Genomic DNA, 44,835 nt, shown 5'->3' on the forward strand with positions numbered 1-44,835 from the left:
GGCGCGGGGAACTGCGCAAACCCACAGCGCACCCGCACGGGATCGGCGCACGCGGGTCGGGGCGCACCGTTAAGGGGCGCGGGGAACTGCGCAAACCCACAGCGCACCCGCACGGGATCGGCGCACGCGGGTCGGGGCGCACCGTTAAGGGGCGCGGGGAACTGCGCAAAACCACCGCGCACCCGCACGGGATCAGCGCACGCCGGCCGGGGCGCACCCTCAGGGCCGCAGGGAACTGCGCGCGCGGCCCCGCTGGGCCCACAGCACCACCAACCCCACCACCAACCACGTCGCCCCGACGACCTGCGCAGTGCGCGACGCCTCGACGATCACCGCGACGGTGACCCCCGCACCCAGCACCGGCAGCAGCACATGCCGCCACCACACCACCGGACCGCCCCGCCGCTGCACCACGAACCAGCCGACCACGCTCGCGTGCAGCAGGGTGAACGCCGTCAACGCACCCACGTCGACCACCGACACCAGATGGTCCAACCCGTCGTCCCGGCGCGCCGCCCACACCGCGGCGACCAGGGTGATCACCGCGGCCACCGACAGCGCCACCCGCGGCGTCCCGTCCCCGGTCCTGGCCAGCACCCGCGGCAACCGCCGGTCACGGGCCATCGCGAACAGCAGCCGCCCCGCCGCCGCCTGACCCGCCAACGCCGCGAAGGCCGCCCCGATCGCCTTGCTGACGGCCACCAGGTCGTGCAACCAGGTCCCCACCGACGCGTCCACCGCGTCGTAGAACGCGGAACCCTGGCGCCCCGGCTCGGCCGCCAACTCCGCCGAGGACACCGGCTGGAGCAGCGCCGCCAGATACGTCTGCGCCACGAACAGCGCCCCCGCGACCACCAGACACACCAGCACCGCCCGGGCCACCTTCGCCGACCCCCCGGTGACCTCCTCCGCGAACGAGGCGATCGCGTCGAACCCCAGGTACGACAGCACCGCCACCGACACCGCCCCCAGCACCGCCCCGAACGCGAACCCGGTGTCCCCGCGAACGGCGACCACAGGTCCCGCTGCGCCCCGTCGCGCGCCAGCACCACCACCGCCGCGACCACGAACACCAGCAGGACGACGATCTCCATCGCCAGCACCACGAACCCCACCCGCGCCGCGGCCCGCACCCCCCACAGGTTGAGCAGGGTGGTGACGACCACCGCGAGCGCCGTCCACACCCACTGCGACACCGACGGGACCAGGGCGTGCATCGCGATGCCCGAGAACAGGTACGCCACCGCCGGGATCAGCAGGTAGTCGAGCATCGCCATCCACCCGGCGACGAACCCGGGAGCCTCGCCCAGCCCCGCCCGCGCGTAGGCGAACACCGAGCCCGCCTGCGGCACCACCCGCACCATCTGGGCGTAGCTGTACGCGGTGAAGCCCATCGCGACGGTGGCGACCACGTAGACCAGGGCCACCGCCCCGTGCGACCGGGCGTCCAACGCCCCGAACACGCCGACCGGGGCCATCGGGGCGATGAACAGCAACCCGTACACCACCAGGTCGCGGAAGCCCAGGGTGCGCCGCAGCCCGGGGGCGCCGGAAGCAGCCGGGCCACCACCGCCGACCTCGTCGTCCGTCGTACCGCTCGCGGCCATCGTCCTGCCTCCGTGGAGCCGAACCCCCGGAGCGGTGAGGGCCCTCGCCCCGCGGAGACGGGCCCGGGGGACCGTCGGTGACGCACCCCGTGCGCGGGCAGCCGTGCTCCGGCACACCCAGTCTCCCCAAGAAGGCGATCAATGACCTGTCGGACAGGGCCTTACGATGGTCCGTATGACTGCTTCGCCAGCCCGCCGGGTCCTGCTCGCCGCCCCTCGTGGGTACTGCGCCGGTGTGGACCGGGCCGTGATCGCCGTTGAGAAGGCCCTGGAGCAGTACGGGGCCCCGATCTACGTCCGGCACGAAATCGTCCACAACAAGTACGTCGTGCAGACCCTGGAACGGAAGGGCGCCATCTTCGTCGAACAGACGGAAGAGGTCCCCGAGGGCTCGATCGTCATGTTCTCGGCCCACGGCGTCGCACCCGCCGTCCACGACGAGGCCGCCCGCGGGAAACTCGCCACCATCGACGCCACCTGCCCCCTGGTGACCAAGGTCCACAAGGAGGCCGTCCGGTTCGCCCAGGAGGACTACGACATCCTCCTCATCGGGCACGAGGGCCACGAGGAGGTCATCGGCACCTCCGGTGAGGCCCCCGACCACATCACCCTGGTCGACGGCCCCGAGGACGTCGCCAAGGTCGAGGTCCGTGACCCCTCCCGGGTCGTGTGGCTCTCCCAGACCACCCTCTCGGTGGACGAGACCATGGAGACCGTCGACGCCCTGAAGGACAAGTTCCCGCAGCTCATCTCGCCGCCGAGCGACGACATCTGCTACGCCACGCAGAACCGTCAGGTCGCCGTCAAGCACATGGGCGCCGAGTCCGACCTCGTCATCGTCGTCGGCTCCCGCAACTCCTCCAACTCGAAGCGGCTCGTCGAGGTCGCCCTCCAGGCGGGCGCCCGTGCCTCCTACCTGGTCGACTTCGCCAGCGAGATCGAAGAGGAGTGGCTGGACGGCGTCACCACCGTCGGCCTGACCTCCGGGGCCTCCGTGCCCGAGATCCTGGTCGAGGAGGTCCTCGCCTGGCTCTCGGCCCGCGGCTTCGAGGACGTGGAGCTGGTGAAGACGGCCGACGAGTCGATCGTCTTCTCGCTGCCCAAGGAACTCCGTCGTGACCTGCGCGCGGAGGCCGCGGCCCTGGTCGCGGACCGCCTCGGAGCGCAGTAGTCCGCTCCCGCCCCCGGGAGCGGTCGGCCCGGAGGAGCCGTTCGGGAAGTGACGGGGGGCGGGGCACCGTAACGTGTTCCGCATGGAGATCTTCGGTGTGGACATCGGCGGTTCGGGCATCAAGGGAGCGCCCGTCGACCTGGACCGCGGCGATCTGGCTACGGAGCGGCACAAGGTGCTGACCCCGCAGCCCGCCACCCCCGACGCGGTGGCCGACGGCGTGCGCGAGGTGGTCCAACGGTTCGACTGGCAGGGCCCCGTCGGCATCACCTACCCCGGGGTCATCGCCGAGGGCACCACGGTCCGCACGGCCGCCAACGTCGACAAGAGCTGGATCGGCGTCGACGCGCGCACCCTGCTCTCCGAACGGCTCGGCGGCCTCCCGGTGGTCGTGGTCAACGACGCGGACGCCGCCGGGGTCGCCGAGATGCGCTTCGGCGCCGGCCGCGACCGCACCGGCACGGTGCTGCTGCTCACCTTCGGCACCGGCATCGGCAGTGCCCTGTTCGTCGACGGGATCCTCGTCCCCAACTCCGAGCTGGGGCACGTGGAGATGCACGGCCGCGAGGCGGAGAAGCACACCTCCACCAAGGCCAAGGACGACCACGGTCTGAGCTGGGAACACTGGGCGCACCGGGTCCAGAAGTACCTGCTGTACCTGGAGAAGCTGTTCTCCCCCGAACTGTTCATCATCGGCGGCGGGGTGAGCCGCAAGGCCCACAAGTTCCTGCCGCTGATCGAGGACGTCCGGGCGGAGATCGTCCCCGCGAAGTTGGAGAACAACGCGGGCATCGTCGGGGCGGCGATGCGGGCGGCCGAACAGGGCGAGCACCGGGTGTCCGCGGCCACGGCGCCCGACCCGTCCGGCGGCGTCTGACCGGTCCGGCGCCCGTCCGATCCGATCGGCGGGGGCGCGACGGGGGTACGACGGGGCGCGGCGGGTCCCGCCCGCCCTCACCCGATCGGCGGTGCCGGTACCGCCTACGCCTCGAACACACCCTCAAGGTCGACCAAAGCGCGTGTCCCGCTGGCCATTCAGCACATAACCCGACCTAAGTTGGACCAGTGGAACAACCCAGGACGCGTCCCCCTCAGAACCGCTCGCGACGACCCGCGCCGCTACCCCCGCAGGCGGGGCCCCGTGGCCGCGGGTCCGCCGCGGACGGCCGGGACGGGACCACGGCCGCGGGCGCCCGCCGTCCCGGTCGTCCACCGTCCCCGCTGGTCCGCCGGCTGCGCGCACTGCCGAACCCCCGGCTGACCGGACTGGGCAGCGGGCTCTTCTGCATCTGCTCCATGACCCTGCTGGGCTGCCTCGTCGAGTTCCTCTTCGGCGGCTCCCCCGGGGCGTACGGAGTGCTGTTCCTGCTGCTCAGCGCGCTCACCGCGCTGTGGGTGCGCCGTGCGGACCTCGTCACCGCGCCCATCTGCGTCCCCATCGCCTTCACCGCCGGAGCCGTCCCCATCGCCGACGGCAACGGGTTCGTGGCCCGGGTCATGGGCGTGTTCACCGTCCTCGCCCTGCACGCCGGCTGGCTGTACGCGGGGACCCTCGTCGCGGCCCTGGTGGTCCTCGTGCGAGGCGCCCTGCTGGTGGCCCGCAGGGCCGCGGCGGCCCGCGCCGCACGGACGGCCGCCCGCGCCGGGCGCCCCGCACGGCCGACCGACCGCGCGGCCGGTGCCGCACCCCCGCCCGCCCGGCGCTCCCCTTCCGCCCCGCGGCCCCCGCACCCGGCACCGCAGCGGGCCCCCGGCCCCCGTCGCCGCACCGTCTGAGCGGTGCCCGGCACCGGCCGGCGAGGACGCCGTCGGTCCCAGCCGGACAGGGGCGGGCACCCCGTAGACTGTGGGATCGGCCCGTGCCCCGGGTACCCCACCGGGGACCAGGAGACCAGGGCCTCCACCCAGCCTCTCGTACGGGAAGTCGCAACGTGTCGCTCACGATCGGAATCGTCGGTCTGCCCAATGTCGGCAAGTCGACCCTGTTCAACGCCCTGACCAAGAACGACGTGCTCGCGGCCAACTACCCGTTCGCCACGATCGAGCCGAACGTCGGCGTGGTCGGTGTCCCCGACCCCCGGCTCGGGAAGCTCGCGGAGGTCTTCTCCTCGCAGCGCCAGCTCCCGGCGACCGTCGACTTCGTCGACATCGCGGGCATCGTCCGGGGCGCCAGCGAGGGCGAGGGCCTGGGCAACAAGTTCCTCGCGAACATCCGCGAGTCCGACGCGATCTGCCAGGTCATCCGGGCGTTCAAGGACGAGAACGTCGTCCACGTCGACGGCAAGGTCTCGCCGAAGTCCGACATCGAGACGATCAACACCGAGCTGATCCTCGCCGACCTCCAGACCATCGAGAAGGTCCTGCCCCGCCTCCAGAAGGAGTCGCGGATCAAGAAGGACATCCAGCCGAAGGTCAAGGCCGTCGAGGCCGCGAAGGAGATCCTGGAGTCGGGCCAGACGCTGTTCGCCGCGGGCATCGCTCAGGGCACCGAGGCCGCCGAGCCGCTGCACGACCTCCACCTGCTCACCAGCAAGCCGTTCCTCTACGTCTTCAACGTGGACGAGGACGAGCTGACGGACGAGACCTTCAAGGACGAGCAGCGCGCCCTGGTGGCACCCGGCGAAGCGATCTTCCTCAACGCGAAGCTGGAGGCGGACCTCGCGGAGCTGGACGACGAGGAGGCCCTCGAACTCCTCCAGTCCGTCGGTCAGGAGGAGCCGGGCCTCGCCACCCTCGCCCGCGTCGGCTTCGACACCCTCGGCCTCCAGACCTACCTGACGGCCGGCCCGAAGGAGGCCCGCGCCTGGACCATCAAGAAGGGCGCGACGGCCCCCGAGGCGGCCGGGGTCATCCACACGGACTTCCAGAAGGGCTTCATCAAGGCGGAGGTCATCTCCTTCGCCGACCTGGTCGAGACCGGCTCGGTCGCCGAGGCCCGCGCGAAGGGCAAGGCCCGCATGGAGGGCAAGGAGTACGTCATGCAGGACGGGGACGTGGTGGAGTTCCGCTTCAACGTGTAGCCGTACGCTTGCTTTATGTTAGGCGTTGAGTCAAACGTGCACGTCAGAAGGGGTCGGGCTCTGTCGAGCCCGACCCCTTCGTTATCACCGTGCTGATTGGCGCCGGGTGTTCTGGCGCAGGAGTGGTGGTAATCATTCCACTACCGAATGTAACTTTCGTTGGGTGCTTGATATGCTGCGTCCAATGAAAGTGTCTCCGAGTCTGCTCCCCATCCTCCGATCCCGCATGCAGGGTGAGCTCCTTGCTCTCGTTCTGCTGCACCCGGAGCGCGAGTACACCATCACCGAGCTCGCCAGGGACGTCGGGGTAACGCCCACTGCTGTCCTGCGCGAGGTCGACCGGTTGATCGGCGGTGGCATCCTGACGGATCGGCGGGTGGGACGCAGTCGCCTGGTCAAGGCCCGAACGGATACCGCGCTGTACCGTCCGCTGAGCGATCTCATGTCCGTCTCCTTCGGCCCGTTGCCGGTGCTCACCGAAGCGCTCGCGGGACTCGAAGGCGTGCGGCAGGCGTACATCTACGGCTCTTGGGCCGCGCGGTACAACGGCGAGCCTGGCCCACCGCCGGTGGATGTCGATGTGGTCGTGGTGGGTGCGCCTGATGCTGACGCACTCTTCGACCTTGCCGAGGGGGCGTCCACGCGGCTGCGCCGCGAGGTCAACGTCCATCGGGTTTCCGCCGAGGCGTGGGAGTCCCGCACGGATGATCCGTTCCTCGCCAGCGTTCGAGAACGTCCGCTGGTTCAGTTGCACCTTGACCAGGAGGCCCAGTGACACGTTGGAATCAAGGGCGATCCACGGTCGATGCGCTCATCGGCGGTGGCCAGCCACCAGTCGCGGTGGGCACACCGTCATCTACGAGGCCCTGCGAGCGCAGCTCGACCCGCCCCTCGGATCCCTACTGCGTCCCTTCAACCGAATGCGAGCCCGGCGCAACGAAGTCGAGTACCGGTCTTCGGAGGCCCCCGCCGTGACTCCGGAGGAGGTTGCGGCCGACCTCTCGAAGGTGGAGGCGCTCATCGAGCTCGCGGAGAAGGCCATCCCGAACATGCCGCGCTACTGAAGTCCCGGTCTCCTGCCGGGCCTCCCCTTCAGGCGCGGCGCGGTGGTGTGAGTTTGTCGAGGTCCAGGTCGACCTCGAAGGGCACCGGGCGCTGGAGGGTGCCCCGGAAGATCCCGGCGGGCGCGTACGCGCCGGTGGGTCCGTCGAGCTCGTAGACGTGGACGACTGGTGCCCCGTCCTCGTCCTCGATGCACCAGTAGTGCGGGATGCCGGCCTCCGCGTACTTGCGGAGCTTCACCGTGCGGTCCCGGTGCGCGGACTCGGGAGAGACGACTTCCACGACCAGCAGCACTTCGTCCGGTGCGAACCAGGTGCGGTCGCCGTCGAAGTCGGCCATCGTCACCAACAGGTCGGGTTCCGGCCGGTTGCGCGGATCGAGCTTGACGGTCATCTCGCGGCCGACTCTGACGCCGGCGGGTGCCTGCTCCATGAGGGCGACGGTGAGCATGGTGACGAGGTGGCCGTGCCACCACCGCTGGGGGGACATCATGAAGACGAGGGCTCCGTCGATGAGCTCGGTGTGGCGGGGTGCCTCGGGGAGGCGGTCCAAGTCCTCCGCGAACCAGCCTTCCGCGCGCGGCGGGCGCATCCAGTCGGGCAGTGCGGTCATGCATCCACGGTAGCCGCTCGGCTCGTGTGCGTGGTGCCCCCGCCGGTGCTACGGCTGCTGCGGCGGCGGGCGTTCCGGGGCATCGGCCAGTTCGGCGATCACCTGGGCGTGGCAGGGCAGCGGTACGCACCAGCAGCCCAGGCGGTGACCGCGCAGCTCGGGCAGGAGGGCGAGGAGGTCGGGGCGGGACAGGAGGTGCTCGCGGTACTGGGCGAGGACCTCCTCGCGGCTCCCGTCCGGACCCGGACGGTACGGGCTGGCCAGGGGAGACCCGGCCAGGTGCCAGCCGCCGCGGTGCATCGCGCGTCCCACGTACACGACGTCGTCGTAGGCGGGGTCCCCGCGGTGGCCCTTCAGGTTCACGACCGTGGTGCGCGTCATGGCTCCATCGTGTCGCCCGGACGCGTTCGCCGCCCGCCCCGCGGCACTCCGCCTCAGCTCAGCACCAGTGCCGTGGCGATGCCCGGGCCGATCGCGCCGCCCAGCTGGTACGTCAGGGTGAACAGTCCGATGGCCGTGGGGCGCAGCGGCTCCGGGGCCGCGCCCGCCGCGTGGACCGAGAGGTTCGCGTTGCCCGCCGTCGCGGTGAAGACGGACGCGCCGGCGACCACCAGCAGCGGCCACGGCGATCGGGCGAGCGCGGCCGTCGTCAGGGCGGTGGCCGTCACGGCGAGCAGGAACGTCCGGATCGCCGTGCGGCTCAGCCGGTGGGCCGCCGCGGCCAGCAGCCAGGACAGTGCCGAGCCGGTGACCAGGGCGACGAGCTGTCCCGTGCCGATCGCCTGGGTGGACCAGCCGGCGCGGTCCGCCATCAGTCGGGGCACCGCGAACAGCAGGACGAAGTACTGGGTGGAGAACACCGCGATCAGCGCGCAGGACAGGGCGAACGTACGGCTGCGCAGCACGCTCAGCGGGACGAAGCCGTCGGGGCGGCGCCGGACGTGCACCGTCAGGAGCGCCGCCGAAGCGCCCGCCGTGAGGAGGGCGGGTGCGGGGAGGGCCGGGATCAGGGCCAGCGCCGACGCCAGGACGGCCAACAGTGCGGCGCCCCGGGCGTCGAAGGGTCCTTCGGCGCGGGGTGCGGGGCGGGCGTGGCGCGCCACGGCGGGTACGGCGAGCAGGGTGACGGCGGACACCGCGAGGGCCAGTCGCCAGGACACCGCATCGGACAGTTGGGCGCCGACGAGGGGGCCGGCCGCGCCGAGCGAGCCGAATCCGGCGGTCAGGACGCCCATCCGGCGGGTGGTGCCGGCGAGGCTCATCGCCACGGTGACCAGTCCGGCTCCGCCCGCGCCCTGGGCCGCTCGGCCCGCCAGCACCAGGTGTAACCAGGGGGCCACCGCGATCAGCAGGGTGCCGCCGGCGAGGAGCGCGGCGCTCAGTCGGAGTGCGGCGCGCAGTCCGCGCCGTCTGAGCAGCCCGGCCACCAGGGGGGTGCCCACCGCCATGGCCACGGCGAAGACGGTGACCAGCCAGGCCGCGGTGGGCACGGTCGCGTCGAAGGCGGCGGCGATGTCGGGGAGCGTGAGGACGACGGTGTTGGCGCCCGCCGCGGTGGGGGTGGCGAGCAGCACCAGCCACAGCACGGGCACCGCGCCCCGGTCGGTGGCCCTCGGGCGGGCCGCCGTGTCGCGCCCGGCCGCGTCCCGTGCGCGACGAGTGGAGTGCTCGGGCATGGGACCCACCCCTCATTAGGTCAAGATTGACAATCTCAACATTAAGATAAGACCTCGTGCGAGTCGGCGGCGTCAAGCCCTTCGTGCTGACATGCTCACGTGCACGGCAGCAGCACCGGCACGGCAGGAACGCAGGTGAACGCTTGCGGAGGAGGAGGGACGGGGCATGGCGGACTGGGTCGACGGGGTCGTGGGGCAGTGGGAGCGGGAGCGGCCCGATCTCACGGCGGCCCTCGGCCCGATCGAGGTCCTGATGCGCATCCAGCGCCTCAACCGCGTACTGGACCGGGAGCTCAAAGCTTTCTTCGTCGAACACGACCTGGAGGTGGGCGAGTTCGACGTGATGGCGTCGCTGCGTCGTGCGGGGCCGCCCTTCACGCTCACCGCCGGCGCCTTCCTCAAGGTGTCCCTGGTGACCTCCGGCGCCATCACCAACCGGCTCGACCGGATGGAGGCCAAGGGCCTGGTCGAACGGGTCCGGGACGGCTGCGACCGGCGGACCGTCCACATCCGCCTCACCGACCGGGGGCGACGGCTCACCGACCGGGTGCTCGGCGCCCACCTCGACAACTACGCCCGCCTCCTGGAACCGCTGGAGGCGGGCGAGCGGGAGCAGTTGGCCACCGCCCTGCGCAAGCTGCTGGAGGCCCACGGGGACACCACGCCCCCCGAGGACTGAGCCGTACCGGCTACTCGACCACCACCTCGGTCACCGCCGCGTCCGCCGACCCGCCGGTCAGCGTCACCCGCACCCACCGCGCCGCCCGGCCTGGTGCGAACGGCTCCCAGTGCCGTCCGTCCGCGGACAGCTCCACCCGGTGGCTCTCGGTGGCCCGGACGTCCACCGCACGCACGGGGCGTTCCCGGCCCAGGTCCACGGTGAGGGACGCCCCGGCGACCCCGGGCCGCCACGCGGTGGCCGCGTTGCCGTCGACGGCCGCCGCTGCGTACGCACCGGGCTCCTCGTCCGTGGCCGTCACGGGACGGCAGCGGGCCAGGTCGGAGGTGGGCGTCAGATCGGGGCGACGGGTCTTCAGGACGGCGGGCGCGTCCCGGGTGACCGTGAGCCGGCCCCGGGGGGAGTCCACGGGCAGCGGGGCGCCGGAGCGCAGGCGCACCGTGGTCTCGCGCGGGCCGATCGCCACGTCGTACTCCCGGCCGCGCCAGCGCAGCCCGCGCAGGGTCACCCCGCGGTCCCCGTCGACGAGTTGCGGGGGCAGGGTCGGATCGAGGTGCACGGCGTCCGGGCGCAGACGCAGCCCGGTCAGGCCGTGGGTGAACACCTGGAGGAAGCCGCCCTTGCCGGTGAGGAAGTCCTGAGCGGGGGAGCCGGACAGCGGGTCGTCGGCGCCCGCCTTGTCCCCGCGGGCCTCCGAGAACAGCGCGAACGGCCCCCGGAAGAAGGGGCGCGAGGCCCGTTCCAGGAAGGTGTACGCGGCGCAGCCGGGTTCGTCGGTCGTGGCGGCGGCGATCGCGTAGACGGAGTCCGTCATCGCGGGACCGTCGGGGTCGGTGCGGGCCACGTAGTAGTCGAGGGTGGCCGCCGCCGCGCCGCTGGGCATGGGCCACTCCAGCGGGTAGACGAGCAGCACCGTGTCGGCCTGTTTGATCCGCGACCCGGTGTACCCGTCGTACTGGAGGAACACCTTGCGCTGCGCGTCGTACGGGATGCGCAGCCGGTCGGCGATCCGTGTCCAGAGGGCGGGCGCCTCGTCGCCCACCTCGCGGGCGGCGTCCACCGCGTACCGCAGGGCGGTCGCGGCGACGGCGTTGGTGTAGGCGCCGTCGTCGACGCCGTTGCTGTACTCGTCGGGCCCCGCCACCTCGTTGACGGAGTACGTGCCGTCGGGGTTCGCGGTCGCCCGGGAGGCCCAGTACTCGGCGGCGCCGCGCAGCAGCGGCCAGCCGTGCGCACGCAGCCAGGCCCGGTCCCCGGTCGCGAGGTGGTACTGCCACACGGCCAGGGCGATGTCCCCCTGGAGGTGGTTCTGGGTCAGGCAGTGGGGCGGGTTCCAACTCTGGCACTCGGCCCACAGATCGCCGTCGCGGGCGCTGGTCCACGGGTAGAACAGGCCCTTGACCCAGGTCCGTACGGCGTTGGCGGCGGCGGCCGGGCGGGTGCGGTCGCGGTAGTCGACGACGGGTCGGGCGAGTTCGGGGCGGGTGGCCAGCAGACCGGGGTACATCCAGGTCTCGGCGTCCCAGAAGACCATGCCGGCGTAGTCGTCGCTGCTCAGGCCGCTGGGCGCCACGCTGTTGCGGGCGCCGGGGCGCAGTGCGGTGAGCAGTCCGTACTGGGTCGAGCGCAGCCACCGTTGCACCTGGGCGTCGGCCGGTGTCTCGACGTCCGCGGACCACAGGGCGCGCCAGGCGGCGCTGTGCTCGGCGAACAGGGCGTCCCAGCCCCGTTCGGCCGCGCGCGCGGCGTGCGCGCGGGCGCTTTCGTGCGGTGAACGGGAGGTGAGTGCGGTGTCCACCCCCACGTACTTGGTGATCTCGTAGGTCCGGCCGGCGCGGACGTCCAGGGTGGTGGACTGGGTCGCGGTGAGGTCCCGGGGCGGAGTGGCGGAGCGCGGGCGCCCGGGCGACCGGAGGGTGGAGACGAGCGCCCCCTCGGTGGGTTCGCGCCCCTTCGCACCCTCGGCTGCGCCCTTCGCGCCCTTCGCGTGAGCCTCGTCTGCCTCACGTGCCTCGTGTTCCTCCGTGCGGAAGGCGACGGCCATCGTGTCCGGGGCGAGGGCGCCCCCGACCGCATCGACGGACGGGGTGATCCGGCGGGCGCCCCGTCCGTCGATGCGGTCGGTGATCCGTGCCGTGCCGTCCCAGTGCGGGGTGATCCGCAGTCGGACGGCTCCGACGTGCGGGGAGGTGCGGTCGGTGAGGACGTCGTACACCAGGTCGGTGCGGCGGCCGTCCGGAGCGGTCCAGGTGAGGGAGGTGCGCAGGAAGCCGCAGCGTAGCGAGAGCGTCTGCCGGTAGTCGGTGGTCCCGGAGGCGTCCGTCCCGTAGGTGTGGTGGCCCGCCGTCAGCTCCAGTCCCGTCCAGGTGGGGAGGGCGGCGACGGCGTCCCGGCCTCCGGTGCTCGCCGGGCCCCGGGCGTAGAGGCCGGAGACGAACGCGCCGTCGTAGCGCGGGGTGTACAGCGGCCAGCCGGTCGCGCCGCCCGGCTCTGCGTAGCCGCTGCCGGCGGGCGGGACGCGGACGCCCAAGTAGCCGTTGCCGAGGTGCGGGTGGTGGGCGTCGGTGGGCGCGGGGACCGCGGTGGCGACGGGCGTCCAGTCGGGGGAGTCGAGGGCGCAGTCCCGCTCACCGGGGTCCGCACCGGGGGCGGTCGGGGCGCCGGCTCCGCTCGCGGACGCCGGTGCCAGGGGGAGCAGCAGGGCGGCGGCGAGCAGGGTGGTGGCGAGTCGCGGTGCGCTGCGCCGGCGGCGGTGCGCGGGGGGCCGGCCGGGAGGTCCGGCGGCGGGCGTGGCGAGGGGGGCATCGGCGGGGGTGGTGGTCGGGGTGTCCATCGTCCGACCTTGGCCCGGTTCATGGACGCGGTCGGGTGTGCGCGCCGGGGTGTCCCACGTTCGGGCGGGGTGCGCCGTGGCGCGGTGGAGCACGGCCGCGCGAGGCGGCGAGGTGCTGTCGCGCGGGGCGGTGAGGTGCAGTCGCGGGGGCGGTCGGGCGCTGGAACGCCGGGCGGTGTGTGATGTGGGTGCGCAGGTCGGGGGTGGTGTGACGGGTGGGGCGCGACGGTGGATGAGTTCACGTCATGAAGGGTGCGTGGCCTCAGTGTTACATCCGCGCACAGCCCTTGTGGATTCCTCTGGGTCGTTCAATCATTCCTCGGGCGACCTGGTTGACATGACCCTGTCGCTTGGCGGGCGTCGCTCCCTGCGGACGTTCCGTCGACCGCCTCCCGCATGCACCCCGGGCGGGACGGCACCCGAGCGGTACCGCACGACGCACCACCCCCCACCAGCGCTCCATCGATGAGGAGGAACCCTCGGATGGCACTGCAACGTGATGCCGGGCACCGCACCAAGAACCCCGTGCGACGCAGAGTGCTCGGCACCCTGGGAGCCGCCGTCACGGCCGCCCTCGCCCTCGGCGCCGTCACCGCGCTTCCGGCCACGGCCGCGCCCGACCCCAAGGAGGGCCGCATCCTGAACGCCGGTGCTCCCGGCACGATCGACAACAGCTACATCGTGACCCTCCGCAGCGGCGAGGCCCGCGCCGGTTCGGCGGCCGGCAAGGCGCTCGCCAGGGAGTACGGGGCGAAGATCCAGCGCACCTACACCAAGGCCCTCAACGGGTACGCGGTCACGCTCTCCGAGGCGCAGGCGAAGAAGTTCGCCGCCGACCCGGCCGTGGCCACCGTCGCGCAGAACCGGACCTTCACCACCACCGCCACCCAGGTCAACCCGCCGTCCTGGGGCCTGGACCGGATCGACCAGCGCAACCTGCCGCTGGACAGCAAGTACACGTACCCGGACGGCGCCGGCCAGGGCGTCACCGTGTACGTCGTCGACACCGGGGTGCGCATCTCGCACAGCGACTTCGGCGGTCGGGCGGCCAACGGCTACGACGCCATCGACAACGACAACGTCGCCCAGGACGGCCACGGCCACGGCACGCACGTCGCCGGGACCGTCGCGGGCACCGCCCACGGCGTCGCCAAGAAGGCCAACATCGTCGGTGTGCGGGTCCTCAACAACTCGGGCTCCGGCACCACCGCGCAGGTCGTCGCCGGGATCGACTGGGTGGCCAACAACGCGGTCAAGCCGGCCGTCGCCAACCTGAGCCTCGGCGGAGGTGCGGACGCGACCCTCGACGCCGCCGTCCGCAACGCCATCGCCTCCGGCGTCACCTTCGCCGTCGCGGCGGGCAACTCCAACGCCAACGCCTCGAACTACTCCCCGGCGCGGGTCAGCGAGGCCATCACCGTCGGGTCCACCACGAACACCGACGCCCGCTCCTCGTTCTCCAACTTCGGTTCGGTGCTGGACATCTTCGCGCCGGGCACCTCCATCACCTCCACCTGGAACACCAGCGACTCGGCGACCAACACCATCTCGGGCACCTCGATGGCCAGCCCGCACGTGGCCGGCGCCGCCGCGCTGTACCTCCAGGCGAACCCGACGGCGACACCCGCGCAGGTGTCCGCCGGGCTGGTCTCCGCCGCCACCACCGGGGTGGTCGGCACCCCGGGCACCGGCTCGCCCAACCGCCTGCTGAACGTGGGCGGCGGCACCACCAACCCGCCGGGCGACCGCTTCCAGAACCTCGACGACCACGCCATCGCCGACAACGCGACGGCCGAGTCGCCGATCACGGTCACCGGCGTCTCCGGCAACGCCCCCGCCGCGCTCGGCGTCGAGGTCGCCATCCAGCACACGTACATCGGTGACCTCCAGGTCCAGCTGATCGCCCCCGACGGCACCGCGTACACCCTGAAGGGCTACGGGGAGGGCGGCTCGACGGACAACATCAACACCACGTACAGCGTGGACGCCTCCGCCGAGACGGCCAACGGCACCTGGAAGCTGCGGGTCAGCGACAACGCGGCCCAGGACGTGGGGAAGATCGACTCCTGGGCGCTCCAGTTCTGACGCCCACCACGCGTGACCCCGGTGCGCTGAGCGGGCCCGCCCGCTGACCGGACACCCACCTCGTCCCCGTGATCCGCGGCCCGCGCCGCGCACGGGGACGAGGCGCGTCACCCCGCGTACCGGCTGCCGCCCCTGCCGCACCGCCACATACGATGCACGGGCCATGCACCGCCGTCGCCCCCGGGCGACCGGCCGCCCCGGCCCGAACCCAGGAGCACCACACTCGTGTCCATACCCCCGCCGCCCGGCCCGGGCACCCCGCAACAGCCTCGGCCGCCGCGCTCCGGGGAACCGGGCGGCAATCCGTTCGCGGCGCCCGTCGCGGGTGGCGTTCCCGGCCAGCCGCAGGGCCCGGTCGGGTACCCCGGCGGCCCCTACGGTCCGCCGGTCGGCGTTCCCGGGGCTCCGGGCGGTCCGGGTATGCCGGGCCCGCCGTACCCGCAGTGGCCGGGGGGGCCGGGCGGTTGGGGTGGCCCGCCGCCGCGGCCCCCGGTGAGCGGGCTCGCGATCACGGCGCTGGTCTTCGGCGTCCTGTGCTTCCTGCCCGCGGTCGGGCTCGTCCTCGGGGTCGTCGCGCTCTCCCGCATGCGCCGCACCGGTGAACGCGGCAAGGCGATGGCGGTGTGGGGGATCGCCCTGTCCTGCTTCGGCCTGCTGCTGCACCTGCTGGTCCTGCTCGGCGGCGGCTGGGGCGACGTCCGGGCGGGGGTGCGGGACGCGACGTACCCCGTCTTCGCGGTGAACAAGGGCGACTGCTTCACCACCCGGCAAGGCGGGCTCGAAGGGCTCACCTACGACGTCGACGAGGTGTCCTGCGCCGAGAAGCACGACGGCGAGGCGTTCGGCACCTACGGGGTGAGCGGCGCGGACGGTTCCTACCCGGGCGACAAGGCGATCTCCGCCGAAGCCGACGTCAAGTGTGACGACCTGCGCTTCGTCTACGCGATGGACTCGTGGGCGCATCCCCCCGACGTCGACGTGTACTACTTCACGCCCACCCCGGAGAGTTGGAAGCTCGGCGACCGCGAGGTCACCTGCATGTTCGGCAGTGCGGACGGCAAGACCCGGCTCACCGGGTCCCTGCGCAACGACGCCACCATGCAGACCCGTGACCAACTCGTCTACCTCCAGGCGGCGCGGCGCCTGGAGGGCGCCCTGGAGGCGACCCCCGAGGCCGCCTACGTCGAGGACGACCTGCCGGGCCACCGGGAGTGGGCCGTCGAGATGTCCGAGGCCCTGGTCGCGCAGACCTACCTGCTCCGTGACCGCACCTGGCCACAGCGGAGCGCGTCCGCCGTCGCCGCGCTGGTCAAGGACCTCGACGCGGCGCGCAAGGAATGGGACCTGGCGGCCCGCGCCACCGACGCGGACACCTTCTACCTCCACTACGGCAGGGGCATGGACCTGGTCGAGCCCGACGGCGCGGTTCCGTCCCGGGAGGCGCTCGGCCTGGGGACGACCCCGCCGCCCCACCTCGTGAGCGATCCCGAGGAGTCGGGCGCCGGAGGGGGCGAGGGAGACAAGGGAGACAAGGGAGACAGGGGGGACAAGGGAAACGAGCGAGGCAACGGGGACGCGGGGCCCGGGGTCGGGGCGGCCGTGTGATCCGCGGCTGAACGGTTCACCGGCAACGGCCCGTGGCGCCATACCCGGGGAAATGGCCTGGGTAAAGGCATGTCATCACTTCGGGTGATTCTCTGGCCCTTGGTTGCACGGCGCCACCCACGGTTGCGAGTCTGTTGCTGTGCGTCAACCCGTTGGGAGGGGCCAGTGACATTCGGTGACCAGCCGGCGTATCTGCGGGTCGCGGGTGATCTGCGCAGGAAGATCACCGACGGCTCGTTGCCCCCGCACACCCGTCTCCCCTCGCAGGCCAAGATCCGTGAGGAGTACGGCGTCTCCGACACCGTCGCCCTGGAGGCCCGCAAGGTCCTGATGGCGGAAGGCCTGGTCGAGGGCCGTTCCGGTTCCGGTACGTACGTCCGCGAGCGTTCCGTGCCCCGGCGCATCGCCCGCTCCGGGTACCGCCCCTCCGAGGGCCCCACCCCGTTCAAGCAGGAACAGGCGGACTGCTCGGTGCGCGGTGCCTGGGAGTCCCGCAGCGAACAGACGGACGCCGACCCGGACGTGGCCGAACGGCTCCGCATCGACGTCGGGGACCGGGTGATGCGCACGCGGTACGTGTACCGGGACGGGTGTGACGCGATGATGCTGTCCACCTCCTGGGAGCCGCTCGCCCTGACCGGTCGGACCCCCGTGATGCTGCCCGAGGAAGGGCCGCTGCGGGGTACGGGAGTGGTGCGGCGGATGGCCGCGATCGACGTCGTCGTGGACAACGTCACGGAGGAGGTCGGCGCCCGACCGGGGCTGGCGGACGAACTGCTGGCACTGGGCGGGGTGCCCGGTCACGTCGTGATCGTCATACGGCGGACGTTCTACGCCTCCGGGCGGCCCGTGGAGACGGCCGACCTGGTCGTTCCCGCCGATCGGTACCGGGTGGCCTACCACCTGCCCGTTCGGTAGCGCTCCGGTCGGTCCCGGTCGCCCCGGGCCCGGTCGGCGGGAGTGGGTGGAATCTGGCCGTTCTGCCGGGGCGCGGTCCGCGGTGGGGTGCGGGGAGTTGTTCGCTGACGCGTGAGGGGTGGGGGGTTTTGTGCGGACGGACGGCGCGGTGTTGTGGGAGGGCGGTGGCCGGGGTGCGGCGCCCGCCGGGTGTGCAGGGCGTTCGGGATCCGGCAAGGGGGGCGCGCGGACGGAGGCGTGCCCCCTTGTCCATGGCTTGTTGCCTACCTCTTTGTGTAAAGGCATATCCGGTGCGTGAAGGTCGGGCGTAGGCTCGGGCATATGCAGATTGCGGTTTCCTTGGTGGACACGGCACGGATCGAGCCACGGGGAGAAAGGGGAGGGGCGCGATGACCGAAGGCACGGCCACCTTGCCCTGGCTCGTCATACGGGAGGACGACAACGGCAACCGCTACCGCGTGGGTCGGTACGCCACGCGCGCGGAGGCGGAACGGATCGCCGACAGCCTCGGCGCCCCGGGACACCAGCACCTCTACTGGGTGGAACAGGTCGGCCCGAGCAGCACTCCGTAACCGGGCCGGCCCGTAACCCTGGTACCCCGTCACCCCGGCACCCCGGCACCCCGTACCGCGTGACGTCGGCACCCGTACCCCGGTGGAGCGCCCGCCCCGGTGCGCGGTCCGCCCGGTGCCCCGCGCGTCGCGGCGCCGCCCGCGCCCGCGGATAGGCTCCGGGCGTGGAGGAACGAGTGGTGGTCGTCGCGGGGGCCCTGTACGCGGGGGAACGGCTGTTGGCGGCGCGGCGCAGCGCCCCGGCCGAACTGGCGGGGCGGTGGGAGCTACCGGGCGGCAAGGTCGAGCCGGGGGAGCCGCCGACCGACGCCCTCGTCCGTGAATTGCGCGAGGAACTCGGCGTCGAGGTCGGGGAACTGACCCGGGTGCCGGGTGAGTGGCCGCTCAAACCCGGCTACGTCCTCCAGGTGTGGCGGGCGCACCTCCTCGACGGTGAACCCCGCCCGCTCCAGGACCATGACGAGGTCCGCTGGCTGAGCCCGGCCGAGGTCTGGTCCGTCGACTGGCTGGATCAGGACGTTCCCGCCGTACGGGAAGTGCTCCGGTTCGCCTGATTCCCCGCTGACCCCACGTCCGTGCGGGCGTCTTGACGGGATTTTTGCCTTTCGCTCCGGTGCCCGCCGTCGGGAGCCCGGATCGGTGCCTGATGCAGCGTTCTCTCAGGTCCCAGGGGTGTTGTGGGGTGCGCAGACGGAGCACGAGCCCACCTTTGTGCGCCCTGCGCGGGCGCTGTTCGCGCTCCTCGACCTTCTGTGCGCCCCGCACGGGATAGAGCGCAGCGCATATCGGGTATGTGCCCACTAAGCACATGAATCCGGACGCGGTCGCGCGGGTGGCCAGGGAAGTGATGCGGCGTGATCGACACCGACCGGGACCGGGGCGACCCGGGTGATCGGAGCGAGGGCGACCGCGTGGAGTGGACATTCCCCGCCGACCCGGGAGCCGTGCGTGACGCCCGTGCCAGGGTCCGCGGACAACTCGGCGACTGGGGGCTGGAATCCCTCGGCGACCTGACCGCCCTGCTCGTCAGCGAGCTGGTGACCAACTCCCTGCGGTACGCCTCCGGCCCCATCGGCGTCCGGCTCGTACGGCCCCCGCGCCCGCCCGGCGCCCTCCTGGTGGAGGTCTCCGACCCGCTGCCCCACCCGCTGCCCGAACCGCCCCCCGAGCACCATGCCGACGTCGACGAGGAGGGTGGCCGGGGACTGCGCCTCGTCGCCTCCACATCCAGCCGTTGGGGCATGCGTCCGGGCAGGTCGGGCAAGACGGTGTGGTTCGAGTTGGCCCTGCCTGGTTAGAAGGGAGAGAGGGCGCGGACCGGTCACCACCGGTCCGGAAAGTGTCGGGACCGAGCTGTGATCGTGAACACCGTGTTGCGCGGGGCCGTTGTGCTGGATACTGCGGGCAGCCGCCACCGGTGACCGGTACCGGGTGCGGTGAGCTGGAGGGGACGGTTCGCGTGAGCGAGATACCAGCGCAGGCCACTGTGCCCGGTCATTCGTCGGAGGGTGCGATGGGTGAGACGCGCGGTGACGCGATGTGGCAGGGCACGCCACCCGGGTCCATCTACGACTACCTCAAGGTGGCCTCCTTCTCGATCGGCCCGGACGGGCTGATCGAACAGTGGAGCACCCGCGCCGAACAACTCTTCGGGGTGCCCGCTTCGGTCGCCGTCGGCAAGGACCCCATCGAGGCGTTCGTCCCGCCGGAACTGCGCGCCCGAGGTCAGCGCACCATCGCGGAGATCCTCGACGGCCGGGAGTGGACCGGAGCGGTGCCCTTCCGGACACCGCCCGCCGAGGGCCCGGCCGCCCGGCCGTACCCCCGCCCGGGGCGTTACGCGCAGCCCGGCCGCGACGGTGCGCGGGGCGGCGGCACCGGGCAGCGCGGCGGGAACCCGGACGCGCGGGGAGCCGCCCCGGGCCGCGCCGCGCGCTTCACGGGCGACCACGGGGACCCCGGGAGCGTCGGCATCGCCGAGCTCTACGTCATGCCCACCGAGAACGCGAAGGGCGAACGCGCCGCCGTCTGCATCGTCGTCGACGTCCGCGCCCTGCGCCGCATCGAGACCGACATCGCCGCCTCGCAGGCGATTTTCGGCCAATCCCCCTTCGGGTTCGTGTTGTTCGGCGCCGAGCTGCGGGTGCAGCACGCCAACCGACAGTTCGCCTCCGTGTTCGGCGGGCGGGCCGAGGACCACCGGGGCCGCACCGTCCACGACTACCTGCCCCGCCAGGAAGCCGACCGGATCTCCGCCGCCCTGCGCCGCGTCCTGGAAACCGGCGAAGCCGTCACCGACATGCAGATCGTCGGACCCGCCCCCGGCTCCAGCGACCGCCGCCACTGGTCCATCAACCTCTACCGGGTGCACAGCGGCAGCGGACGCCCCATCGGGGTCGCCGGACTGGGCACCGACGTCACCCGCCGCCACGCCGCCGCCCGCGAGGCCGCCCAGTCCCGCCGCAACCTGGCCCTCCTCAACGAGGCCGGCGCCCGGATCGGCAACTCCCTCGACATCGAGGCCACCGCCCGGGAGCTCCTCGACGTCACCGTCCCCGGCTTCTGCGACCTCGCCGCCGTCGACCTCTACCAGGGGCTCCTGGACGGGGACGGCGCCGCACCCGGCCAGTGGAGCGTCCCCGACTCCGGCGGCGGCAGCGGCGACCTGCGCCGGGTCGCCTACGCCAGCGCGGTCTCCGACGCCCCCTTCACCGACGGACGGGCCCCGGTCAAGGTCGGCGCGACCCACCACTTCGACTTCTCCTCCCCGTTCGCCGACGCCCTGCGCACCGGACGCCCCCGCCTCATCGACGGCGTGCCCGGGGGACTCATCCGCTCCACCCTCGCCGTGCCGATGGTCGCCCACGACACGGTCGTCGGGCTCGTCCAGTTCACCCGCACCAAGGGCAGCGAGCCGTTCAGCGAACGGGACCGCGCCCTCGCCGGTGAACTCGCCGCCCGCACCGCGGTGTCCATGGACAACGCCCGGCTCTACCGGCGCGAACACCAGCGCGCGCTGATCCTCCAGCGCTCCCTGCTCCCGCCCGACAACCCGGTGGCCGCCGGACTCGACATCGCCTGCCGCTACCTCCCCAGCAACGCCGCCACCGAGGTCGGCGGCGACTGGTTCGACGTCATCGAACTCCCCGGGCACCGCACCGCCCTGGTCGTCGGCGACGTCATGGGCCGCGGTCTGCGCGCCGCCGTCGCCATGGGGGAACTGCGCACCGCCGTCCGCACCCTGGCCCTGCTCGACCTCGAACCCGCCGAAGTGCTCTCCGCCCTGGACGAGGTCGCCCGCGGCCTCGGCGCCCCCGGCGGCGTGCAACAGGCCACCCGGGCCGCCCGTACCTCCCGCGACGCCGACCTCTCCGAGGTCTACCTCGCCACCTGCGTCTACGCCGTCTACGACGCCGTCACCCGCCGGGTCACCTTCGCCAACGCGGGCCACCTCCCGCCGGTCATCCTGGAGCCCGGCGAATCCGCCCTGATGCTCGACGTGCCGCCCGGCATGCCGCTCGGCGTCGGCGGCGAACCCTTCGAGGAAGTCGAGGTCGAACTCGCCGAAGGAGCGCTGCTCACCCTGTACACCGACGGCCTCGTCGAGTCCCGCGACCACCCCCTCGACGAGGGGCTGCACGCCCTCGTCGGCGCCCTCACCGAACCGGACCGCCCGCTGGAGGACGTCTGCGACCACGTCCTCGGCGCCCTCGACACCCACCACGGCGAGGACGACATCGCCCTCGTCATGGCCCGGGTCCAAGGGCTGCCCGCCGAGTCCGTGGGCGACTGGTCACTGCCCCGCGAACCCCAGAGCGTGGGCCGCGCCCGCGAGTACGCCCGCGCCCAACTGGAGTCCTGGGACCTCGAAGCGCTGGTCGACACCACCGAACTCCTCGTCAGCGAACTCGTCACCAACGCCCTGCGCTACGGCGAGGGCGAGATCAGACTCCGGCTGCTGCTCGACCGCACCCTCGTCTGCGAGGTCTGGGACGCCGGACTGGTCCAACCCCGGCGCCGCCGCGCCCGCGCCACCGACGAGGGCGGCCGGGGGCTCCAACTCGTCGGCCTGCTCAGCGCCGGCTGGGGATCACGCAGGACCCACCGGGGCAAGACCGTCTGGTTCGAACTGGCCCTCCCCGACGGCGAAGGCGGCCAGATCGACGTCGCGGAAGCACTGATGAGCATGTTCTGAGCAACCCGGAACGGGTCCGCGACGCACCCTTGACCCGTCAGGCGCCGGACTTGAGGGCGGTGAGCCGGGCCTCCACCTCCGCGGTGTCGCCCAGCGCGTCCAGCCGCTCGAACTGCGCGTCCAGCGACGAGGCCGCCAACTCCTGCCTGCCGAGCGCCCGGGCCTCCTCCCGACGGACCTTCTCCTCGAAGCGGCCCAGGTCACTCGTCGGATCGAGCACGTCGACGTTCTTCGCCGCGTCCAACATCTGGTTCTGCGCCTGCGCGGTACGCGACCTGGCCACCAACTGGTCGCGCCGCGACTGGAGCTCCGACAGCTTCCGCTTCATCTGCTCCAGGCCCGACGTCAACTTGCCGACCACCTCGTTCTGCGCGGCGATCACCGGCTCCGCGTCCTTCGCCTCCCGCTCCGCCTGCAACTGCCGCTCCAGCGCCACCCGGGCCAGATTGTCGAAGGTGTCCGCCTCCGGAGCGTCGCCCGCCGCCCGCAACTCGTCGGCCTTGCGACTGGCGGCGAGCGCCTTGCGCCCCCACTCGGCCGCGGCGTCGACGTCCTCCCGGTGGTCCTGCTCCAGCATCCGCAGATTGCCGATCGTCACCGACACGGCCTCCTGGGCCTCCCCGATGTGGGCGGTGTAGTCGCGGATCAACTGGTCGATCATCTTCTGCGGGTCCTCGGCCTGGTCGAGGAGGGCGTGGATGTTCGCCCGGGCCAACTGGGTGACACGGCCGAGGACGGTCTGCTTGCTCATCGGAGGGCCTTTCGGGTGAGGGCGCCGTGGTGGAGCCGGAACCTGGTGTCGTCGCGACGTTGCGCGGGCGGTGCCGCAGCTGCTGTCAGAACCGCCCGCCTCCGCCCCTGCGGCCCCGGGTGGCACCGCCGCCGAAGCTCCCCGGACCGAAACCGCCCCGCCCCGACGGACCCCCGAAACCGCCCGCGCCGCCGGACCGGCCGAGACCGCCCAGCACCTGGCCGAGGATGATCCCGCCGAGCACCGCGCCACCCGTCCCCCCACTGCCACCGGGGCGCCCGCCGTACGGGGTGCCGCGCGCCCGCACGTCCTGCTCCGCCAACTGCCGGGCCTCCCGGGCCAACGCGTCCGCCCGCTGGGCGTCGGCGAGCGCGCCCGCCGGGTCGCCCGTCGCCCCCTCGGCCCGCGCCAGATGACGTTCCGCCTCGGCGAGCCGGGTCCGCGCCCCGCTGCCCACCGCACCCCGGTGCGTGGTGACGTAGTCCGCCGCCGTACCGACCGCACTGCGACCCGTCAGCAACGCCTGCCCGAGCAACGACCGGGCACGCACCTGGGTCGCCTCCCGCTCCCGCGCCCCCGTCAACGCCGCGTCGAGCGCCCCGTCGGCCTCCTCCAACCTCCGCAGTGCGCCCATCGGGTCGTAGGGGCCCGCCGCCCGCTCCGCCCCCACGGCGTGCAGCACCGCCTCGGCGCGGGCGACCCGGCCCCTCAGATCCGCCGTCGGCTCGCCCGCCACCGTGCCGTCGAGCATGCCGCGCGCCTCGGCGAGGTCCGTCTCCGTCTCCGTCAGCGCACCCGGCACGGCCCGGTCGGCCGCCGCGATCTCCTCGGCCAGCCGCTCCACCGCCGCCACGAAGGTCCCCGCCTGGTCCAGGGCCCCTTCGGCGGCCCGCAACTGGACGGCGGCCCGACCGTTGTCCCCGGCGGCCACCGCCTCGCGGGCACCCGCCAGGCCCGCCGCCGCGAACACCAACCGGTCCTTCGCCTGCTCCACATGGCCCGCCACCGGCAGCGAAGCGGCCGGTGCGTAAGCGGCGCCGAGCCGATCCAGGGTCTCCTGCGCGCCCTCCGTCCGGCTGCTGACCTGCTGGTACACCCCGTCGGCGTGCTCCAGCGCCGCGGGCGCCGACTGCTCCAGGGCCCGCAGCCGGTCGAACGCCGCGGACTCCGCGTCCAGCCGACGGTTCGCCTCCGTGCAGCGCGCGACGATCTCGTCCAGCATGCGCCGTCGGGTGGCGTCGTCCTCCGGGAACGCGTCGTCGAGCCGTTGGCGCAGCCGGAACGCGGCCGTCAGCTCCGTACGGGCGTACTCCAACGCCTCGGTGAACGGTCGGGTGGCCTCCTCGCCGAACTGCGCCGTGGCGAAACCCAGCTCCTCCGCACTGGTGCGCACCGCGTCGTCGGTCGTCACCAGCAGTCGGCGGGCCCGCCCGTCCCACTCGGGCAGCGGGACGGGACCCGGTGCGCCCGGGGCCCTGGCCCCCCACTCCGGTCCCTGTCGCACCGTCTTCGCGCGCCGTCGCTTGCGGGCGACCGCGTACACCGCGAGCGCGCCGGCCGCGCCCACCGCGACCACCGGGAGCACGAAGTCCCCGGTGCCGACGTCCGGACCGACCAGGCTGCCCGGATCGGGGTCGCCGGGCGTCAGCGCCGGCACGGGGACCGGCCGCCCCGACAGCACCGCGTCCATCCCGTCGGCGGCGCCGATCCCGGCGCCCGCCCAGTCGTTCGCCCGGAGCGCCGGCTCGATCGCCGTCCGGGCGACCGTGGCGAGCTGCGCATCGGTCAGTCGGACGTCCTGGTCCACCGAGTACGCGTACTGGCGGTCGTGCGTGGCGACGGCGAGCAGCAGGTCGTTCAGCCCGAGGCCACCACGCTGGGCGGTCGCGTCCGCCCAGCTCTGGGGCGTCCGCCCGGAGAAGTCGCGCACGTACACCAGGTACAGCTGGAGGCCCTGATCGCGGTCCAGGCGTTCCAGCGCGGCGGCGACCCGGTCGCGGCGGTCACCGAGGGCGCCGACGGTATCGGTGATCTGCCCGGTGCGGGACAGCGGTACGGGATCGTCCGCGCGGGTGACCCCGGCGGCAGCGAGCACGAGCCCCAGCCCGAGCAGCACCGCCAGCGCGAGCACTGCCACCGGCCCGCCACGCGCGATCACGGCCCCCGCCCGCCGCACGGTGCGCCGAGGGTGCGCCGGCCACCCCGGCGCACCCTCCCACCTGCCCGGACCCCGCGGGGGTCGACTCCTGGGCGACGTCACATCCTTGAACATATGACCCCGAACCCCGCCCCGCGACCGCGATCGTGCGGCAGCCGCGGCACCGTGGGCGGGCTCCCGGGGACGCCTCGCTGTCAGTGGGGGCGGTCATCCTGGACGCCATGACCACCCCGACACTGATCACCACCTGGCGCACCCTCCTCGCCGACCCCCACAAGACCTGGGCCCTGTTCGAGCACGGCACCTGTGTGGTCCTCGCGACCGCGTCCGGTGACCCCGCGGGCCGGGCCGCCGAGCTCCTCGCCCAGTTCGGTCCGGTGAGCGCGGGCTCGGCCGCGGGGGACTTCGGCGTCATCGCGCCGGACACCGTCGAGGGCTGGGTGGTCACCGGTCACCACCCGGACGTCCTCACCTACGTCGCGCCCCAGGAGGTGGCGGAGCCGACGGAGCTGTCGATCGGGCTCTACGGCCGCACCAAACGCGCGCTGGACGCCGTCGGGCTGCGGATCGTCCACCTGGAGAACGGGCGTGGCGAGGGCTGAGCCCGCGCCGCCGGCGGTCAGCTGCTGAACCGCTCCCGGGCCAGCAGCGGCCTGACCCGGGAGGCGAACCCGCCGGTCCGGAAGGGGCGTTGGAGCAGCCCGGGCCGTAGCTCCTGGGCGAGCGCCGCGGCGATCATGCCCTGGTCCAGGGCGAGGACGAAGTCGCTGACCCGCCCGGTGCGGACGTCCACGGAGTCACGGAACCCGTACCCGTCGTCGTACGCGCCGAAGTCCCGGGCGAGCGCGCGGAGGTTGGCGACGGCCTCGCCGCGCGCCTGGGGCAGGGCGAGGAACGAGGCGTGCGGGGTGACCACCCCGTGCGACCCGTACCCCTCGGTCTGCATGCCCATCGCATCCACGCCGTACTCGCGGTAACCGCCGTCGGGCACGTTGGACGGGGAGAAGCCCCAGTACCCGTACCCCTCCTCGACCAGTCCGTGTTCGATCTGGCCGCGCACGTAGTGCTCGTGGGAGCGGCCCCAGGCGTGCGGGGACCACGCCGACTCGGGCACGAACAGCGGCACCATCAGCGCCTCGAACATCGAGCCGCCCCAGCTGGGCACCAGCTTGCGACCCCGGTAGGAGTAGTGGCCGTTCCACACCCGGACGCCGTCCACGGTGACGTACGAGCCGCCCGGCGTCTGCTCCTGCTCCCACTCGGGCAGCATCGTCCGGTACATGCACCAGTAGTGCTGCGCGGGCAGCGAACCGTCCGCGATGCCGAGGTAACTCGCCATCCGCGGCTCGGTGTTCAGGGCGCCGTAGTGGTGGCCGGTGGGCTCGTCGGTGTCGGTCCAGACGCCGCCGCGCAACTGGCCAGGACGCTGCGCCGGGTCGGCCGCGTCGTACGGGGTGTAGAAGAACGACCAGTCGGCGGTGGCGAGGATGCGGGCGATGCGGCGGCGCAGCGAGGGGTCGGCGTCGGCGGCGATCCGTAGCCCGGCGACCAGCCAGGCGTTGTCGACGGAGGAGAGGAACGGACGGACGGGCGCACCGGTCTCGGGCCACTGCGTCAACGTCGAACCGTCGTACGCGTCGTACCAGTTGAGCCAGAAGCCGTGGTGCCGTTCCAGCTTCTCCACGGCGGCGACGGTACGGGCGAGGTCGCGGCGCATGGTGCCCCGGCTGATCACCCCGAGTCCGGCGGCGGCCACCGTGGACCACAGACCGCAGCCGATGTTGGTGGGCGAGGTCTGCCGGGAGGGCACCGGGCGGCCGGGCCCGCTGAGGTCCGTCTTGTCGGCGGTGAGCCCGAAGTCCGTGGTCATCGCGTCGATCGAGCGGTAGGTGTCGCGGAACCACCGGTGCAGCAGGGGCGCGTCGGCGGCGGGTGCGCGGGACGGGGAGCGGTGCGCGGCGGCGTGGGCCGGTGCGGCGGCCAGGGTTAGGGCGGCGGCCCCGGCCCCGGCGGTGGTGAGGAACGATCGACGGTGCATACGGATGCGGTCCATGCGGTTCCAGCTCCTGGTGTCGGGAGGTGTGGAGGGAACAGGGGCGTGGGGGGGGGAGCGGGGGGTAGCGGGGGACGCCGTCGGCCCGGCGGGGCTGCGACGGGTCCGACGGCGTCGTTCGGTGGGGCGCGGGGCGGCGGAGGGGGCCGCCCCGCGCCCGCGGCTCACTCCCCGGTGGGGAGCTCCCGGGCGCGGCCGAGTCCGCCGAGCCAGACCGCGGAGGGCTTGGCGGTGCGCTCGAAGGTCACCGGGTCGTAGGAGATCAGCCCGAAGGTGGGCGCGAAGGAGCCCCACTCGTAGTTGTCGAGTGCGCTCCAGTGCAGGTAACCGCGGATGTCGAGCCCGTCCCGCAGCGCCGCTTCGACCTCCTCCAACGCGCCCTTCGTATAGGCGATGCGGCGGTCGTCGTCATCGGTGGCGATGCCGTTCTCGGTGACGATCAGCGGGACGTCGCCCACCACGTCCGCGGTGTGCCGCAGGGCGTAGCCGACGGCCGCCGGGTAGTACTCCCAGCTGGTCAGGGTGCGCTCGACGTCCTCGGGCGCCGGGATCGGTCCGTCGGGACCGATCCTGGTCCGGGTGTAGGACTGGACGCCGATCCAGTCGTCGCCGCGGGCGGCCTCGATGAACACGTCCTCGCGCGGGTGCCGGTAGGCGGCGGTGACCCCTTCGGCGCCGGGAAGCGCCTGGTAGACCTGGTTGGCGATGGTCCAGCCGACCTGGATGTCCGGGTTGACGGCCTTGACGGCCTTCGACGCGGCGTGGTGGACGGCGATGATCGCGCGGGTGGTGTCCTCGTCGGGCGTCGGCAGCCCGGCCGGCGGGAAGCCGATGTCCCCGGCCTTGGCGGCCCCGGCCATCACGGCGATCATGTTCGGCTCGTTGATGGTGCAGACGTGGTCCACGCCCTCGGCGATGACCGGGGCGGCGGCCTCGACGTAACGGGTGAACAGGTCGACGGCCTCGTCGGCGGTCCAGCCGCCCAGGTCCTCGAACCACTGCGGGACGGTGAAGTGGTGCAGGGTCACCATCGGGCGCAGACCACGGGCCCGGGCGCCCTCCACCATGCGGCGGTAGTGGGCGATCTCGGCGTGCGAGAAGTGACCGCGGGCCGGCTCGATGCGGGCCCACTCGATGCTGAACCGGTAGTCGGTGAAGCCGAGCTCCGCGAGCAGGTCCATGTCCTCGGGCCAGCGGTGGTAGCTGTCAGCCGCGTCCAGGCTCGGCGCCTGGATGTGGGAGGTGCCGCTGTGTTCCTTGCGCCACCAGTCGCTGTTGGTGTTGTTGCCCTCGATCTGGTGGGCGGCGGTGGAGGCCCCCCAGAGGAAGCCGTCGGGGAACCGTGTCGGGGCGTGCGTCATCGTCCTGTCTCTCTGGTGGGTGCGGGCGCGCTCCGGCCCCAAGGGGCCCGAGGGGCGGGGGAGCGGCCCGGCGTGCGGGGGGAGCGAATCGGAGAACGAGAAGGGGGGCGGGCCGGGCTACTTCATGCCGGCGGTGGCGATGCCCTGGGTGAAGTGGCGCTGGAGCACCGCGAAGACGAGCAGCACCGGCAGCACGATCAGGAAGGACCCGGCCATCAGCATGCCGTTGGAGCCGGCCGACTGGTTGGGGTCGGTGGCGAAGGTCGCCAGGGCCACCGGGAGCGTGTACTTGTCGGGGTCGTTGGTGGCAATCAACGGCCACACGAAGTTGTTCCAGGACCCCAGGAAGGTGAAGATCGTCAGCGTGGCGAGGGCGGGCTTGACCAGCGGCATCACGATCCGCCAGAAGATGTACCACTCGCCGGCGCCGTCCATCCGCGCCGCTTCCAGCAGTTCGTCCGGGATCGACTGCATGAACTGCCGCATCAGGAAGACCCCGAAGGCGCCCGCCGCGAACGGCAGCACCAGACCGGCGTACGAGTCGATCAGCTGCAACTTGCTCATCAGCACGAACAGCGGCAGCAGCATCAGGTTGCCGGGCACCATCAGCGCACCGAGCACCAGCCCGAAGAGCTTGTTGCGGCCGGCGAACTTGAGCTTGGCGAGCGCGTAGCCGAGCATCGAGCAGAAGAGCAGGTTGGAGACGGTGACGAGGGTCGCCACGATCACCGAGTTGAGGAAGTAGCGCGGGAGGTCGAGGCGGTCCAGCAGCCGCTCGAAGTGCGCGAGCGTCCACTCGGTGGGCAGCCACACGGGCGGTGAGGCGCTGAGCTCCTCATTGGTCTTGAAGGCCGACAGCGCCATCCACAGGAACGGCGCCGACATGATCAGCAGACCGAGCGAGACCAGTGCGTACACCAGGACCCGGCGCGCCCGCGGGCCGGTCGACGGCCGGGGCGCGGTCGCCGGGGCGCTGGTCCGGGCGGGCGGGGCGGCGGTCGGGGTGGACTTCGTGGCGCTCATGCCGTGTTGTCCTTCAGCAGTCGGAGCTGGAGCACGGTGATGCCCATGATCACCACGAAGAGCACGTACGCCATCGCGCTCGCATAGCCCATGTGGAAGAAGTTGAAGCCCTCGCGGTACATGTGCAGCGAGACGGTGAGCGTGCTGTCCGAGGGGCCGCCCTGGGTCATCACGAACGGCTCCTCGAAGACGTTGAGGTAACCGATCGTGGTGATCACGGTGGCGTACAGCACGGTCGGCCGCAGCAGCGGCACGGTGATCCGGCGGAACTCGCCCCAGGGACCGGCGCCGTCGAGCTTCGCGGCCTCCCGCACCTCGGTGGGGATGGCCTGGAGCCCGGCGATGAACAGCACCATGACCGTGCCCATGTTCCGCCACACCGCCATCAGGATCAGCGACGGCATCGCGAGCTTCTCGTCACCGAGGAAGTCCGGCGCGGTGAGCCCGACCTCGGCGGCGAGACCGGCGATCAGCCCGTCCGCCGGGTCGAGGACGAACCGCCACACCACGGCGACCGCGACGATCGAGGTGACCACGGGGGCGTAGAAACCGACGCGGAAGAAGGTGCGCGCCCGGTCGATGCCGTTGTTGAGGAGCACCGCGACCAGCAGACCGAGTCCGATGGTGAGGGGAACCCCGATGACGACGAAGTAGGCCGTGTTGAAGAGGGACTTGAGGAACTTCTCGTCGCTGAAGAGCCTCGTGTAGTTCTCGAAGCCGATGAACTCGGCCTCCAACGGGTTGGTCACGTTGCGCAACCCGAAGTCCGTGAAGCTCATGACGAGCGTCGCGATGATCGGGAAGGCCATGAAGACCGCGAACAGCACGAGGAACGGGGTGGAGAACAGCCATCCGGCGAGGTTCTGCGTGCCCAGCCGCGGCTTGCGGCGCCCGCGTCCCCGGCTGTCGGCCCCGCTGTCGGGTGTCGTCCCGCCCGGGCCGGGACTGTTGCGCGGCCCGGCCTTCGCCCTGGCCGCGCCGGCGGCGGCAGGTCCGGTCGTGGTGCTCATCGCCGCTACTCCACGAGGCTTTCGACCTCGGACTGCGCCTTCTTCGCGGCGTCCTCGGCGGAGGCCTTGCCCTGGGTCACGGACTCGATGGCGGTGTCGACCTTCGAGGTGATCTCTGACCACTCGGCGAGCGGCGGGGAGGTCTTCGCGGTTTCCATCTGCTTCCGGAAGACCTGGAGGTTCGGGTCCTCGGCCAGCGCGCCCGACGTCCAGGCGGCGGTGGCGGCGGGCAGGTCACTGGTCCGCTCGAACCAGTCCTCCTGACCCTTGGTGTCCGTCAAGTACTTGATGAACTCCTTGGCGGCCGGCTTGTTGTCGCTGTCCTTGGAGATCACCAGGCTGGAGCCGCCGGCCATGGACACGGACTGCTCGCCGGTCGGGACGGGGGCGACGGCCCACTTGCCGTCCAGGTCCGGGTACTGGGTCTTCAGCATCGACATGATCCACGGACCGGAGAAGAACATCGGCACGTCGCCGGTGTTGAAGTCCTTGGTCACGTCGTAGCCGGGCTGCACGCTCTTCTTGGCCAGGCCCTCGTCGAAGTACGCCCCGTACTCCTCGAACGCCTTCACCGCGGCCGGGCTGCCGATGGCCGCCTTGCCGTCCTCGCCGAGGATCTCGCCGCCCGCCGAGTACAGGAACGGGTAGAAGCTCTGGACGGTGTCCAGGCCGCTCGGCTGGATCGACAGCCCCCACTTCGTCCCGGCCTCGTCCTGGTACGCGGCGGCGGCCGACCGCAGCTCCGCCCAGGTGGCGGGCGGCTCGTCGATGCCGGCCTGCTTCGCGAGGTCGGTGCGGTAGTAGAGGACGCGGGTGTCGACGTACCACGGCACGCCGTACGCCTTGCCGTCCACGACGCCCTGGTCCCATCCGGCCGGGAAGAAGTCCTTCTGGTCGAACATCTCGGTGTCGACGGGTTCCAGGGCGTCGATCGCGGCGAACTCGCCCATGTAGGTCCCGCCCATCTGTGCGATGTCCGGGAGGTTCCCCGCGGCAGCCGCGGCGACGAGCTTCTGGTGGGCGACGTCCCAGCCGACGGGGGTCACCTTGACGGTCACGTTCGGGTTCGCCTCGGTGTACTCCTTGGCGACGTCGCCGAGCTTCTCGCCCTCGGCGCCCATGGCCCACACGGTGAGCGTCTGCTTCGCGTCGGCGGCGACGCTCTCACCGCCCGACGTCCCGCAGGCGGTTATTCCGAACGCCGTCGCGAGGGCGATGGCGACCGTGGCGGTTCTGGCGGCGCGGTGCATGGACGGCTCCTCCTTGAGCTTCCCGGGCCTTGCTGGCGTCCCTGACTCCTCACACCCGAAGACCCCTGATCGTCTTCGGGTACCCAGGACGCCCGCCCGTGATGTATGCGCTGCCTGTAAGCGCATACATCACTCTGCGCCAGGCGTTCCGGGATATGCAAGGGGGCTTTACATCACACTCCGGTAACGGCGCCCGCGGGCCGGTGGCCCGCGGGCGTGCGCCGGCGTGGACCCTCCGGGTGGGGGGTCCGTGTGGGGGGTGGATGCGGGGTCTGTCGCATGGGGAGTGGGGGCTCACGACTCGGGGGCGGGGGGCATGAGTTACGGCACCTTGCACGCTAGATCGGATATTTGCGTACGGAAAGGAAATGTGGCGCACAACGCTTTCGCCCCGCCCGGGCGGGACCGGGGCGGGGCGGTGTGGCGAGCAGGGTCCCCGCGGTCGAACTCGCTGCCCGCCGAGGGGGTCGGGTGCGCGCTCGGAGCCCGGTACCCCCAGCGGCCCGCACGACCTAGGCTCCGGCCATGCCCGTACCGCCCGTACCGCCCGTACCGTCTGGCTCATCCGTACCGGTCGAGCCGTCGTCCCGCTCGACGCCCGCCGTGCCGGAGCGGGCGCCGGACCTGCCGCACCCCTTCCCCTTCGATCCCGCGCACGGGTACGACCCGGCCCGGCTGCTCGCCGTGACCCCGCCCCCGGAGCCCGCCGGCTTCGACGCGTTCTGGCGCTCCCGGTACGCGGCGGCCCGCGTCGTCGACCCCGACCCCGTCGTCGGCCCGCCCGAGGACGAACGGGACGGCGTACGGCTCCACCCGCTCACGTACGCCTCCACCGGGGGCGTCCGCACCGGCGGCTGGCTGGCGCTGCCCGCCGACGGGCGGCCCGCCCGGTACGGGTTCGTGATCGGACACGGTTACGACGGCCGGGACACCCCGGCGCCCGCCCTACCGCTCCCGCTGCCCGGGTCCGCCGCGATCCTGCCCTGTGCCCGCGGACTGCCCGCCCGGGGACTCCAGCCCGACGTGCCCGAGACCGCCGACGCGCACGTCCTGCACGGGATCGGCTCGCGCGACACCTACGTCATCGGCGGCTGCGTGGACGACCTGTGGTGCGCCGCCTCCGCGCTGCTCCGCCTCGTCCCCGAACTCGCTGCGCCCGGGGTACCCCGACTCGGGTACGTGGGCGAGAGCTTCGGCGGCGGGCTCGGCGCGCTGGCGCTGCCCTGCGACGAACGGTTCGGCGCCGCCCAACTCACGGTGCCCACCTTCGGCCACCACCCGCTACGGCTCACGATGCCGTGCACGGGCAGCGGCGAGGCGGTGCGAGCCCACCACGCACGGCACCCGGAGGTCACCGACGTCCTCGGCTACTTCGACGCGGCCACGGCGGCGACCCGGCTGCGCACCCCGACCCTGGTCGCACCCGCGCTGTTCGACCCGGCGGTGCCGCCGCCCGGACAGTTCGCCGTGCACAATGCGGTGGCCGGGCCGCGCGAGTCGTACGTGCTGACGGCCGGGCACTTCGAGCACGAGGGGACCCGGGCCGAGTACGCGGGGCTGGACGCGGCCCGGCGACGGTTCTTCGCCCGCTGGCTCGGGGTCGCCTGACCCCGGGCCGGTCACCCGCCGTACGCCATTGCGCCGTACGTCAGCAGCCGCAGCTCGCCCGCCGGGCCACCGTCACCGGCAGCATCAGCGAAACGGGCACGCCCGGCGCCACCTCCGGCACACCGGGCACCCGCTCGCTCCCGTCGCCCCCCAACCTGCGCACCAGCAGTTCCACGGCCGCCTCGCCCATCTGCCGCATCGGCTGACGGACGGTGGTCAGCGCCGGGCGCACCAGACGGCTCAGCGCAATGCCGTCGAACCCGGTCACCGCGACGTCCTCCGGCACCCGCACGCCCCGGCGCTCCAGTGCGTGCAGCGCGCCCACCGCCATCTGGTCGTTGGCGAACAGCATGCCCCGCGGCGGCGGTTCACCGTCCGCTTCCGCGCGGTCGAGCAAGGCGTCGGCGGCGCGGGCGCCCTCCGCGCGGGTCATCATGGGGGCCCGCAGATCGGGTTCGTCCCCCACCCGGACGCCCGCCTCCTCGCAGGCCGCCCGGTACCCGCGGAAACGGGCCGCCACGTCGGGGGAGTCCTCGGCGCTCCCGATGAACGCCAGCCGCCGCAGCCCGTGGTCCACGATCAGGTGCCGGGTCAGCGCGCGCTCGCCGTCCTCGTTGGCCGCCTCGATGTGGTCGAGGTGGTCCAGCTGCTCGGACTCGCGCGGACCCGCCAACATCACCACGGGCAGCCGTCGCGAGATGACCTCCAGGTCCTCGGTGGGCACCGTCCGGGCCAGCACCGCGAAGCCGTCCACCCGGCCCGCGACCTTCGCCACCAGGCTCTCCGGGCCGCCCGACAACGAGGCGGCGATCAGCAGGGCGTACCCGTGGCGGCGGGCGGCGCGTTCCATGCCCCGGATGATCTGGTCCGAGTAGAGCATCGCGGCGTCATCGTCGTCGGACTCGCCCGCCTCGTGCTCGGCGTCGGGGTCCGAGTAGTCCGGGAAGCAGAGGCCGAGCACGCCCGTGGAGCGGCTGGCCAGGCCCCGGGCGTTCCCGCTCGGCACGTAGCCGAGCTCCCGCGCGGCGGCGAGTACGCGGTCGCGCGTCTGCTGCCGTACGGAGTCGGGGTTGCGGTACACCCGCGACACCGTCGCGATCGACACTCCGGAGCGCTCCGCGACGTCGTACACCGTGGGGGCTGTGCTCACCCGACTGACCGCCTGCCTGTCCGTACGAATCCCCTGGTGGGTGCGCCGGCACGGGGTGCCTGCGCTAATGAAAGCGCATTCACAGTAGGTCGCGGGGCGGGGTGCGGGCAAGGTGGGCCCGGGGCGGTGCCCCGGGGGCGGGGTGCGGGTGGGGCCCCGCGGAGCGGGGATCGCTGACCGGCGCGGACGCAGGTACCGCCGCAGTTGGGGCTACCCCCGCACGCGCGGGGACGACTTGATCGTGGTGCCGAGCCGGTAGCGGCCGACGGGACCAACCCCGCACGCGCGGGGACGACAGGTCGCGACCTGGGGTTTTACTGGCCGGGGGAGCTGTTTTTCATCAGAAGTGGAAGATCCGGCAAATCGAGCAAATGGCGTGTATCGGCTCGCCGTCGAAGCATCTCGCCCCCGTGGACGTTCGTGTTCACCCCGGACCCTGCGCGTCCGGGTGCTGGCACCGTACCGGAGGGTCGGGGTCGCGGTCGGCGGTAACGGGGAGATCGTTCCGTTCGAGAGGGCGGGGCCGTGCGCGCCGGGCGGTGCGGTCCGGGCAGTCCTCGTGCGTGCGGAATGTGTACCCGGGCCCGGACATGGAGGGACGGTAGTGAACGCGGTGGGGCTCGGCGCTCAGGATCGGGCGGCCGCAGCGAGCGCAGAGCATCAGGCGCGGGTCCCCACGGCCACCGTCTCGCTGCCGGCGAGGGCGGCGAGCGCGCGAAGGACGACCGCGAGCCGCCGGTCGCCCAGGTTCTCCACCTGCCACAACGGAACCAGCCGGGGGAACCCGACCGCGACGACGAGGTCCAGGAAGGCCCGTTCGCTCGTGGTCAGTACGAGCGCGGTCCGGTACTGGGCCTCGAAGCGGGGCCAGTCGCAGGACGCGGTGCGGTCGGTCTCCGCGATCAGGAGGTGTCGTACGTCCTCGCGGGCCAGGACATCGCCCTCCTCGATGAGCGCGGCGACCGCGGCCCGCTCCCCGATGTCCCGGGAACGGGCCCACGCGGTGAGCCGGTCGCTGAGCAGCGGCGGGTCGTCCGGTTCGGTCGAGGTGACGGGGCTGAGGTAGTCGCTGGCGGCGCTGGCGTCCATACCGCGAAGCTACGGCGCACGCCCCCGTGACCGACAGTCACGTTCCGTGGCACTCGTCGCCGCCCGCCGCGGCACGGGGACCACGTTCCGTGTCCGTTACTGGGTCCCGAAGAAGGCGGCCAAGTCCCTTTGACGTTGCGACAGATGGCGCCGCCTCGTGCCGCGCGTCACGTCACCGAAGGTGTCCGCGGCCATGCGCTGGTGGCGCAGCCACTCCGGGGTCGCGTCGAACAGTGACCACAGGACGTCGGACGCGTCGTCGTACTGCTGGAGCATCACGTGCGCCTGTGCCACGTCCAGGAGGTGCCTACGCATGAAGGTCCGGCCCTTCGTGTCCGTCGGTGGCCCCACCCGGGCCGCCAGGCCGAGGACCCGTTCGGGGCGCTGGGCCACGAGCTGGTTCTCGATCGCCTGGAAGGCCACCGTCCGCCGGTCGAAACGTCCCCAACTCGACACCTCGACGGCCTGCCGGTCACCCAACGCGGTCCCGGCCGCGCCCGCCAACCGCAGGATGTCCCGCGCCTCCCGTGGCCGGTTGTTCCGGGCTGCCGCGGCGCTCGCGTGCACCAGCAGCTTGCCCCACGCACCCAGCGCCGAGCGGGTGGCCCGGGACATGCGGGGCTCGATGGCTTCGGCGGTGGCCACGCTCACCTGTTCCGCCTCGTCCAGTCGGCCCTGCCGCATGAGCAACCATCCCTGCTGGTAGACGGCTGCCGCGACGCCCGCGGAGTCGTCGACGCGCAACGCGTCCTCGATGGCGTCCCGCAGCGCGGTGTGCGCGAGGTCGTAGGCACGTACCTGGGTGAGGTAACGACCGGCCATCTGGAGCACGTTGGACCGGATGCGCAGGGCCGCTTCGTGCTGGGGCCCGCCACCGTGGAACTCGACTGCGGCGTGGGCAGAGCGCACGAGGAGGGGCAGCACCGCGGCCACGTGGGCGTAGTCGTCCCGGTGGTAGGCCGCACCGGTTTCGTGTGCGGCTGATCGCAGCCGTTCCAGGTCGGGTTCGTCCCCTGACGGGCCGTGGTCCACCTCAATGCGTCCGGTGAAGGTGACGGGTGGCGCGATGGCTTGACGCAGCGGCATCAAGTCGATGTTGTCGTCGTCCGAACGGGTGGTCGCGTGCGGTCCCGAAGGGTCGAAGATCCGTGACGTACGAACGCCCAGGGCCCGTGCCAGCGAATGGTACGTACCCAGCCGGGCGGTTCCGCCGCGCTCCAGCTTCTTCACCACGCCCAGGCTGACGCCGGCCCGCTCGGCGAGTCGTTCCTGGGTCAGCCCCCGCGCGAGCCTCAGCGCCTTGAGGTGCGCTCCGGGCGGTACGGAAGTGTCGGTGTGCTTGGGCATACTGACTCCCCTCACGTTGCTGACACTCGCAATGTACGCGGAGCGGCACGGGTCGGGGACACCGAGGAAAGCCGAACATCCGGCGGGTACGCCGGGGGCGGGTAGCTGTCGACGGGGGTCGGAGGACGGCAGTGATCGAGGCGGAGCTGAAGGCGTACGTGGTCGAGCCCGAGTTGATCGGGCGGCGACTGGACGCGCGTGCCCCCGCTCGGGTCGAGGTGTACCGGGACACCTACTACGACCGGGCGGATCAAGAGCTCCGGTTGCGGACCGTGCACGGTACGCACGGGACACGGACCCTCCTCACCTACAAGGGCGCCGCCGTGGACACGGAGTCGGGTTCCAAACCGGAGTACGAGACCGAGGTCGCGGACGCCGCAGCGGCGCACGCGATCCTCCGGTCCCTCGGTCACGTCGAACGCATCGCCTTCGAGAAGCATTGCCGCAACCACGCCTTCGAGGCGTACGGGCGGCGCATGCTCGCGACCCTGGTCCGGGTGCCCGAGCTCGACGGCACGTACCTGGAGGTCGAGACGTTGGTGGACGAGGCGGACGTACCTGCCGCCCTGACCGACATCCGCGCCGTACTGACCGAGTTGGGCATCGGGCCGGACGCCCTGACCAGCGACACCTACACCGACGCCGTCCGGGCCCGCCGCGGAGGTTGACGTTCACCACCGCGACGGGCCGGACCCCGTACCGCGCAACCGCCCCGTACGGACGTACGCCCCGTGCGGGCTACTCGCCGCGGCGGCGGATCTTGTTGCCGAGCCAGACCAGCGGGTCGTACTTGCGGTCGGCGGCCCGCTCCTTGAGGGGGATCAGCGCGTTGTCGGTGATGTGGATGCCCTCCGGACAGACCTCCGTACAGCACTTGGTGATGTTGCAGTACCCGAGCCCGTGCTCGTCCTGCGCGGTGGTCTTGCGGTCGAGACCGGTGTCGGCCGCGGCGTCCAGCGGATGCATGTCGAGCTCGGCGATGCGCATCAGGAACCGCGGACCGGCGAACGCCGCCTTGTTCTCCTCGTGGTCCCGGACCACGTGACAGGTGTCCTGGCACAGGAAGCACTCGATGCACTTGCGGAACTCCTGCGGCCGGTCCACGTCCTCCTGCTGCATGCGGTACTCGCCGGGCGCCAGGTCCGGCGGCGGGACGAAGGACGGGATCTCGCGGGCCTTGGTGTAGTTGAAGCCCACGTCCGTGACGAGGTCCCGGACCACGGGGAACGCCCGCAGCGGCGTCACCGTGATGGTTTCGCTGCGGTCGAAGACCGACATCCGGGTCATGCACAGCAACCGCGGACGCCCGTTGATCTCGGCGCTGCACGAACCGCACTTGCCGGCCTTGCAGTTCCAGCGGACCGCGAGGTCGGGCGCCTGGGTGGCCTGGAGGCGGTGGATGATGTCGAGGACCACCTCGCCCTCGTTCACCTCCACCCGGAAGTCGCCCAGGTCACCGCCGCCGGAGTCCCCGCGCCAGACCCGGAAGTGTGCCTCGTAACTGGTGGATGCGGAGGTCGTCACTCGTACAGCTCCTCTTCGGCGAGGTACTTGACCAGCTCCTCCTTGTCGAAGAGGGCCAGCAGATCGGAGCGGATGGGGTCGGTCTCGACGCGGGTGAGGTCGATCTGTGCCTCGCGGGGGTCCCGTCCGGCGCTCAGGGGCCCGGTGAGCGAGCACAGCAGGTTGACGTTGCGCCAGGAGCGCTCCATGCCCGGGCGGTCCTCACGGGTGTGGCCGCCCCGGCTCTCGGTGCGTTCCCGCGCGGCCCGCGCCACGCACTCGCTGACCAGCAGCATGTTCCGCAGGTCGAGCGCGAGGTGCCAGCCCGGGTTGAACTGCCGGTGCCCCTCGACGGTCACCCGGCGCGCCCGTACCCGCAGGTCTTCCAGCCGCTCCAGCGCCCGGGTCATCTCCGCCTCCCGGCGGATGATGCCCACCAGGTCGTTCATCGTCTGCTGGAGTTCCTGGTGCAACGTGTACGGGTTCTCCGGCGGCAGTGTCGCGTCCGACGTCCCTGCTGAGTCCGCCGCTTCGGTGTCCTCCGTGCCGAACGGCCGGAGCGCTTCGGTCACCGCCTCCTCGATCTGCTCGTCCGCCGCGACCGGGCGTTCGTCCGTCAGCCGGGCCGCGTACCGGGCCGCGTGCAGTCCCGCCCGGCGGCCGAAGACCAGCAGGTCGGACAGGGAGTTGCCGCCGAGCCGGTTGGAGCCGTGCATGCCGCCCGCGACCTCGCCCGCCGCGAACAGCCCGGGCACCCCGCGGGCCGCCGCCGTGTCGGATTCCACGGAGACCCCGCCCATGACGTAGTGACAGGTGGGCCCGACCTCCATCGGCTCGGCCGTGATGTCGACGTCCGCCAGTTCCTTGAACTGGTGGTACATCGAAGGAAGGCGGCGTCGGATCACCTCCGCCGGCATGCGGGTGGAGACGTCGAGGAACACGCCGCCGTGCGGGGAGCCGCGGCCCGCCTTCACCTCGGAGTTGATCGCGCGGGCCACCTCGTCGCGGGGCAGCAGTTCCGGGGGGCGACGGTTGCGGTCGGGGTCCTCGTACCAGCGGTCGCCCTCCTCCTCCGTCTCCGCGTACTTCTCCTTGAAGACGTCGGGCACGTAGTCGAACATGAAGCGCCGGCCCTCGGAGTTGCGCAAGACTCCGCCGTCCCCGCGCACCGACTCGGTGACCAGGATGCCCTTCACCGAGGGCGGCCAGACCATGCCCGTCGGGTGGAACTGCACGAACTCCATGTTCACCAGGGGCGCCCCGGCCATCAGCGCCAGCGCGTGCCCGTCGCCCGTGTACTCCCACGAGTTGGACGTCACCTTGAAGGACTTGCCGATGCCCCCGGTCGCCAGGATCACCGCGGGGGCCTCGATGACGAGGAAACGACCCGTCTCGCGTTCGTAGCAGAAGACACCCGCCACCCGCCCGTCCGGAGCCTTCAGGATGCGGGTGACCGTGTACTCCTGGAACACCTTGAGGCAGCACTCGTGGTCGCCGGACTCGGTCGCCGCGGCCTGCTGGAGGGAGACCACCTTCTGCTGGAGCGTGCGGATCAACTCCAGACCGGTGCGGTCGCCGACGTGGGCGAGGCGCGGGTACTCGTGGCCGCCGAAGTTGCGCTGCGAGATGCGGCCGTCGTGGGTGCGGTCGAAGAGGGCGCCCCAGGTCTCCAGTTCCCACACCCGGTCGGGCGCCTCCTGGGCGTGCAGCTCCGCCATCCGCCACTGGTTGAGGAACTTGCCGCCGCGCATGGTGTCGCGGAAGTGGACCTTCCAGCCGTCGCCCGAGTTGACGTTGCCCATCGCCGCCGCGATGCCGCCCTCGGCCATCACCGTGTGCGCCTTGCCGAACAGCGACTTGCAGATCACCGCCGTCCGCAGGCCCTGTTCCCGCGCCTCGATCGCCGCCCGCAGTCCGGCGCCACCGGCGCCCACCACGACAACATCCCACTGCTGCCGTTCCACCTGAAGCATCAGAACAACCTCGGATCGTCGAGTGCACCGCTGGCCAGGAGGTACACGTAGAAGTCGGCGAGCCCCACGCTCACCAGGGACGCCCACGCGAGCTGCATGTGGCGGGCGTTGAGCTTGCCGACCCACCCCCACAGCCGGTAGCGGACGGGATGTTTGGAGAAGTGTTTGAGCCGTCCGCCCACGATGTGCCGGCACGAGTGGCAGGACAGCGTGTACGCCCAGATCAGCACGATGTTCACGAGGAAGACGAGGGTGCCCAGGCCCATGTGCCCCCAGGCGTAGTCCGCGTCCCGGAACGTCAGGGCGGTGTCGTAGGTGAGGACGACGGCGACGAGGAGCGCCGCGTAGAAGAAGTACCGGTGGAGGTTCTGGAGGACCAGCGGGAACCGGGTCTCACCGCTGTACTTCCGGTGCGGTTCGGCCACCGCGCAGGCGGGCGGCGAAGCCCAGAAGCCCCGGTAGTACGCCTTGCGGTAGTAGTAACAGGTGAGGCGGAAACCCAGCGGGAACACCAGCACGATCAGGGCGGGGGACAGGCCCCACCAGCCGCCGAGGACCTCCCAGTTGGGGCCGTCGCGCATCGGGGCGCAGTTCTCGGCGAGGCAGGGGGAGTAGAAGGGGGAGACGTACGGGGCCGCGTAGTAGTCGGTGTTCGCGAACGCCCGCCACGTCGAGTAGACGATGAAGGCCAGCAGCCCGGCCGCGGTACCGGCGGGGGCCAGCCACCAGCGGTCGGTGCGCAGGTGCGGGGCGTCGATGGCGGCGCGGGTGCCTGTTCTGACACCGCCGCGGGGGATGGGGGGTTCCGTGCCAGTGGCCAACGAGGACTCCACTCGGGTCGGGACTCGGGCTCGGGGCGGGGCCCCCGGGCCGCGAGCGACTCAGGGGCCGTGGCGGTGCAGAGCGCCGAGTCCCTCGTCGTCCGCGTCCGTCCACAGGGTGCTGTCGTACGGGGTGTCGGGAATCCGTACGACGTCCGGCTCGGGGGCCGGTCGGTGCGGGGCGGCGGTCGGTCGTCGGTGCGTACCGCCCTTGGTGCCGGGTCCACCGTCCGCCGTGTGGACCTCCCTCAGGAGGTCGATGCTCTCCCTGAGGTGAGCGGCGTCGGTACGGACCCGTCGGATCTCCAGTCCGTCCCGCCCGACGTGCTCCGCCAGCCGTCCGACGGTTCGGGTCAGGTCGTCGATGCAGCGCTGTACAGCCGTCAAGTCGTCTTGGACAGACATGATTTGCCCTCATTTCCGCGATGGCGGGCGGCAATGTTCATGCGCTGCGAGTGTTCCGTGTCACATCGCGACTTGGGAAGACGCCGGCCGCGCTTTCTTGACACTGTCCGGTAGTGGTGGTGGGCGTGGGGTGAGAGGGGTCTCACGTGCGCAGGTGGCGCCCGGTTCCCCGTCCGCACCGGGCGCGGTCCGGTCGGCCGTCCACTGACTGGATTGCTTCCGGTCACCCGGGGGGTGTCGGCGACGCCCCGCCGCAGGTCCGCGGCCCCTGAGCGGGTGCGATCTGCTCGACGTGCGCTGCTCGGCGCGGTGCGCTGTGGCTTCGCGCAGTTCCCCGCGCCCCTGACGGTGCGCCCTGGCCGGCGTCGGCCGATCCCGTGCGGCGTGCGCGGTGGCGCCACGATGAACGGGGCCGCGGGGAACTGCGCGAGCTCTCAGCGCACCGTACGGAGCAGCGCACACGCGGTGGGTCGTACCGAAGGGGCGCGGGGAACTGCGCAAGACCACAGCGCACGGCACGGGGCAGCGCACACGCGGTGGGTCGTACCGAAGGGGCGCGGGGAACTGCGCGAGACCACAGCGCACGGCACGGGGCGGCGCACGCCCGGCAGGTCGTACGGAAGGGGCGCGGGGAAGCGCGAACCCGACCGACGGGCCCCGCGACCCCACCGAAGAGCCGCCGCAGGCGAATCGTTCCGCCGCCCGAGTGAGCTTCACGCATCCCTCGACGTGTCGCGGTCGGGGGCCGTTACGGGTCGGGTTCCGTGGGGCCATAGATCTGATCAGCTCCAAATATCACCACACGTGATCACACCGACCCCCGCCGCGAGGCGCCGTACCTCCGGGGGACGGGCGACCCCGGAGGTACACGGATGTCCCACGACGGCCTCAGACTGCGCACGGTCATGCGCTCGGTCGCCTTCCTGACGGCGGGCGCCCTCACGCTCCCGGTCCTCACCGCCTGCGGATCGGGCGACGACCGCGACTCCACCCCCGCCGCGGCCCACGACATCGCCCTCGCCGCCCGCACCGAGGTCGCCGACGGAGGCACCCTCACCTGGGCGGTCGACGCCTTCCCGGAGACCCTGAACACCTTCCAGGCCGACGCCGGCCCCGCCACCACCCGAGTGGCACAGGCGACCCTCCCGTCGATGTTCCGGCTCGACGCCCGGGGCCGCCCCGCGTACAACCCCGACTACCTGGAGTCCGCGAAGGTGGTCTCCACCGCGCCCAAGCAGGTGGTCCTCTACAAGCTCAACCAACAGGCCGTGTGGAGCGACGGCCGGGAGATCGGCGCCGACGACTTCCTCGCCCAGTGGCGTGCCCTGTCCGGCAAGGACACCGCGTACTGGACCGCCCGCAACGCAGGGTACGAGCGCATCGAGCGGATCGAGCGCGGCGCGAACAACCTGGAGGTGCGGGTCACCTTCGCCAAGCGGTACGCCGACTGGCGCTCGCTGTTCTCCCCGCTGTACCCGAAGGACGTCATGGGGACGCCGGACGGCTTCAACGACGGCGCCCGCGGCAAGCTGAAGGTGTCGGCGGGACCGTTCGCCGTGGACCGCGTCGACGAGAAGGGCGGCGAGATCACGCTCCGCCGCAGCGCCCGCTGGTGGGGCCGTCCCGCGAAGCTCGACGAGATCGTCCTGAAGGCCGTACCGCGCGAGAAGCGGGCCGCCGCCCTCGCCGACGGCAAGGTGGACCTCGCCGAGATCGGCCCCGGCGACGCCCGCCGCATCGGCCTCGCCGAACGCGACAAGGGCGCGTCGGGCCCGCTCGCCCACGGCCCGGGCGCCGCCACCAGCCCGGGCCAGGCCCTGCGTTCCTGGGCCATCGCATACGGTGACGACGAGGAGGCGGCCGACGCGGAACAGCTCGCCCGCGCCAAGACCCGCAAGGCCATCGAGAACTACGCGGACGAGCAGGCGGGGCTGCGCAACTTCGCCGTCCGCAAGTCCCTGGAGCCCGCGTACACCCAGCTCGCCCTCAACGGTTCCACCGGCCCCCTCGCCGACGAACGGGTGCGACGGGCGGTGGCCCGCGCCCTCGACCGCCAGGAACTGGCCACCGTCGTCCTCCAGCCGCTGGGACTCCCCGCGGAACCGGTCGGCAGCCACCTGGCGCTCGCCGGGCAGGCCGCGTACGCCGACAACAGCGGTGCGCTGGGGGAACAGGACACCGCCGAGGCCCGCGCCCTGCTCGCCGACGCGGGCTGGGTGCCCGGCGGCACGGTCAAGGACACCAAGGACACGAAGGACGCCGAAGACACCAAGGACGCCAAGGACGCGAAGGACGGCGCGGAGCGGAAGGAGGGCGACGCCGCGAAGTCCGATGCCGCGGGCGACGGCACGGCCCGGGACGCCGACGCCGACGCCGACGGCGACGGGACGTACATCGTGGGCCGGGACGACCCCAAGCCCGGTGACCGCGCCCCCGCCAGGGGCACCGCGTCCGCGGACGCCGTCCTCGCCCCCGCGTCCAGCACCGCCGCGCTCCAGCAACGGGCGGTCAAGCGTCAGGCCGCCCGGTTCGCCACGGCGGCCGACGACGGCGAACGGGCCGACCGACAGCGGGTCGGACAGGGCGGCGCCCCGGGGGCGTACGCGCCCCGGGGCACCGCCGCGCCGAACACCCCGGCGCCCGACGCCACCTCGGCCGCGGGCGCGGCGTCCGGGCCGCTCGCCAAGGACGGGAAGCCGCTGGCCCTGCGGTTCGTGCTGCCGTCCGGGCCGGGTTCGGAGTCGCTGCGGGCGGTGGGGGAGCGGATCTCGCGGATGCTGGAGCGGATCGGCATCCGTACGGAGACCACGAAGGTCGCCGACGACAGCTACTTCCGGGACCACGTGGCCTCCGGTGGCTACGACCTGGCCCTGTACTCCTGGCCGGCCACCGCGTACCCGGCCACCGACGCCCGGCCCATCTACGCCAAGCCGGTCCCGGCGGCCGACGGGTCCCTGAACGTCGAGCAGAACTACACCCGGGTGGGAACCGACCACATCGACCAGCTGTTCGACCAGGCGGCCGGTGAGCTGGACGAGAAGGAGGCCCGCGAGCTGGTCCGGCAGACGGACGCCCGGATCTGGGCCGCGGCGGGCTCCATCCCCCTCTACCAGCGCCCGGAGCTGGTGGCCGCCCGCAAGAACCTGGCCAATGCGGGCGCCTTCGGCTTCGAGACCCCCCGCTACGAGGAGATCGGCTTCACGAAGGCCGTGGCCCGCAAGCCCTGAGCCGGCAGCCCGCAAGTCCCGGGCCCTCAGCCCGCGTCCCCCGGTGCGGTCGGCCGGGGGCCGGACCGCGC

The 44,835-nt window shown here is 72.4% G+C and carries 35 protein-coding genes and 1 pseudogene; 17 read left to right on the forward strand and 19 right to left on the reverse strand.

Features of this window, described 5'->3' with window-relative positions; translation table 11 throughout:
• Positions 1-219 precede the first annotated feature (219 nt).
• A pseudogene (locus tag ACFV88_RS33805) lies at positions 220-1,607 on the reverse strand (APC family permease).
• 166 nt (positions 1,608-1,773) lie between these two features.
• Between ACFV88_RS33805 and ACFV88_RS33810 the strand changes: the two are divergent.
• The 5 genes from ACFV88_RS33810 (at position 1,774) to ACFV88_RS33830 (ending at position 6,573) form a co-directional block, all read left to right on the forward strand.
• The gene (locus ACFV88_RS33810; RefSeq protein ID WP_385495972.1) at positions 1,774-2,778 is read left to right on the forward strand and encodes a 4-hydroxy-3-methylbut-2-enyl diphosphate reductase; all 1,005 of its coding nucleotides are present in this window, start codon (positions 1,774-1,776) and stop codon (positions 2,776-2,778) included.
• Between the two features lie 82 nt (positions 2,779-2,860).
• Positions 2,861-3,655, forward strand: a complete 795-nt coding sequence (ppgK, locus tag ACFV88_RS33815) for a polyphosphate--glucose phosphotransferase (RefSeq protein ID WP_385495973.1) — start codon at positions 2,861-2,863, stop codon at positions 3,653-3,655.
• Positions 3,656-4,074: 419 nt separating this feature from the next.
• Complete coding sequence (locus ACFV88_RS33820) at positions 4,075-4,554, forward strand: DUF6542 domain-containing protein (protein ID WP_385495974.1); 480 nt, start codon at positions 4,075-4,077, stop codon at positions 4,552-4,554.
• Positions 4,555-4,709: 155 nt separating this feature from the next.
• Positions 4,710-5,798: a redox-regulated ATPase YchF gene (ychF, locus tag ACFV88_RS33825; RefSeq protein WP_385495975.1), complete on the forward strand. Its 1,089-nt coding sequence runs from the start codon at positions 4,710-4,712 to the stop codon at positions 5,796-5,798.
• A 226-nt stretch (positions 5,799-6,024) separates the two neighbouring features.
• The gene (locus tag ACFV88_RS33830) at positions 6,025-6,573 is read left to right on the forward strand and encodes a winged helix-turn-helix domain-containing protein (RefSeq protein ID WP_385495976.1); all 549 of its coding nucleotides are present in this window, start codon (positions 6,025-6,027) and stop codon (positions 6,571-6,573) included.
• A 317-nt stretch (positions 6,574-6,890) separates the two neighbouring features.
• Here the strand turns inward: ACFV88_RS33830 and ACFV88_RS33835 are convergent, their stop codons facing one another.
• From ACFV88_RS33835 to ACFV88_RS33845, 3 genes are read right to left on the reverse strand one after another with little or no spacing between them, the layout of a single operon-like run.
• The gene (locus ACFV88_RS33835) at positions 6,891-7,472 is read right to left on the reverse strand and encodes a Uma2 family endonuclease (RefSeq protein ID WP_385495977.1); all 582 of its coding nucleotides are present in this window, start codon (positions 7,470-7,472) and stop codon (positions 6,891-6,893) included.
• A 48-nt stretch (positions 7,473-7,520) separates the two neighbouring features.
• Positions 7,521-7,853, reverse strand: coding sequence for a DUF4326 domain-containing protein (locus tag ACFV88_RS33840; protein ID WP_385495978.1), 333 nt, complete (start codon positions 7,851-7,853; stop codon positions 7,521-7,523).
• 53 nt (positions 7,854-7,906) lie between these two features.
• Complete coding sequence (locus ACFV88_RS33845; RefSeq protein WP_385495979.1) at positions 7,907-9,148, reverse strand: MFS transporter; 1,242 nt, start codon at positions 9,146-9,148, stop codon at positions 7,907-7,909.
• Positions 9,149-9,314: 166 nt separating this feature from the next.
• Here ACFV88_RS33845 and ACFV88_RS33850 point away from each other — a divergent pair, with 166 nt between their 5' ends.
• Complete coding sequence (locus ACFV88_RS33850; protein WP_385495980.1) at positions 9,315-9,827, forward strand: MarR family winged helix-turn-helix transcriptional regulator; 513 nt, start codon at positions 9,315-9,317, stop codon at positions 9,825-9,827.
• Between the two features lie 10 nt (positions 9,828-9,837).
• Here ACFV88_RS33850 and ACFV88_RS33855 read toward each other — a convergent pair whose 3' ends face one another.
• On the reverse strand, positions 9,838-12,660 hold the full coding sequence (locus ACFV88_RS33855; RefSeq protein WP_385495981.1) for a glycosyl hydrolase family 65 protein: 2,823 nt from the start codon (positions 12,658-12,660) through the stop codon (positions 9,838-9,840).
• 483 nt (positions 12,661-13,143) lie between these two features.
• On the opposite strand from ACFV88_RS33855, the gene ACFV88_RS33860 reads away from it, so the two are divergent.
• From ACFV88_RS33860 to ACFV88_RS33890, 7 genes are all read left to right on the forward strand, one after another.
• Positions 13,144-14,745, forward strand: coding sequence for a S8 family serine peptidase (locus ACFV88_RS33860; RefSeq protein WP_385495982.1), 1,602 nt, complete (start codon positions 13,144-13,146; stop codon positions 14,743-14,745).
• A gap of 492 nt (positions 14,746-15,237) precedes the next feature.
• Positions 15,238-16,350 (forward strand): DUF4190 domain-containing protein, encoded by a 1,113-nt coding sequence (locus ACFV88_RS33865; protein ID WP_385495983.1) that lies wholly within the window; start codon positions 15,238-15,240, stop codon positions 16,348-16,350.
• 165 nt (positions 16,351-16,515) lie between these two features.
• Complete coding sequence (locus tag ACFV88_RS33870; protein ID WP_385495984.1) at positions 16,516-17,268, forward strand: GntR family transcriptional regulator; 753 nt, start codon at positions 16,516-16,518, stop codon at positions 17,266-17,268.
• Between the two features lie 389 nt (positions 17,269-17,657).
• The gene (locus ACFV88_RS33875) at positions 17,658-17,840 is read left to right on the forward strand and encodes an SPOR domain-containing protein (protein WP_385495985.1); all 183 of its coding nucleotides are present in this window, start codon (positions 17,658-17,660) and stop codon (positions 17,838-17,840) included.
• Positions 17,841-18,004: 164 nt separating this feature from the next.
• Positions 18,005-18,394 (forward strand): (deoxy)nucleoside triphosphate pyrophosphohydrolase, encoded by a 390-nt coding sequence (locus tag ACFV88_RS33880; protein ID WP_385495986.1) that lies wholly within the window; start codon positions 18,005-18,007, stop codon positions 18,392-18,394.
• 300 nt (positions 18,395-18,694) lie between these two features.
• Positions 18,695-19,138 (forward strand): ATP-binding protein, encoded by a 444-nt coding sequence (locus ACFV88_RS33885; RefSeq protein ID WP_385495989.1) that lies wholly within the window; start codon positions 18,695-18,697, stop codon positions 19,136-19,138.
• A 215-nt stretch (positions 19,139-19,353) separates the two neighbouring features.
• The gene (locus ACFV88_RS33890; RefSeq protein WP_385495990.1) at positions 19,354-22,035 is read left to right on the forward strand and encodes a SpoIIE family protein phosphatase; all 2,682 of its coding nucleotides are present in this window, start codon (positions 19,354-19,356) and stop codon (positions 22,033-22,035) included.
• A 37-nt stretch (positions 22,036-22,072) separates the two neighbouring features.
• Here ACFV88_RS33890 and ACFV88_RS33895 read toward each other — a convergent pair whose 3' ends face one another.
• Together ACFV88_RS33895 and ACFV88_RS33900 are read right to left on the reverse strand one after the other, a co-directional pair.
• Positions 22,073-22,786, reverse strand: coding sequence for a PspA/IM30 family protein (locus ACFV88_RS33895; RefSeq protein ID WP_385495991.1), 714 nt, complete (start codon positions 22,784-22,786; stop codon positions 22,073-22,075).
• An 85-nt stretch (positions 22,787-22,871) separates the two neighbouring features.
• Positions 22,872-24,923 (reverse strand): TPM domain-containing protein, encoded by a 2,052-nt coding sequence (locus tag ACFV88_RS33900; RefSeq protein ID WP_385495992.1) that lies wholly within the window; start codon positions 24,921-24,923, stop codon positions 22,872-22,874.
• 242 nt (positions 24,924-25,165) lie between these two features.
• Here ACFV88_RS33900 and ACFV88_RS33905 point away from each other — a divergent pair, with 242 nt between their 5' ends.
• A complete protein-coding gene (locus tag ACFV88_RS33905; protein ID WP_385495993.1) occupies positions 25,166-25,546 on the forward strand; it encodes a hypothetical protein in 381 nt (126 codons plus the stop codon).
• Positions 25,547-25,563: 17 nt separating this feature from the next.
• Here the strand turns inward: ACFV88_RS33905 and ACFV88_RS33910 are convergent, their stop codons facing one another.
• The 5 genes from ACFV88_RS33910 to ACFV88_RS33930 all read right to left on the reverse strand — a co-directional run bounded on the left by ACFV88_RS33910 (position 25,564) and on the right by ACFV88_RS33930 (position 31,641).
• On the reverse strand, positions 25,564-26,982 hold the full coding sequence (locus ACFV88_RS33910) for a glucoamylase family protein (RefSeq protein ID WP_385496010.1): 1,419 nt from the start codon (positions 26,980-26,982) through the stop codon (positions 25,564-25,566).
• A gap of 179 nt (positions 26,983-27,161) precedes the next feature.
• Positions 27,162-28,358: a glycoside hydrolase family 1 protein gene (locus ACFV88_RS33915; protein ID WP_385495994.1), complete on the reverse strand. Its 1,197-nt coding sequence runs from the start codon at positions 28,356-28,358 to the stop codon at positions 27,162-27,164.
• Positions 28,359-28,475: 117 nt separating this feature from the next.
• Entirely contained in the window at positions 28,476-29,381 is a 906-nt protein-coding gene (locus ACFV88_RS33920; protein WP_385495995.1) for a carbohydrate ABC transporter permease, read from the reverse strand.
• The gene (locus tag ACFV88_RS33925) at positions 29,378-30,391 is read right to left on the reverse strand and encodes a carbohydrate ABC transporter permease (RefSeq protein WP_385495996.1); all 1,014 of its coding nucleotides are present in this window, start codon (positions 30,389-30,391) and stop codon (positions 29,378-29,380) included. Before ACFV88_RS33925 ends, ACFV88_RS33920 begins: the two co-directional genes overlap by 4 nt.
• 5 nt (positions 30,392-30,396) lie before the next feature.
• A complete protein-coding gene (locus ACFV88_RS33930; protein ID WP_385495997.1) occupies positions 30,397-31,641 on the reverse strand; it encodes a sugar ABC transporter substrate-binding protein in 1,245 nt (414 codons plus the stop codon).
• Positions 31,642-32,166: 525 nt separating this feature from the next.
• Between ACFV88_RS33930 and ACFV88_RS33935 the strand changes: the two genes are divergently transcribed.
• Positions 32,167-33,249, forward strand: a complete 1,083-nt coding sequence (locus ACFV88_RS33935) for an acetylxylan esterase (RefSeq protein ID WP_385495998.1) — start codon at positions 32,167-32,169, stop codon at positions 33,247-33,249.
• A gap of 40 nt (positions 33,250-33,289) precedes the next feature.
• Here the strand turns inward: ACFV88_RS33935 and ACFV88_RS33940 are convergent, their stop codons facing one another.
• From ACFV88_RS33940 to ACFV88_RS33950, 3 genes are all read right to left on the reverse strand, one after another.
• Complete coding sequence (locus ACFV88_RS33940) at positions 33,290-34,399, reverse strand: LacI family DNA-binding transcriptional regulator (protein WP_385495999.1); 1,110 nt, start codon at positions 34,397-34,399, stop codon at positions 33,290-33,292.
• A 660-nt stretch (positions 34,400-35,059) separates the two neighbouring features.
• The gene (locus tag ACFV88_RS33945; protein ID WP_385496000.1) at positions 35,060-35,488 is read right to left on the reverse strand and encodes a hypothetical protein; all 429 of its coding nucleotides are present in this window, start codon (positions 35,486-35,488) and stop codon (positions 35,060-35,062) included.
• Positions 35,489-35,584: 96 nt separating this feature from the next.
• Entirely contained in the window at positions 35,585-36,835 is a 1,251-nt protein-coding gene (locus ACFV88_RS33950; RefSeq protein WP_385496002.1) for a helix-turn-helix domain-containing protein, read from the reverse strand.
• Between the two features lie 131 nt (positions 36,836-36,966).
• Between ACFV88_RS33950 and ACFV88_RS33955 the strand changes: the two genes are divergently transcribed.
• Positions 36,967-37,503 carry a class IV adenylate cyclase gene (locus ACFV88_RS33955; protein WP_385496003.1) on the forward strand — a complete coding sequence of 179 codons (537 nt, stop codon included), beginning with the start codon at positions 36,967-36,969 and terminating at the stop codon, positions 37,501-37,503.
• A gap of 70 nt (positions 37,504-37,573) precedes the next feature.
• On the opposite strand, the gene ACFV88_RS33960 is transcribed toward ACFV88_RS33955, so the two are convergent.
• The 4 genes from ACFV88_RS33960 to ACFV88_RS33975 are packed head-to-tail and all read right to left on the reverse strand — an operon-like array spanning position 37,574 to position 41,537.
• Entirely contained in the window at positions 37,574-38,359 is a 786-nt protein-coding gene (locus tag ACFV88_RS33960; protein ID WP_385496004.1) for a succinate dehydrogenase/fumarate reductase iron-sulfur subunit, read from the reverse strand.
• A complete protein-coding gene (locus tag ACFV88_RS33965) occupies positions 38,356-40,311 on the reverse strand; it encodes a fumarate reductase/succinate dehydrogenase flavoprotein subunit (RefSeq protein WP_385496005.1) in 1,956 nt (651 codons plus the stop codon). The genes ACFV88_RS33960 and ACFV88_RS33965 overlap by 4 nt, the downstream gene beginning before the upstream one ends.
• The gene (locus tag ACFV88_RS33970; protein WP_385496006.1) at positions 40,311-41,132 is read right to left on the reverse strand and encodes a hypothetical protein; all 822 of its coding nucleotides are present in this window, start codon (positions 41,130-41,132) and stop codon (positions 40,311-40,313) included. The genes ACFV88_RS33965 and ACFV88_RS33970 overlap by 1 nt, the downstream gene beginning before the upstream one ends.
• Positions 41,133-41,192: 60 nt before the next feature.
• Positions 41,193-41,537 (reverse strand): hypothetical protein, encoded by a 345-nt coding sequence (locus ACFV88_RS33975; RefSeq protein ID WP_385496007.1) that lies wholly within the window; start codon positions 41,535-41,537, stop codon positions 41,193-41,195.
• A gap of 872 nt (positions 41,538-42,409) precedes the next feature.
• Between ACFV88_RS33975 and ACFV88_RS33980 the strand changes: the two genes are divergently transcribed.
• Complete coding sequence (locus ACFV88_RS33980; protein ID WP_385496009.1) at positions 42,410-44,764, forward strand: ABC transporter family substrate-binding protein; 2,355 nt, start codon at positions 42,410-42,412, stop codon at positions 44,762-44,764.
• The last annotated feature ends 71 nt before the right edge of the window (positions 44,765-44,835 follow it).

Origin of the sequence: Streptomyces sp. NPDC059816, from assembly GCF_042732055.1 — a bacterium.
Taxonomy (GTDB): domain Bacteria; phylum Actinomycetota; class Actinomycetes; order Streptomycetales; family Streptomycetaceae; genus Streptomyces.

Coding starts and splice junctions, on each gene's coding strand:
- ACFV88_RS33810 (WP_385495972.1), top strand. CDS start 1,774: ATGGTCCGTATGACTGCTTCGCCAGCCCGCCGGGTCCTGCTCGCCGCC.
- ppgK (WP_385495973.1), top strand. CDS start 2,861: ATGGAGATCTTCGGTGTGGACATCGGCGGTTCGGGCATCAAGGGAGCG.
- ACFV88_RS33820 (WP_385495974.1), top strand. CDS start 4,075: ATGACCCTGCTGGGCTGCCTCGTCGAGTTCCTCTTCGGCGGCTCCCCC.
- ACFV88_RS33830 (WP_385495976.1), top strand. CDS start 6,025: ATGCAGGGTGAGCTCCTTGCTCTCGTTCTGCTGCACCCGGAGCGCGAG.
- ACFV88_RS33835 (WP_385495977.1), bottom strand. CDS start 7,472: ATGACCGCACTGCCCGACTGGATGCGCCCGCCGCGCGCGGAAGGCTGG.
- ACFV88_RS33840 (WP_385495978.1), bottom strand. CDS start 7,853: ATGACGCGCACCACGGTCGTGAACCTGAAGGGCCACCGCGGGGACCCC.
- ACFV88_RS33845 (WP_385495979.1), bottom strand. CDS start 9,148: ATGCCCGAGCACTCCACTCGTCGCGCACGGGACGCGGCCGGGCGCGAC.
- ACFV88_RS33850 (WP_385495980.1), top strand. CDS start 9,315: ATGGCGGACTGGGTCGACGGGGTCGTGGGGCAGTGGGAGCGGGAGCGG.
- ACFV88_RS33855 (WP_385495981.1), bottom strand. CDS start 12,660: ATGGACACCCCGACCACCACCCCCGCCGATGCCCCCCTCGCCACGCCC.
- ACFV88_RS33860 (WP_385495982.1), top strand. CDS start 13,144: ATGGCACTGCAACGTGATGCCGGGCACCGCACCAAGAACCCCGTGCGA.
- ACFV88_RS33875 (WP_385495985.1), top strand. CDS start 17,658: ATGACCGAAGGCACGGCCACCTTGCCCTGGCTCGTCATACGGGAGGAC.
- ACFV88_RS33890 (WP_385495990.1), top strand. CDS start 19,354: ATGGGTGAGACGCGCGGTGACGCGATGTGGCAGGGCACGCCACCCGGG.
- ACFV88_RS33895 (WP_385495991.1), bottom strand. CDS start 22,786: ATGAGCAAGCAGACCGTCCTCGGCCGTGTCACCCAGTTGGCCCGGGCG.
- ACFV88_RS33905 (WP_385495993.1), top strand. CDS start 25,166: ATGACCACCCCGACACTGATCACCACCTGGCGCACCCTCCTCGCCGAC.
- ACFV88_RS33910 (WP_385496010.1), bottom strand. CDS start 26,982: ATGCACCGTCGATCGTTCCTCACCACCGCCGGGGCCGGGGCCGCCGCC.
- ACFV88_RS33915 (WP_385495994.1), bottom strand. CDS start 28,358: ATGACGCACGCCCCGACACGGTTCCCCGACGGCTTCCTCTGGGGGGCC.
- ACFV88_RS33920 (WP_385495995.1), bottom strand. CDS start 29,381: ATGAGCGCCACGAAGTCCACCCCGACCGCCGCCCCGCCCGCCCGGACC.
- ACFV88_RS33925 (WP_385495996.1), bottom strand. CDS start 30,391: ATGAGCACCACGACCGGACCTGCCGCCGCCGGCGCGGCCAGGGCGAAG.
- ACFV88_RS33930 (WP_385495997.1), bottom strand. CDS start 31,641: ATGCACCGCGCCGCCAGAACCGCCACGGTCGCCATCGCCCTCGCGACG.
- ACFV88_RS33935 (WP_385495998.1), top strand. CDS start 32,167: ATGCCCGTACCGCCCGTACCGCCCGTACCGTCTGGCTCATCCGTACCG.
- ACFV88_RS33945 (WP_385496000.1), bottom strand. CDS start 35,488: ATGGACGCCAGCGCCGCCAGCGACTACCTCAGCCCCGTCACCTCGACC.
- ACFV88_RS33950 (WP_385496002.1), bottom strand. CDS start 36,835: ATGCCCAAGCACACCGACACTTCCGTACCGCCCGGAGCGCACCTCAAG.
- ACFV88_RS33965 (WP_385496005.1), bottom strand. CDS start 40,311: ATGCTTCAGGTGGAACGGCAGCAGTGGGATGTTGTCGTGGTGGGCGCC.
- ACFV88_RS33975 (WP_385496007.1), bottom strand. CDS start 41,537: ATGTCTGTCCAAGACGACTTGACGGCTGTACAGCGCTGCATCGACGAC.
- ACFV88_RS33980 (WP_385496009.1), top strand. CDS start 42,410: ATGTCCCACGACGGCCTCAGACTGCGCACGGTCATGCGCTCGGTCGCC.